The following is a 57,059-nucleotide window of genomic DNA, read 5'->3' on the forward strand; positions in this document are numbered from 1 at the left end:
CACGCGCCGCATCCGCGAGCGCGCGCGCGAGCGCCACGTCGATATGACGCGGCGAACCCGGAACGAAGTTGAGGCCGATCATGTCGGCGCCCGCGGAGACGGCGGCCTCTACGTCCTCGATCCGCGTAAAACCGCAGATCTTGACGTGGAGGGCCGGGGGCGGCCGATTCACTCGATGCCGAGGAGCTCTTTGACCTTGGCGATCACCTGCGGCGCCTGGATGGGCTTGGTGATGTACGCGTTCGCGCCGAGCTGCAGCGCGCGCTGCCGGTCTTCTTGCGAGCCCTCGGTCGTGATGATGATGATCGGCGTGTCCTTGTGCACCGGATCCGACCGGACACGCTTGACGAGCTTCAGCCCGTCCATGATCGGCATGTTGATGTCGGTGATGATGACGTCGTACTTCGTCGACGCGAGCTTGCGCAGGCCGTCGACGCCGTCGTCCGCCTCCGTGACGCGCAGGTTCTTGAGCCGCGCGAGCGCGAAGACCAAGAGCTGCCGCATCATGGGCGAATCTTCGACAATCAGGCAGGAGTACTCGGCCATCGATCAGTCCTCCAGGTCGAGGAACGCCTGTACACCAGGCACCTTGCGACCTGCATCGGTGAACAGCCGCGCGCTGACGAGCGCGAGGGCGGCCTGCGCGCCCAGGAGCCGGAACAGCTCACCGTCCTGGTCGTCGAAGGCCGTCTTTTGGGAAAGCGTCCCGAAGATGGCGATGACGCCGATGGGCTGGCCATCGATGAGCAGCGGTACCACCGCCGCGGGGCGCTCGACCGTGCCCTTCGAGACGTCGTTTTCGGCGTCGTAGTACAGCTTGCCGGTGGAGAAAGCCCGCCCGATCGGGCCGTCGTCCACCGGTAGGGTCGCGATGTCGGCGAAGCTCTGGCCTTCGGCCGCCACCGCCACGAGCTCTTTCTTGTCGTCCGAGGCGATGTAGACACCGAACCGAGCCGCGCCGAGGAGCTGCGCCAGGAGCTCCTTGATGTTGCGGAGCACGTGGCGAACGTTCGTCGAGGAGTGGAGCTGCGAGGTCGCGACGTAGAGGTTCGCGAGGCTCGCGAGCTCGCTCTCCACTTCCTGATGGCGCGAGGTGTAGCGATCGCTCACCGCCTCCATCGCCACCGAGCGCTGGAGCAGCGCGTTCTTCTCGCTCTCGAGCGCCTCGATCTTCCGCACCAGATCTCGGATCGCCGTGTCGCTGGCGAGGTGCGAGCGAAGCCTCCCGTTCTCGCTCTCGAGCTCCGAGAGGCGGTCGCGGAGACGCTCGTTCTCCTTCAGGACCTCTTCGGTCAACTGAGCGCCCTTGCGGAAGAACTGCTGGATGAATGCATCCCGCTCCCTTTTCAGGTCTTCCGGAGGCTGTTCGCTGGGCGCTTTGGATCGCCCTTCGTTGTCGCTCATCGTCTCCCTGGGATCTCCAGCGACCCGGACGGTAGCACGCCCGGCTCGCCGGCAGGAAGGCCCCTTAAGATGGCCGGGCCAAGCTCATTTCTTCCGGCCGCCCGCGGCGAGGGCCGCCCAACGCTCGAGATCCGGGGAAAGGAGGGTTGGCACGCGCCGAAGGGCCCGTACGTCCCGTGCGCCCACCAGAAGCATGACGGCGCGAAGCTCGGATTCCACCTGGTCGAGGAAGGCGAGCGCACCATCCCGGCCTCCCGAAAGAAGCGCTTGCAGGACCGGACGCGCGATCCCCGCCGCATGCGCGCCGAGGGCGAGCGCCTTCGCCACGTCGATGCCGCTCGCGACGCCGCCGGTCGCGATGATGCTCTTGAACCGCGGCCGCGCCTCGCGGGTGACCAGCACCGAAGCCGCCGTCGGCACGCCCCATTCACGCAGCATCAAGCCGAGCGATCGCTCTTGCCCCGCGGCGCGCGCCGTCTCCACCGCGACCCAACTCGTGCCGCCCGCGCCCGACACGTCGACGTGCCGCACGCCCACCTTCGCGAGCTTCTTCGCGGTGCGCGGCCCGATCCCGCAGCCCGTCTCCTTCGCGACGACCGGCACCGAGAGCTCCGCGACGAGCCGCTCGAGCGCCCCGAGCACGCCCGTGAAATCACGATCTCCGCCCGGCTGCACGGTCTCCTGCGCTGGGTTCAGGTGCACGCAGAGCGCATCGGCGCCCACGGCCTCGACGAGCTCCATGACCTTCGCAGTCTCGAGGCTCTTGGCCTGCACGCCGCCGATGTTGCCGAGCACGAGCGTCGTCGGCGCCACGTCCCGCACCATGTACGTCTCGCGCGGCTCGCCCTTCAGGATCGCGCGCTGGCTGCCGAGACCGAAGCCGTAGCCGCGCTCCTCCGCGATCCGCGCGAGCTCCCGGTTGATGCCCCGCGCGCGCTCGGTGCCTCCCGTCATCGACGCGATCACGAGCGGCACGCGGAGCTTCTTGCCGAGCAGCTCGATCGACGTGTCGATCTCGTCGAGCACGAGCTCGGGCAGCGCGTCGTGCACGAGCTCGACGCCCTCGAACAGCGTCGTCTTCGCGCGGAAACCCACGTCGCCCGTGGCGCACAGGTCGATGTGGTCGGCCTTGCGCACGGAGATCGGCGAGCCCTGGGGCGGGAGTGTATGGAGTTCGGTCATTCGATCCGTCCGCCCCCTCCATGAGGCTTCGCGGTCCACGAATCAAGGGAAAGAATCCCCCACGCTTTCGACGCGGCGCCGCGTACGCACTAGACTGATCGCATGGATCTACCCGCCGAACCGAGAGTCCGCTGGATCCTCCACCGCGCCGCGGCGCTGATCGAGCAAGGCGCCGAGCCCGTGCGCGGTCTCGTGCTTCCGACCGCCGACTATTTTCCCGATCCCTTCGATGGATCGCCGAACGCGGTGGCGAAGCTCCTCGAGCGCGTGCAAGCGCTCGCGGGCCTCTCGGATCTCACGGTCGAGCTCACGCTCGTCACGCCCGAAGGCGAGACGATGAGCACGGGCTGCGGCAGCGGCGCTTGTGGACCCGGCGGCAAGATCGAAGCGCGCCTCGATCGCGTCGGTCGTCGCCCCGATGGCTCGTACGTCGTCGCGGTGGGTACGGGCGAAGTGCGTGATCCCGTGGTCCTCACGACGGCCCTCGTCCGCTCCGTGGCCTGCATGTTCATGACCGAGGCCGACGCGTACGACGGACTCTCCGCGGCCGAACGTGAGCTCGTCACGGATCTCGCGGGCGTGCTGCTCGGCTTCGGCGTCCTGCTCGCGAACGGCTCGCACGTCGTCGTGAAGGGCTGCGGCGGCGCGAAGATCCACTCGGCGACGCGCCTCGTCACGAACGAGCTCACGCTCGCGCTCGCGATGTTCTGCAAGCTCTTCGGCACGGACGGCCGTGTCGCCACGCGCCACCTCGATCCCGTCCCTCGCGAGCGCTTCGCGGAGTCCGAGACCTGGGCGCGCGCGAACGCGGCCGTCGTGCGCAGGCTGCGCGAAGATCCGGACGGCATCCGCAGCGACGCGTTCGTCCTCGATCAAGCCGAGGGATGGATGTCGCGCCTCTTCGGCTTCGGCCGCGGCAAACGCGCGCCCACGGCCGAGGAGACACTCTCCGAGCTCGAACGATCGATGCGCGCTACGGCGCCGAAGAAAACCGTGGATCCCGAGCGCGCGAAAAAGCTCGCCGAGCTGCGCGCGCTCGTGGACGAGACCCTGGAAGGACAATGAGCGGACGACTCTGGGACAAAGGCGGCGCCACCGACGCCGCCATGCTCCGTTACACCTCCCGCGACGACTGGAAGCTCGATCAACGCCTGCTCGCCTACGACCTCGTGGCCACGCGCGCACACGTGCGCGGCCTCCATCGCATCGGCGTTCTGTCGGACGGCGAGCTCGACGCCATGGAGCGCGCTCTCGCCGAGCTCGTCCGGAAAAACGACGCCGGCGAGCTCGTCCTCACGGAGGCCGACGAGGACGGCCACACCGCAATCGAGGCCGCACTCGTCTCCATGCTCGGCGACACCGGCAAGAAGGTGCACACGGGCCGCAGCCGCAACGATCAAGTCCTCGTGGCGATGCGCCTCTACGAGCGCGACGCGATGGACGAGCTCGAAGCGCTCGTCGTCGCCGCCGCCTCCGCCCTCGTCGCGCTCGCGCGTCGCGAGGAGAAGACGCCGCTCCCCGGCTACACGCACCTCCAGCGCGCCGTGCCGAGCTCGGTGGGCCTCTGGGCGGGCGCCTTCGCCGAAGGCCTCCTCGACGCGGTCACCATCGTCCGCGCCGCGCGTGCGCTCACCGATCGCTCCCCGCTCGGCGCTGCCGCCGGCTACGGCGTGAACCTCCCGCTCGATCGCGAGGGCGTGGCGCGCGAGCTCGGTTTTTCCGATGTCGCGTGGAACCCGCTCGGATCGCAGACCTCGCGTGGCATCGTCGAGGCCACGCTCCTCGCCGCCGCGTGGCAGGTCATGGCGATCGTCCGCAGGCTCGCGTGGGACCTCTCCCTCTTCACGACGAGCGAGTTCGGCTTCGTGCGCCTCCCCGACGCGTTCACCACGGGCTCGTCGATCATGCCGCAGAAGCGTAACCCCGACGTCGTCGAGCTCATGCGCGCGGCCTGCTCGATCGTGCAAGGCGCGCTCGCCGAGGTGCAGACCCTCGTCGCGCTCCCGTCCGGGTATCACCGCGATCTGCAGCTCACGAAGTCGCCCGTGCTGCGTGGCCTCGACGAGACGCTCGCCACGGTCCGCCTCCTGCCGCGCCTCGTCGAGGGACTTCGTTTCGACCACGAACGAATGCTCGCCGCGATCACGCCCGAGTGCTTCGCCACCGACCGCGCCGTCGAGCTCGCCGCCTCCGGCGTCCCTTTCCGCGAGGCCTATCGCCGCGTCGCCGACGAGATCAAAGGGCTCGCCCAGGGCGACGCGCCGGCGAGCCTCGCCGCGCGCGTCTCACCTGGCGCGCCGGGCGATCTGCGCCTCGACCTGCTCGAAGCGCGACTCGGATCGCTCACCGCATCTCGATAACCGCGTCCGCGCCGCCCACCAGCACCACGTCCGCCAGGTCGACGAACAGGCCCGTATCGACGACGCCCGGGATGCGCCGCACCTCGGCGTGCGTCCGCTCCGGGTCGTCGAGCGGCTCGAAGCGCGTGTCGAGGATCCAGTTCATGTTGTCGGTCACGAAGGGAAACCCATCCGCCTTCTTGCGCACGATGGGCTCGCCGCCGAGGTCTTTGAGGTGCCGCGACGCCGTGGCCACCGCGAAGGGCACCACCTCGATCGGGATCGCCGTCCTCGATCCGAGCTTGTTCACGAGCTTCTCCGGCGTCACCAGGATCACGAGCCGCTCAGCCTCGAACGCGACCACGCGCTCGCGCAGGAGCGCTCCGCCGAGGCCCTTCGTGAGCGCGAGCTCCGGCGTCACCTCGTCCGCGCCGTCGAACGCCACGTCGATCCCGTGGATCTCGTCGAGCCCGACGCACTCGATCTGAAGCCTCTTCGCGAGCTCCTCCGAGCGCTTCGAGGTCGGCACGCCCCTCACGCGGAGCCCGCGGCGCACCCGCTCGCCCAGGCGCTCGATGAACGCTTCTGCCGCGCGGCCCGTGCCGAGGCCGAGCGTCATGCCATCCGCCACGTGCGTGAGTGCTGCCTGCGCCACCCGATCGAGCGCGGCCGGATCTGGACCCTGAGACATCGTCATGCCCCGCCCTTGCTCGATCGTGGCCCGCGCGGCAACCGCGAACGACCTTTTCCCGCGGCCTTCTTCGCCGGCGCCTTCGCGCTCGGCTTCGCTGCTGCGACCGCGCCGTCGAGCGGCGCCGGGCAAACGTCGCGCACCCTGCAGCCTTTGCACTCTCTCCCGGACCAGATCCGATCGAACGCCTCCTGCATCTCGTCGAGCAGCACGTCGTCGTCCGTCAGGATCCCCGCCTCGAAGTTGCGCCGCCCCTCGCCTTTCGCGCCGAGCCCAGCGCCCGTCAGGTTCGCCGATCCGAGGTACAGCGCCGCGCCGTCGACCGCGATCATCTTCAGGTGCACACGCGGACAGCGACGCATCGCGAGCCCACCCGCGGAGAGCTCCTCTTGCCGTGCGAGCTCCTCGCGAAACGCGCGTGACGGCACGCCCGCGTGAAGCAGCCTGAGCTCCACTCCGCTCCGCGCGAGGCCTCGCAACACCTCGAGGAGCGACACGTACCGGCCCCGCGCGCGCGCCCGTGATCCCACGGGCGCCTCCACGCGCAGCTCCTTCACGTTTGCGGTCGCGATCCACACGCTCACGCGCGCCGACGCGAGCACGCGCTGCACGAGCACGTCGTAATGCGCGCGATCCCGGAGCAGGCGCAGCTCGACGCGCCGGCCGCCCAGGCTCAAGGCGACGTGGCCTCGACCGAGAGGTGCGCGGCGAGGATCGACCGCACGTCGTCCGGCATCGGGCACGACGCCATCACGTCGAGGTTCGTCGTGACGATCGTGTGCTCCACCGTCGCCACGAGCACGGAGCCCTCTTCGCGGAGCATCCGGTACCTGAGCGTCGCGCTCCGGTTGCCGACGTGCGACGTGCTCGTCTCGATCCGCAGCACGTCGCCGTACCGCGCCGGCGCGCTGAACGACATGTTCACCTTCACCGCGGGAAAACCCACGCGTCGCTTCAGGATGAGGTGCGCGTATCCCCCATCGAGCCCCGCGAAGAAGTGCTCCATCGCCTCGTGCGCGAAGCCGAGGTAGTGCCCGAAGAAGACGATGCCCGCGGCGTCGACCTCCTCGAACTTGATCGGCCGCACGAAGGCGATCATGGCTTCAGGCGAGATCCTCGGCGAGCTTCGTGATCGACACGGGCCCGAGCTCGGTCCGCGCCACGTACCGCGGGTGATCCACGCGCACCGCGACCTTCGCCGTCTTCGCGCCGATCGCCGCGATCGCCTCGCCTGCGAGCTTCACCTTGAAGTAGTGCACGGCCGTCGTCCGGTCCGGCATCACGCCCTTCGGATCACTCTTCGCGGGCGCGCGCACGCCGTCCACCTCGACGCTCACGCAGCCCTCGAGGCCCTTGAGCTCGATCAACATGCGGTCGCGGACCACGGCGTCCGGAATCTCCACGAACAAGGTCAGGCTGAGCTCGCCCGAGGCCGGGATCAGCTCGTTGTACGTCGCTATCTCGTGCGCGATCCCGCTCTCGTTCGTGATGCGCTCGGTGCGCAGCATCTCCTGGATCTGCAGGAGCACCGAGTCTCGGTTCTCGAACACCGCCGACATCTGCTCGCCGAGCTTCACGCGGCGCGGCCGCTTCTCCTCGATGACGCGCGCCCGGAACCTCGCCCGGATCTGCTCGTAGTCGCCGAGGGGCAGGATCTCGCTCCGATCGATCGGTCGCATCGCTCTTCTTCCTCCGAAATCAGGCTCGTTCGGCCTTCGTCGTGGGTTCGGCGCCCTCGGCCGACAAGAGCCCGTAAGCGCGCGCGAGCGCCTCGATCGGGTGGAGAACGTGCTTGCCCGTCTCCTTCACCACGCGCAGCCCTGCGAGCGTGCAGTCGCTCACGACCAAGTCCGGCTCCATGTCCGACACGCCGCGCACGAGCTTCTGCGCGTAGCGGCGCCCCGTCTCGTAGTTCGCCGCCTTCATGCCCCACGTCCCGTCGACGGCCGAGCACTGCTCGATCACGCGCACGTCCGTGTCGGGCACGACGCCGAGCACGCGCGCGCCGGGGAACCCGACCTTCTGCGCGCGCAGGTGGCAGGCCGCGTGATAGGCGACCTTGCCGAGCTTCTCCGGGAACTCGCGCACGAGCTTCTTCTCGCGGCCGAGCTTCACCAAGAACTCCATGAGGTCGATCGTCGCCGCCGCGACCTCCTTCGCCTCGGGCGTCGGCAGGTACTCCGCCCACTCCTTCTTCATCGTGTAGCCGCACGTCGGTCCGGGCACGACGATCGATCGGCCCGCGCGCACGTGCGGCAGGAGCAGCTCCACGTTGTGCTTGATCTTCTCGGTCGCGGCCTTCACGTCGCCGCCGTCGAGGTTCGGCATCCCGCAGCACGTCAGGCTCGCGCCGCGATCTTCACCCACGCCGGGGTAACGCACGCGCACGCCGTTGTGCTCGAGCACGCGCACCGTCGCGCGCGACACGTTCGGCACGTTGTACTCGCCGTAGCAGGTCGCGAACAGCACGACCTCGCCGTTCTTCCCCGCGTTCTCGGCCGGCTCGTGCTCCGCGAACCACGCGCCGAACGGCTCCGCGGCCATCGGCGGGAGCGGGAACTCCGCCGAGATGCCCGTCACCTTCTCCTGCACCTTGCGCACGAGGCTCGACGCGAGGACGAAGTTCGAGATCGGCGCCATCACGCCACCGCCCACGGCGCCGATCACCTGCGGCTCGCCGAGGATCTGGTCGACGAACGTGATGCCCTCGCGCGTGGCGCGGTTTGCTCGCTCGCGGGCCATGAGCCGCGGGAAGTCGAGCATCTCCGACGAGCCCTCGTCGGGCGTGTACGGGCACTTGATATAACAGAGCTTGCACTGCCAGCAGGCGTCGCTGACGGCCTTGATGTCCGCGTCGTCGATGAGCTCCGCGCCCTCGGCGCGGCCCGACTCGATCGCCTTGTCGACCCGGTTGAACAGCTCCGGGAACGAGCCGCAGTAGTTCACGCACATGCGGCACTCGTGGCAGATCTGGAACGCGCGGCGGAGCTCCGCCTCGAGATCACGCGCGTCGTAGTAGCGCGGATCGTGCGGGCTCGTCGCCGGCGGGGCCTTGGGCTTGCGGGGGATGACGCTCACGGCTTGACCTCGTCTCCGGTTCGTCCTGGCAAAGGGAAGGACGTGCCTCGACCGCGGCAGGCGCGCGGGAGAGCAGCGCTTGCCGCTCGCCCGCGCGCCGCGCGTTACACTCGCTCAGAAGTCGAGGGAATCGAGGGCCTTCGCGAAGCGGCCCGCGTGCGACTTCTCGGCCTTCGCGAGCGTCTCGAACCACTCGGCGATGTCGTCGAAGCCCTCCTCGCGGGCCGTGCGCGCCATGCCCGGGTACATCGTCTCGTACTCGTGCGTCTCGCCGGCGACGGAGGCCTTGAGGTTCTTCTCCGTGTTGCCGATCGGCAGGCCCGTGGCGGGATCGCCGACCTGCTTCAGGTAGTCGAGGTGGCCGTGCGCGTGGCCCGTCTCGCCGTCGGCCGTGTCCTTGAAGAGGCCCGCGATCTCGGGGCGCCCCTCCACGTCCGCGACCTTGGCGAAGTAGAGATAACGGCGGTTCGCCTGCGACTCGCCGGCAAACGCGTCCTTCAGGTTCTGGTGGGTCTTGGTTCCTGCGAGGTTCGCCATGGGTGCTCTCGTCTCCTTCGTACTTCCAACGATGAGAAGGAACTGCGTGGTGAAACTAGCGTGGTTTGCCCGCGCGCGTACGGCCAAACGTGGGCTCGTCCGCGGCGCAGGCCTCGCACAGCCCGCGGTAGATGCGCTCCACGGCGCGCAGGGAAAACCCCGGCGTCGCCGCGTTGACGCAAGGCGCGAGCGCCGCGCGCGGCTCGGCGTGCGCGCACGAGGGCACGTCCCGCACGAGGCCGCAGCGATCACACACCGCGTGGTCGTGCGGCGTCATGTTCGCGTCGAAGCGCGCCGCGCCCGGCGACAGGCTCAAGGACACGCAGAGCCCTGCCGCGGCGAGCGCGTCGAGCGTGTTGTACACGGTCGCGAAGCTCATCGTCGGCATCGCGGGGCGGAGCCGTTCGAAGAGCTCCTGGGCCGTCGGGTGCGTCGGGTCGCCTGCGAGCTCGCGCGCGATCGCCAGGCGTTGCGGCGTCAGCTTGAGGCCGGAGGCCCGGACGCGCGAAAGCATCTCGGCAAAACGTGCTTCGGCCTCGGGGCACGCGTTCGGCACGTCCGCTGGATACTTAGAACCTTTCTCAGGTGCAAGTCCTCCTGAGTTGAGGAAAATCCCTACACTCGTCTCTGTCAGCGGCCCCCCTAGGGTCAGCAGAGGGGAGCGCGAAAAATCGTGGAGAACCTCACCGGTTTTGCCTGGCGCACGATCCACGGGCTTCGCGAACACGCGTGGACGGCCTTGCCAGACAAAAAACCCACTGACATACTGTCGCCCCCTCGCGAACCGGGTTCACGTACACGTGTACCTGCGCGCCGCGGGGAAACCGGAAAACGAAGGACGACAACGCCCCGCGCGGCCCGGGGGAGCAGGGCCCGCACGACGGAAACGAGAGGACGCGTTCAGAGATGCCTACCGACGCCATTCAGTGCAAACCGCTCGAGGTCGCCGTGGGCGACAAAGGAATCGAGCGCGCGATCAAGCACCTCAAGCGGAAGATGGCCGCGGAGGGCATCCTTCGTGAGCTCAAGAGGCGCCGGCACTACATGAAGCCCTCGGTCAAGCGCCGCAAGAAGGCGTCCGAGGCTGCCCGCCGCCGCCGCAAGCGGTCCAAGATGGATGTGATGCAATAGCCCGGCGGCGCGTCCGCGCGCCTCGGGTCCACCGACGAAGACGCCGGCCGCTCCGCGGAGTCCGGCGTTTCGTCGTTTTGTTCGACCTTGAAGCAACTCGTCATCACCACGTCCTATCCGGCCAGCGACGCCGATCCCTCGGGCCACTTCGTCCGCACCGAGGCACGCGCGCTCGCGCGGCAAGGGCACGAGGTGCACGTCGTCGCGCCCGGAGGATCACCCTTCGACGAGTCCACGCAGGATCCCGCAGTCGCCTCGCTTCACGTGCACCCCGCAGGAGGAGGCGCGCTCTTCGGATGGCCAGGCGCGATCGATCGCGCACGCCGCTCACCCGCCCGCCTGCTCCACGCACTCCCGTTCGCCGTCGCCGCGCGCGCGCGTGCCTCCGCGATCGGCCCTGTCGATCGCGCCATCGCGCACTGGATCGTCCCCTCGGCCGTTCCCCTTCTGCTCGGTTTTCCCGCGCCGCTCGAGGTCGTCGGCCATGGCGCGGACGTGCGCCTCCTCTGCGCGATGCCCGCCGCCGCGCGCCTCTTCATCGTGCGCTCCCTCCTCGATCGCGACGCCTCCTTCCGCTTCGCCGCAACGACCTCCCTCGACGCCCTCTCCCGCACCTTGCCCGCGCCGCTCGCTGCACGCCTCGAACGCGCCTCCCGCATCGAGCCCGTCCTCCTCGACCTCCCCGACGTCACCACGCGCGCCCATGCACTTCGCGCCGCGCTCGATCCTCACCCGTCCGCGGACAAACTCATCGTCACCGCAGGCCGCCTCGTCCCCGGAAAGCGTGTCGACCTCGCGATCGAGGCCGCGACCTCCGCGTCGATGTCGATCGTCATCGTCGGTGATGGCCCGCTGCGCGCCGAACTCGAGGCCCTCGCGCGTGCCCGTCGCACCACTGCACATTTCGTCGGCCTCGTGCCGCGAGACGAAGCCCTCGCATGGATCGCCGCAGCCGACGTGCTCCTGCACGCCTCCGCAGAAGAAGCTGCGCCCACCGTCGTGCGCGAGGCACGCGCACTCGGCGTGCCCGTCGTGGCCTGCGCAGCCGGTGACGTCGCCGTGTGGGCTCGCCACGACCCCGGCCTCGTCGTCGCCCCGCCCGACGTCCAAGCCCTTTCGGCCGCGCTCCAAGCCGCCGCGGCTGCGCGTACGTAGTGCGCCCCCCAAAATCCGCAACGGACGTACAAAAGCGACGAACGAGGCTCTTGCAATCCTCGACAGTTCGACTAGGGTGCCGCCTCGCCCTGCAGGGGAAACACCACGCAGAGCGGTTCGGGGCGTAGCGCAGCCTGGTTAGCGCACTTGACTGGGGGTCAAGGGGTCGGTGGTTCAAATCCACTCGCCCCGACAAGGTCCGGAGGATGAACGTCCTCCGGACCTTTCGGTTTTTTGTGCTTCGTAAAGAAGCCGTTTCGCTGGGGCTTTGCCCCAGGCCCCACCGGGGCTGTCCGCCCCTGGACCCGGACCAGCGCAAGCGCTGGACTCGGGGTCGATGAACTGCGCGATGCGCAGTTCATCGAACGAGCCGGGTCAAGACCGGCGACGCTCCCGTCAACCGAGACGGAAGCGCTGACGGTTCAGCGTGAAACGCACGTTCGTCGTCTTGCCGCCGGGCCTGCTGGAAAAACTGCGCACCGCGCAGTTTTTCCACCTGAGGTCCAGGGCTTGCCCTGGTTCGGGTCGAGGGGCGAACAGCCCCCGCGGGGTCCGGGGCAGCGCCCCGGCTCCACGGTCCAGGATGAGACCGATGCGCGGCCGCTAGGGCCGCGCGGGGTCATTTGAAGCCGATGCGGAAGTTGACCGGGCCGCAGTCAGGCGCGTCGTCCATCGACAGCGTTGCCTCGTGCCGGCCGGGGTCACCGGTCACGGTAAGACTGCCGCCCGTGCTGCGGTCGCCCTTGTCGCCGACGCCGATGGGCAGGTCGAGGGCTGCGCCTGCGCCGTTCCAGGTCAGACGCAGCGACGCCGTCGTCTGTTGATCGACGGGGCTCAGGTTCTCGCCCTTGAACTCGATGACCAGACGCTCGGCGTTGGGGATGTCCGAACGGAACGTTGCCTTGGCGCCGCAGTCCATGCGGAAGCGATGCGTATCGCCGCGCTTGATCGGCAGTGCTGCGGAGGTCGGAGGCTGGAACGCATCGCCCTTCTTCGGCGGCGGGATCTTCACGACGATGCAGCCCGCGGATGCTGCGGCGAGGAGACCGAGCGTTGCGATACGCGCGGCCCCGGAAAGAATCGCGGAAACCTTCTTCGACATGACAAGCGCCTCCATGGAGCCCGCCGGCCCCCTCCGCGCCCGTGCGGGTACGGATCGGCGGCTACCATTTCGCGTATAAACGACGTCGCGTGGAAGATCCACTCTTTCACGCGCTCCGTGGCGCAGCACGCGCTTCGTAGTATCGTCCGCGTCCCATGGCCGAATCCACCCTCGATCTCCGCGGCTTGCCCAAGGACCGCGCCTACGACGAATTGGACCGCACGCTCGAAGCCGTCCTCGCGGGCCTCTGTGATCCCATCGCGGCCATGGCCACGATGAGCGCGCTCCTGCATCATGGCTTCGGCCATCTCTGGACCGGCTTCTACCGCGTCGTCGGACCCGACCTCCTCCGCGTCGGTCCTTATCAAGGCACGCTCGGCTGCCTCGAAATCCCCTTCGGCAAGGGCGTCTGTGGCACTGCGGCTCGCGAGCGCCGAACCGTCGTCGTCCCCGATGTGCACGCCTTCCCCGGCCACATCACCTGCGACGCTCGCTCCCGCTCCGAAATCGTCGTCCCCGTCCTCGATGCCTCGGGCGCGCTCCTCGCTGTGCTCGACATCGACGCCGACCGCCCTGCTGCCTTCGACGACGAGGACCGGCGCCGCCTCGAGGCGCTCGTCGGCTGGTTCGCCCGCACGCCTTGAAGGGGCATCTTCCCTCTTCGCAGCCCATCCCTTACACTCGCCCGCATGCTCCGCCCCACCTTGCGAATGCCGTGCGGATATCCCGACGCGGCGCCGCATCTCCGCGACGAGGTCCGCCTCCTGCAGCGTGAGCTCAAGCGTTGGGCGTATTCCATGAGCCCCGACGGCCAGTTCGGCCCGCGGACCGACGCCGCCGTGCGCCATTTCCAGCGCAAGCGGGGCCTCAAGGACGACGGCATCGTCGGACCGCGCACCTGGGATGCCGTCCTCGATCCCGACGCGAAGGCCATTGGCGCGAGCTTCCAGTATCGGCCCGCCGGCGGCGCGGATCCCACCCCCTCTGCGCCCGCGCGCCCGGCGCCGGCCCCGGCCACACCCAAACCCTCCGAGCCCGAGCCGGCCCCGGTGAATCCCGGCGCGGGCAGCGCCTCGTGGATGGCCATCGCGCGCAAGGAAGAGGGCACCCGCGAGACCTCGGGCAAGGCGGCCAATCCGCGCATCATCGAGTATCACGCGACGACCACGCTCCGCGCGAAGTCGGACGAGATCGCGTGGTGCGCCTCGTTCGTGAACTGGGTCCTCAAGAAGGCCGGCATCAAGGGCACGAACTCGGCCGCCGCCGCGAGCTGGGTGAAATGGGGTTCGCCCACGACCGCGCGCCAGGGCGCGATCACCGTCATCTACAATTCCAGCGCCGCGAACTCGTCCCTGTCGACGTCCGGCAATCACGTCGGGTTCCTGGTCCGCGAGACGAACACCCATTACGTTCTCCTCGGCGGAAACCAATCGAACTCCGTGAAGGAATCGAGCTTCGCCAAGACGAAATGGCGGCTCAAGGCCTATCGCTGGCCGTCGTCCTGAGGGGGACGCGAGGCGATCTCGCTTCGCGATCTCGCTGCGCCGAACGATTCGGCGCTCTGACATTCACCGCTTCGTCGCCGGCCCGCCCGCGTCTCGTTGCACGAACGCCGAGGCAGACGGCAAAAGCCGGGTCGTGCCCTCCGCCGTGAATCGGTGCTCGTCCCCGCGCGCGTCCCAGATCACGACGCGCCGGATCGCTCCCAGATCCCCCCGCGCGACGAGCACCCGGTCGACCTCGATCCGGGCCCGCGCGCATCCAGCACGCGGCCTGCGCGGGACCGCCGAGATCACCGCCATCCACGCGCGCTCCTCGTCCCCCGAGACCACGACGTCGAACGCCGCGGCGAGGCCCTCCGAAACGACCGCTGCGAGCGCGATATATGGCGAATCCTCCAGCGTCGACTTCGCGATCACGTGCCCGCGACGCACGAGTGAGGTCTCGTACCCATTCGCGACCAGGACCTCCTCCGCCGGATCGTCCGCGAAGATGCGTACGAGCGGCTCGCCGTCCTCGCCGCGCCACGCGTCCACGAGCTCCGCCACCTCCTCCACGCCCTCCGCGTGTACGGTCGTCCGCCGCAATGCCACGCGATAGGCCGACGTGCCCGTATACAGCGCCGCGAGCGCGCCGAGCAGCTCACCGTCGGGCCCCGTCCTCGGCTCCGATGGCGTGATTCCGGGCAGCACGACCTCGGGCGCCTCGCCCCGCGCGCGCCCGGACGGCGCGATCGCGCCCTCGTCCTGCTGCTCGAGGAGGAGCAGCGGACACGAGAGCCACGGGACCGGAGGCTCCGCGGAGAGAGATGTATCGGGCCGACAAACGGCCGCCGCGTGGCTGCGAATCGCCCGCGTGTTCGCCCAGCCGAGCCCTCCGCCCGGCGCTGCCACCGGCAGCGTCTTGCCCCCGGCAGCGCCCTCCTTCCGCGCGGCGACGGGCGCGCCGGCGAGCGCGTGGATCCACGAAAGGCCCGAGGGATCCCGCGCGCCGAGCGCGTCACGCGTCTCGCCGGAGATCGACGTGATCCGCGCCCCGATCTCGCGGACGAACCAGCCATCGAGGGGCTTCATGGCCGCCCGCACGGCGCCCCACGCCCGCGCGAGCGCCGCTTCTCCGCCTCGCGTGAACGATTTCTCCAGAAAGCTCCGCGCCTCCTCCTCGTCCGCGCGGAAGAGCGCGAGGATCCCCGCGCAGCCGAGCAGGAAGGGATCCGACCCGCCGTGCTCCGCGGCCTCCCGCAGGTGCTTGCGGGCGACCTCGAACGAAGCCTCGCTCGCCGGCACGCCGAACCCCTGCAGCATCGACGCGACCCGCAAGAGCGCGAGCCCGGCGCGCCCGAGGATACGTGGCCTCCGCGGATCGTCCCAGCGCGCGCGGAGCGACGCCTCCGCGAGCGCCGCGCGCGCCTCGTCCACGCGCCCTTCCCGCTCGAGCACGCACGCGAGCGAATACGACACCCCCGCGACCAGCGCGAGCAGGCTCGGCCCCGCTTCGAGCCGGAGCCACGCACGCATCAGCCGATCCCGCAGGATCGAAAGCGCCTCGCTCGCCTCCCGCGCCTCTCCACGCGCGGCCCGCGCGATCGCGTGCGAGCACTCCGCCGCGCAAAGCGCCTCCAGCACGGGCAGGTGAAGCGTCCCCCCGAAACGCGCGCGCACCTCGGCGATCCGCGCCTCCGCCTCCTCGTGCCGGCCCGCGGCGTCGAGCGCCGTCACCTCGTTGCACGCGACGGCGGCCGCGATCTCGAACGAAGGCGTCTCCGTGGCCCCCGCGAGCCGCTCGCGCAGCCCCGCGAGCGTCGTGGCGGCCTTTCCGGGGTGGCCCGCGAGCGCCAGCGTCGCCGCCGCATTCGCGGCCCCGAGGGCAAACCACGCAGAGAGCGCCTGCGCGCCGGGCGCGTCGGCCCGGAGGGCGAGCTCCCTCGCCGCTTCGAGCGCCCGATCATGCGCGCCCATGCGCCCGAGCGAGAACACCGACCCCGAGAGCGACGCCGCCTCCACGGCGCGATAGCCACTGCCCGCGGCGCCCACACCTGCGGCGCAGGCCATCGAAAAATGGTTTGCAGCGGTATCGTCCCAGCCGAGCTCCTGGCAGCAGATGCCCGCCGCGTGGGCCGCGTCGGCGTGCACGGCCCCGAGCCACGGCGGCTCTCCCGTCAGGCGTATCTCCTCGGCGAGCTCGAGCGCCATCCCGAGGTGCTTGCACGCCTCGGCCCAGGCCTCGCGGCCCGCGTGGAATTTGCCCTGGCGATACGACGCGAGCAGCACGGCCGTGAGGAACTCCCGGTCCTCGAATCGCCGCGGGAAAAAGCGCCGGATCACCTCGCCGTAATCGGAGACGCTCGTGTCGCCCGACTCGATCGAAAGATCCCCGAGCGCGAGCAAGGCCCGCGCCGCGTCGCGTGAACCTCCCTCGTCGCGGATCTCGCCGCGCGCGATCTCGAGATACGCCTTCCTCGCGGCCCGAAAATTCCCCTCGGCCCGGAGCGCCGCCGCGCGCACGAACGGATCTCCCTCGATGAGCCGCACGCTCTGCGGCGTGCGCGCGGACCCGGGCGACGAGCCCCGATCCTCCACGACGAGCCGCGACGACGGCGGCGGCGACGAATCGGGCCCGGATCGCCCGCGCCGCGCCTCGATCGCGGCCCACAGATCCCGCGAGCTCGGCCGCGCCGCCTCGCCCACGTCGAGCGGGCTCTGGCGCCGCAGGCATTGCACGAATCGCAGATAGGCGTGCGCCAGGCTCTTCGGATCCGCGGCCGACTCGATCTCCGCCGCGATCGCCGCGCCCCGCGCCGCCCGCTCGTTCCACGGGATCGTCGCGAGCCCGAGGTAGGGCCCGAGATCTCGGCCCATCACGTTCGTCGTCTCGTAAATCAGCCCTTCGAGCTGCTCCTTCGCCTCCTGCACGAACGCGCGCCCGCTCGCGCCCTCCTCCACGCGCACGAGCAGCGGAAACAGCGGAAGCGGCCGGCTCGCGTCCACGAGCACGCGCCGCGCATGCGCGAACCGCCCGAGCTCGATCGCCTCCTCCAGCGACGCGTCGTCCACGAGCAGCACGAGCTTGTCCACGAGGTGCGCGGCGAGCAGCGCCGTTGCCTCGGTCCGGCCCGAGGGCACGTTCACGAGCACCTCGTCGTACCGGGCCCGGAGCGCCTGCGCGAGCGGCGCGAGCAGCCACGGGTTATCCTCGATCACCCGCGCCCGCGTCACGGCTGATCGCGCCCCCTCGGCGGGCCAGTAAAACATCTCGGCCGGCGCTCCGCCGAGCTTGAGCGGCACCACGCGGATCGCCGCGCCGCCGTCGAGGAACTGCGTGATCCCGGCGCGCACGACCGCCTCGGGCGGCGCATCCCGCCCCCGCCCGGACACGAGCGGCGAGACGGCCGCGCGCACGCCTTCGAAGAAATCGACGACCCCCGCGCCCCTCCGGCCCTCGCCTCGCCCCTGGAAATATCGCTCCAGGGCGGGCTCGTCGACGGCCAGATCCACGACGAGCACGCGCTTGCCTTTTTGCGCCAGGAGCGCGCCGACATTGGCGATGGCCATCGCGCGCCCGACGCCTCCGCGTGCCGAAGCGAGCCCGACGATGATCCCCTGCCGATCGCTCACGCCGCCCTCGTCCCCGCTTCCGTCCCGCGCCCGGGAATTCGGCGGGGTCCGGACTCTACCGGACGCGGGTGTCGCCTGGCAATAGATGCCCCGCTTCGGTGAGCGCTCTTGCAGGCAATGATGCGCGGCATCGGTTCGTATCTCGACGAACGCCTGCCTCGATGCTTTCCTCCGCGCGGCAACGCGACGAGGAGACGACCCGTGGATCCCCGAGAAACCCGCACACCCTCCGACGCCATCGTGGTGAACGATCACGTTCACGTCCCTTCGTCGGCCCTCGTCGTCACGACGGCGCGTTCGTCCGGTCCCGGCGGTCAGAACGTGAACAAGGTCGAGTCCAAGGTCGACGTCCGGGTCGATCTCGCTGCGATCGTGGGCCTCGACGACGGCGCGCGTGCGCGCCTGCTCGCGGCGGTACGCACGCGCCTCGACGCCGAGGGCAAGCTACGCGTCACGAGCCAGAGGACGCGGGATCAGTTGAAAAACCTGGCCGACGCCCACGACAAGATCCGCGCGCTCGTCGCGGCGGCGCTCGTCGCGCCCAAGCCTCGCAAGCCCACGCGCCCGAGCCGCGGCGCGGTCGAGCGGCGCCTCGACGAGAAAAAACGCGCCGGGGAACGCAAACGATCACGCGCCGGCCGCGCCGACGATTGAAACGGGTGCGAGAATCGGGCTACTCGCCCTGGTTCGACTCCTGCTGACCTTCCGCTTCCGGCGGCCCGTCGTGGATCGGCACCGAGACGTGCTCGTGGACGATGAGCCATTGCCCCTCGCGCCATTCCCACACCACGGTCCAGCGCGCGTCGAACGACTCGGTCATCCCGTCCTGGAACGTGACATCGAAGTGCACGACCCCTGCGGCCAATGCGTGATTGCCGTGGGCCTCGATCCAGGCGTCGTCGCGGACCTTGGCTTTCAGGCTGCTGAACTCCGCGAGAAGTTGCTTCACACCCTTCTCGTAGGCATGGAAGCCTCGGTGCTCGAGCGGCGCGAAATCGAAAAAGACGAGGCCCTCGTCCTTCGCGTAGAACGGGGCGACCTTCCGCGGATCGAGGGTGCTCCATGCGTCCCACGTGCGTTGCATGAGCTCCGTGGTGGGCTTCTCGGGCGCGCTTTGCTGCGGCTGCGAGGTCGCGGCTTTTTTGCATCCCATGGGCGCCGCGGAGAGCGCCGGAATCGCGAGCGCGGCGCAGAGGGAGAGTCCGGCGAGGAGAGAAGAGCGAACCTTTTTCATGAGCGTCGCCTCCAGCGAATCGCCGCGAGATGCACACAGCGGGCCGCCGGCCGGGGCGCTTGGACGAAAATGCGGAGTTTCAGCCCGGGAAGAAGCCAGACGAGCGCTCAGGAAAACCCGAGCAATCAAATCGGGAGAAGCCTGATCTTTTGAAGAAATCTATGCGTTGAAGAGGTAAGACCTATTGCATGGCCCGGTTGACATGTCGTCGATACGTCACGTAATGTCAGCGCACACAGTCGAGTCGCCGACGACGCCGTGGCGAGCACGGGAGGACAGGATGGACAGGGGGTTGGGATCGTCTTGCCGACCGCACGACGAGAGCGGGGCGCTCCTCGACCTCGCGCTCCAAGCGTCCGGTGCAGGGCACTGGTCCTGGGATCTGGGGGCGCAGCACGGCTACTGGTCCGACGAGGTGTTCCGCATGTTCGGAGAGCGCCCGGCTCCGGACGGGGGCCCGGTTTCGCGCGAGGTCTTCCGCGAGGCCATCCATCCGGAGGATCTCCCGCATACGCAGGCGCGCTTCGCCGCGGCTTTCGCGGAGAGAAAAGACTTCCTCGCCGAATACCGCATTCGCCGATCCGACGGCGCCATCCGGTGGATCCGTTCACGCGGCCGCGTCGTCGCGGACGGAGCCGGGCGGCCGCACATGGTCGGCGTGTCGCTCGACGTGACGCCGGAAAAACTCCAGGAAGCCCGGCTCCGCGCGAGCGAGGAGCGCTTCCGGGCGGCCGTCGAGTGCTCGCTCGACGCGGTGGGTATCTATTCGGCCGTTCGGGACGCGTCCGGCGCCATCGTCGATTTTCGCACCGATTACGTGAACGCCGCCGCCTGCGAGCTCCACCGGATGCCATTCGAAGCGCAGGTCGGCCGTACGCTGCGCGAGCTCTACCCTGCCAAGCGCGCCGCGCGCGGCATCGAGAAGTATGCGCGGGTCGTCGAGACGGGCGAGCCCCTCTTCAACGAAGCCCTCCATTACGAGGACGAGAACGACGACCCCGACGGGCGCCTGCAGAGGGCCTACGACGTGCGCGTGGTCCGGATGGGCGACGGATTCATGGCGACATGGCGCGACATCACCAATCGCGTGCAAAATGAGCAAGAGGTCCGCGAGACCAAGGAGATGCTCCAGTCGCTGATCGACAACTCCGCGGCCTCCATCTTCGTCAAGGACGAGGGCGGGCGTTTCCTCCTCGCGAACCCGCGCGTACAGGCGAACTTCGGCCTGCCGGAGAGCCAGATCCTCGGGAAAACCGACCACGAGCTCGTCCCCCCCGCCGTCGCCGACGCCTTCCGCCAGAACGACCTCGAGGTGCTCCGCTCCGAGCGCGTGCTCCAGCGCGAGGAGGAAATGGTCGTCGACGGCAAGGTCCACACCTTCCTTTCGCTCAAGTTTCCCTTGCGAGATCACCACGGCAAACCCTACGCCGTCTGCGGGGTATCGACGGACATCACGGATCGAAAGCGCGCCGAGGAGGCCCTCCGCGAGAGCGAGCTGCGCTTTCGCAACATGGCGGACACCGCACCCGTGATGATCTGGGTCACCGAGGCGGACACAGCCTGCACCTTCCTGAACCAGCGCTGGTACGATTTCACCGGTCAAACCCCGGAGCGCGCCCTCGGCCACGGCTGGCTCGACGCGCTCCACCCGGACGATCGCGAGGAGATACTGAGAAAATTCCTCGCGGCCTCCCGCCTCCGCGAATCCACGCGATTCGAATACCGCCTGCGACGCAAGGACGGCGAATACCGCTGGGCGCTCGACTCGGCGACCCCGCGCTTCGGCCCACGTGGCGATTTTCGCGGTTACGTCGGCTCGGTGGTGGACATCAGCGAGCGCAAGCAGCTCGAAGACGGCCTCCGGGAGAGCGAGGAGCGCGCGAGGGCGCGGGCCCAGGAGATCGAGGCGATGATGGATGCGACGCCGGCCGCCATCTGGATCGCCCACGATCCGCAATGCCACGTCATCACCGGCAGCCGCACCGCATACGAGATGATGCGGGTGCCGCTCACACAGGCGAACATCTCGAAGACGGGAGCAGAAGGCGACACCGTGCCGCACATGCGTATCTTCCGCGACGGCAAGGAGCTCCGCCCCGAAGACCTGCCCATCCAGCAAGCCGCGCGCGGAGAGCCGGCACGCGATTGGGAGGAGGAGATCGTCTTCGACGACGGCGACAGCATCACCATCTTCGGCAGCGCCGTCCCGCTGCGCGGCCCGAACGGCGAGCTGCGCGGCTCCATCGGGGCCTTCGTCGACATCACGGCATTCAAGCGAACCGAAGCGGCGCTGCACAGCGAAAGGCAGCGGACGGAGGAGGCGCTCCGGGCTGCCGACCGTCGCAAAGACGAATTCATGGCCATGCTCTCGCACGAGCTCCGAAACCCCCTGGCGACGATCCGCAATGCGGTGGGCGTGCTCCGCTGCACGCGCACCGGCAACGCACGAATCGAGCGGCTGCACGACATGATCGATCGCCAATCCGAGCAGCTCACGCGTATGGTCGACGACCTGCTCGACGTCGCTCGTATCACGCAAGGCAAGCTGATCCTGCGCAAGGAGCGCGTCGATCTCGCCGCGATCGTGAGCCGCGCCGTGGAGACGAGCCGCCCGCTCATCGACGCGGCCGGGCACGCGCTCTCGATCAGGATGCCCGCCGGCAGCGTGATGCTCGAAGGAGACGTCGGCCGGCTCTCGCAGGTCCTCTCGAACCTGCTCAACAACGCAGCGAAGTACACGGAGACCCGCGGCCAGATCCGGCTCTCCGCCGAGGTCGAAGGAGACGAGGTCCAGATCCGCGTCGAGGACAATGGAATCGGCATCCCGCCCGACGTCTTGCCCCACGTCTTCGACCTCTTCACGCAATCGAGCCGCGCCATCGACCGCGCGCAAGGCGGCCTCGGCATCGGCCTCACGCTCGTGCGCACACTCGTGGAGATGCACGGCGGCAAGGTCTCGGCGCGCAGCGGCGGCACGGGCCAAGGCGCCGAGTTCGCCGTGCGTTTGCCGATCCGTCGCAACACGCCGGCGGACGACCTCCCCGCGCCGACGAGCGAGGAGCGCGGGCTCATGCGCCGGGGCGAACACCGGCGCATCCTGGTCGTGGACGACAACATCGACGCCGCAGAAAGCATGGCCTTGATGCTCGGCTACCTCGGCCACGAGACACGTATGGCCCACGACGGGCCGAGCACGCTGCAGATCGCCGCGACATTCCAGCCCGAGCTCGTCCTGCTCGACATCGGCTTGCCAGGGCTCGACGGCTACGAGGTCGCGCGCCGCCTGCGCGCACAACGCGAGACGCAAGCGGCCGTCCTCGTCGCGATCACGGGCTACGGGCAGGAGGAGGACCGAAAACGCGCGCGGCGGGCCGGCTTCGACCATCACCTCACGAAGCCCGTCGACCACGATCGGCTGATCTCCCTGATCGACACGATGGTGACCCCCGTCGATGTTCCCGCCTGACGTAACGGGACACTCCACGCGAGCTTTCCCTCCGCGCCCGCCCTCGTGCAACATGACGAGCGGAGCAGGTGCATGCAGCGCGTGATCGAAGCCTTCTGGGAGCGGCTCGAGGACAACGTGACGGTATCGTGCGCGCGCGTGGAGGCGGCGAACATCCCCTTTTATCGCGACCTGCCCGCGGCAGCGCGGCACGGAGCCTTCAAGCGCGCGTTCGAGGCGATGGGCCATGATCTCGCGAAAAACGAATCGCAAGCGTTCCCAGCGCTCCTCCGGGCGCTCGGCGAGCAACGCTCGGGACTCGGCGTCACCATCACGGACATCCTGCGAGGCATGCTCATCGGCTTCGAGGTCGTCACCGAAGACTTTGCGTCCTTTTTCGGCGACGATCTCGAAGCATGCGTCCACTGGGAGCGGGTCCGCGCCCGCGTGAGTTACATGGGCGCAGCGGCACTCGCGGACGCCTACCTCGCCGCACGCGAGAAGCTCGTGCGCGCGCAGTCCGAGGAAATCCTCCAGCTTTCCGCGCGTGTGCTCCCGCTCTACCCGGGGATCCTCGTGCTCCCGCTCGTAGGGGCACTCGACGCCGCACGCGCCGCGCACCTCACGCCGCTCTTGCTCCAAGCAGTGGTGGACAACCAATCCCGCGTCGTATTGCTCGACGTGACGGGTTTGCCCTCGGTCGGCGCGGAGACGGCCGAGCATTTGATGGGCGCGGCGCGGGGCGTCGAAATGCTCGGCGCCACGGCGATCCTCGTGGGCGTCCGGCCGCACATGGCGCGCGCGATGGTCGAAGCCGGCGTCGATCTCGGAGGCCTGCGATCCCGCGCAGATCTCGCAAGCGGCCTCCGAGACGCTCTCGACAAACTCGGGCTCACGATTGCGCGAAAGCGCTGAAGCGTGCAGCGCCGGAGCGAAGACCCATGCTCCGACCTACGCGGACACGAGCACCTGATCCGGCAGATCCGCGGCGAAGCTCTGCCAGTCGGCATGCGCGCGCAGCTTGGCCACCACGATGGGCAGCGGATGCGCGTACACGGCCCTATCGGTCGCCTCACCGGGCGCCGTCGCGACGTAGGCCAGCCGTTCGCTGGGCGGCTCGAAGGTCGTATCGATGCCGGGCTTGTTGCCGCGCGCGTCGATTCTGTACCAGCCGAGGCCTGGCAGCAGGACGGCGTTGAAGCCGTGCAGGCAAAAGCCCGATTCATGGGCGAGCCGCTGATAACACAGCCCGGCGGGAAGGCCGCTCGCGCGCAGCAGGGCCGCGAGCAGATGGCTCTTGGCGTAGCAGAAGCCGCTGTGGTGGCGCAGCACCTCCGAGGCCGTGCACGTGAGCGGTCCGGCTTGGATGTCGAGGGTGTGGCGGATTGCGTCGCGCACCCAGTTGAAGCAGCGGCGGGCGATCTCGACCGGCCCGGCGGCGCCCTGTGCGAGCGCGGCAGCCTGCGCACGGACGTCGGGATGTTGCCAATCGATGATGTCGGTCGTGGCCAGGTAGTCGTTCACCTCGTCTCCTCGGAGCTTGATGGCGCTGCATCAACAGCTCGCCTCGGGCCCGCGTGCATCCTGCGCAGGGCTTCCGCGAGCCCGCGCGACAGGGTCGAATACGTCGACAGATCTGCCACGTCGAACCCGCTCGTGGCGAGCTCCATTGCCGCCGCCGCGCGGATGCCCGTCATGATCACGCCGGCGCCGACGAGCTTTGCGGCGGCGACCACGTCGAGCAGGGCGCGCACGGCCACGGAATCGAGCTTCGACACCCCTGTCACGTCGAGCAGGAGGAGCCGTGCGCCGCTCGTGGCGATTGCGGAGAGCACGCGCGTGGCGAAGCGCGTGGCTCGCGACGCGTCGAGAGGGCCGACGAGCGGGGAAAGGAGCAGCCCTTCCCGGAGCGCGAGAATGGGGGCGCCACGTTCCAGAAGCTCCTCGGCTTGCAGCTCGATGATGCTGCGGGCTGCTTCGAGGGCCTCGACCTGCACGCGCAGGGTGGTGTTTGCATGTTCGAGCTCGCGGGTCCGCTCCATCACGCGCTCCTCGAGCTCCTCGCGGGCGCGGACGAGCTCGGCTTCCGTGCGTTTTCGCTCGGAGATGTCGCGAATCACGCTGACGAGCGTCCTGCCCTCGTCGATACGCTTCGTGCTCACCTCGACGGGGAACGTGGTCCCGTCCTTGCGCCGGTGCGACGTCTCGAAGAGCAGGCCCTCGTGGAGTGCGCGCGCCATTTGCGCGCCGATGTCGGCCTCGGTGTCGGGGTCGCGCAGATCGCGGATGGAGAGCGCGCGGAGCTCGTCCTGCGAATAGCCATAAGCGCGGGAGGCGGCCGGGTTCGCTTCGACGATCCGACCGTCTTGTCCGATGAAGAGGATGATGTCTCGCGCCTCCCCGAGGAGCACTTCGTAACGTAGTTCCATGGTCCCGCCGAGGGCCCTCTCTTACAAGGGTCGCACGGGCCGATCCATCAGAATATCGTCATGGAGCGCGGACGCGGAGGTCTTCCCGGCGCGTGGGGTACGACGTTACGCACGGGAACGATGCCGCAGTCGCTCGCCATCCTCCGCCACGCCAACGGATCACCTGCGCGCCCAACCCGTCGAAATCACTAACGTACTTTTTGCTGCGCTCGCCGGCCCTCCTCTGATACCATCGCGGGCGAGCCATGACCCAGCTTGCGGCACGTGTTGGTGATGCGCACACCTGTCCGGCTCATGTCGGGGGGCCGATTCTTCCGCCGGGGTGTCCGACCGTCGTCATTGGGGGACAAGCGGCGGCGCGGATCGACGACCTCTGCCAATGTGAGGGCCCGACCGACGTGATCAAGACGGGCGCGCCCACCGTGCTCATCGGCGGCAAACCCGCCGCGCGCAAGGGCGACCTGACCCGGCACGACGGCGTCGTCGCCATGGGGTTTCCCACGGTCCTCATCGGGCCCCTCGCGCCCGGCGACGCCGTGGCTGCGCTCTTCACCGACGAATATCTGTCCACGCTCGTGGGCAAGGAATGGCAAGGGGCGAACTCCGAGCAATTGAAGAAGGCGATGGAGACGCTCTGGGAGCATCGCCACGACCCGAACCATCCCGATGTCCAGGAGGCGCTCCGGCAAATCGCGGACGCGCGCGGCAAGCCCCTCGAACAGATCCAGCAGGACTGGCAGAGGTATCAGGCCGCGCTCGCCGAGCAGGAGCGAATCGCCGCGGAGAAGGGAATCGATCCGCCCCCCGGGATCAACGGCTGGCTCCACGGCGATCACATGGGGAGCACCTCGCAGCTCCGCTATGGCCAGGTCGCCGGGGATGCGCTGGGAATGGATCCCGTGTTCGGCGCGCTCCTCAATCCGACCGGCGGGCTCGTCGGTCCGGGCAATGCGGCGGTCGACGGCAACGACTCTGCGATCGGCTATCACGGCGCCGTGCACGACGCCGGCGGGTATCTGTACAATTATCACAACCAGGGCCCGGGATACGATTATCTCGGGCAGGAGGGGCGCGACACGTCGAGCCCGCTCTCCGGTCAGCGGTCCGGGATCTCGTACTGGCGTGACCAACTGCCGGATCGCAGCGGGGGGCAGAAGTTCACCGACGGCGCGGGCGACGTGATCATGGATGGGGTCGTCGGGGGGATCGACGGGGTCTCGAACGCCTGGGAGGCCACCAAAGAGACGGTTTCCGACGCCTGGGACGGCGCCAAGGATTGGGCCTCCGACACCTGGAACAGCCTGTGGGATTAGGGCCAGCGATGAAAGCCTATACGCTCGAAATCGAGGAGCTCGCGGCCCTCGTCGGCTTCCTGAATGCGAAGAAACTCGTGGGCCTCGACGAGTCCCTGTTTCGCGTGTTCACCGAGGAGAACATCCCGCGGCTCGTGGCCAAGCTGAACGAGCACGGCTGGCTCACGCCGGCCGAACGACCGGGCACGTGGCACTTCAATGAAGACCTCATGCAAACCCTGGCCGTCGCCGTGGCGCCGGAGTTTGCCGTGCTCGCGCGATCGGAAGCGCAGGCGAAGTCGATCGTGTTTTACCTGGCGGGCGACGAGATCACCGAGATCGTGCTCACGGCGGATCGCGCCGTCGTCGCGCGGATCGACAATCAAGACGAAATGGTCGCCCAGGTGATGGCGTTCCTGCAGGGCGCGTGGCCCGGTGAGATTGCGGTCGCCCGCGTCAAGGGCGAGGCCTTCGACGCGGGACGGCGGGTGATGATCGATGCGCAGGGAACGTTGACGACGAAGACGCCGGGCCTCTTGCCCGGGGATACGTGGAGCGCCGAAAACGTCGCGGCGTTCCTGCGCGGCGCGATGGCCGAGCTACGAGCTCCGCGAGGGTAACCGCGCGGCCGACGCAATCTTCGAGACAGGCGTGCGGGTCGCGACCGAAGCGCATCACCTGCGGTGCGCGCGTCTGCATGAGGACGCATGGTAGCTCGGTGATCTCATTGCGCCCCGCCCGGGGGTTGCGAGGGGCGCCCCCGATCCTCAGCGATCCTCGGGGACATGGCCATCGCGACGATCAACCCCGCCACGGGCGAGCTCCTCGACACGTTCGAGGCCCTCTCGGAGAGCGCGCTCGGCGACAAGCTCGCGCTCGCCGCGCAGGCATTCCGCCGTCATCGCCGCATACCGATCGCAGAGCGCGCCCGCTGCATGCGGCGCGCGGCCGAGATTTTGGAGGCCGAGAAGGTCGAGCACGGGCGCACGATGACGCTCGAAATGGGCAAGCCCATCCGGGCGGGCATCGCCGAGGCCACGAAATGCGCGCTCGCTTGCCGGTATTACGCGGAGAACGCCGAGCGATTCCTCGCCGACGAGGTCGTCCCGACCGAGGCCGAGCGGAGCTTCATCGTGTACCAGCCGCTCGGCCCGGTCCTCGCGATCATGCCGTGGAATTTTCCCTATTGGCAGGTCTTCCGGTTCCTCGCGCCCGCGCTCATGGCCGGCAACGTCGGCCTCCTGAAACACGCGCACAACGTCCCCCGATGCGCGCTCGCCATCGAATCGATCGTGCGCCGCGCCGGCTTCGACGAGGGCGTGTTTCAGACGCTCCTCCTCGAAACCCCGCAGGTCGCCGCGGTGATCGAGGATCCACGCGTCGCCGCCGTCACGTTGACCGGCAGCGAGGGCGCGGGCTCGAAGGTCGCGAGCACCTCCGGCAAGGAGATCAAAAAGACCGTGATGGAGCTCGGCGGCAGCGATCCGTTCATCGTCATGCCGAGCGCAGACCTCGAAGCCGCGGCGAAGACGGCCGTCCGGGCGCGCACCATCAACACCGGGCAATCGTGCATCGCGGCCAAACGTTTCATCGTGCACGAGGCGATCGCGGACGCCTTCGAGCGGCGGTTCGTCGCGGAAATGTCCCGCCTCGTGATCGGCGATCCGATGGACGAGGCGACCGAGATCGGCCCGCTCGCCACGAAAGACGTGCTCGGGACCCTCGTCGATCAGGTCGAGCGCTCCGTCGCTGCCGGCGCGCGTGTGCTCCTCGGCGGAAAACGCCTCGATCGCCCCGGATATTATTACGAGCCCACCGTGCTCACGGACGTCCCGAGAGAAGCGCCCGCCCATCACGAGGAGCTCTTCGGGCCCGTGGCCACGCTCTTCCGCGTGCGCGACCTCGATGAGGCCATCGCCGTCGCCAACGATACCCGCTTCGGCCTCGGGTCGAGCGCGTGGACACGCGACCCCGCGGAGAGCGCCCGCTTCGTCGACGAGCTCGAAGCCGGCGCGGTCTTCCTGAACGCGATGGTCGCCTCCGATCCGCGGCTCCCGTTCGGCGGCGTCAAGCGATCCGGGTACGGTCGCGAGCTCGGCGTGTTCGGTTTGCGCGAGTTCGTCAACGTGAAGACGGTGTGGGCCGAGGACGTCGCCGCCCCGAGCGTGGCCGAGACCGAATAGACGAACGCTTCCCCTTCCCCCTCCGCTCGCGTTCGCGTTATCCTCGACGCCCGCATGGCGTCCGCTGCTCTCGCCGATCCCTTCGCCTGGGTGGGCCAAACCATCGACGGCAAATTCCGCGTCGAGGCGGTCGTCGGCGAGGGCGGGTTCGGCGTGGTGTACCGCGCCCAGCACCTCGGGCTCGGCGAGCCGGTCGCCGTCAAGTGCCTGAAGATTCCCTCCACCCTCGCCCCGGACGAACGCGAGCGTTTCCAGCAGAGCTTCCTCGAAGAAGGGCGCCTGCTCCGCAAGCTCTCGCGCGCCACCGCCGCGGTCGTCCAGGCCCTCGACGTCGGCGCGGCCGTCGCCCCGAACGGCGTCTGGGCGCCGTATCTCGTGCTCGAATGGCTGCACGGCGAGACGCTCGAGGCATTCCTCGCGCGCCGGAACGAAGAAAAAAAGGGCGGCATGCTGCTCGCCGACGCCTTCGCGCTCCTCGAACCCGCGGCGCTCGCGCTCGCCGCCGCGCACGACGAGGGCATCGCGCACCGGGACATCAAGCCGGCGAACCTCTTCCTGCGCGACGCGTCCATCGAGGGAGGCGGCGCCTCGCAGACCCCCGCGGGCACACCCACGATGAAGGTGCTCGATTTCGGCATCGCCAAGGTCATCGCCGACAATGCGTCGATCACCCGCGCGATGGAGCAGACCGGGCACGCGCCGTCGATGTTCACGCCTTTTTATGGCGCGCCCGAGCAGTTCAATCGGCGGTTCGGCGCGACCGGGCCGTGGACGGACGTGTATGCGCTCGCGCTCGTGCTCGTCGAGCTCTGCTCGGGCAAAACCGCGCTCGTCGGCGACGACGTCACGCAGCTCTACATCGCCACGACAGACGTCTCGCTCCGGCCCACGCCCCGCACGCACGGCGTACGCACGAGCCACGCCGTCGAGGCCGTCTTCCAGAAGGCGCTCGCGATCGAGCCGCGCGGCCGATATACCTCGGCGCGCCTCTTCTGGGACGCCCTCCGCGAGGCGCTCCCCTCGCCCATCGAGGCCGACGCGCCGGGCACGACCGTGGTCCGCGAAGGCAGCCACGATTCGCTCACGACCGCGCCCCAGATCACCGAGGCGCGCACGAGCAAACCGGCCTCCTCGCGCCGCTCCCTTTTCGCGGCGATCGGCGCCTTCACGTTCGTCGCGGCGGCCATTGCGGCGTCCGTGGTGATCAAGCATCGCGGCGAGATCGAGCCCACGCCGACGCTCGCGCGCATGGGCCCCGAGTTCGGCCACGTGGAGCTGCCGAGCTCGACGGCGGACATGGTCCTCGTGCCCGCGGGCAGCTTCACGATGGGCCACGCGAAGGAAGGGAAGACCGAAAAACCGGCGCACACCGTGACGATCTCGAAGCCGTTTTACCTCGACCGCACCGAGGTCACGGCGGAGGATTACGTGCGCTGCGTGGCCGCGGGGAAATGCACGCGGAGCGGCGTGCACGGGCCGGGCGTGGACGAGGCCGAGGCCACGAAGTTCGCGCCGTTCTGCACGGAGCCCGATCCGGCGAAGGCGCGCCACCCCATCAATTGCATCGACCACGGGCAAGCGGCGAAGCTCTGCGCGTTCCTCGGCAAACGATTGCCCACGGAGGCCGAATGGGAGTACGCCGCGCGTGGCAAGGACGACCGCCTCTATCCCTGGGGCGAGGAGCCCGTCGCTTGCACGCTCGGCAATTTCGCGCGCGCGGCGGGCCAATGCCCCGGGCGGGCGAAAGGCACGATGCCGGTGGGCTCGTTCCCCGATCACGCAAGCCCCTTCGGCGCGCTCGACATGGCCGGCAACGTCTGGGAATGGGTCGCGGACGCCTTCGATCCGGGCGCCTACACGAAAGGCGAGCGCAAGGATCCGCTCGTCGCCACGGGCGCGAAGGGCGTGATCCGCGGCGGCTCCTGGGATTTCGCGTCGAGCGCCGCCAAGACCACGACACGGTACGCATTCGACCGCGCCACGGGCCACGTCAGCACGGGCGTGCGTTGCGCGAAGACCGCGGACTGAAGCGGTCGATCTTTCGTCACGCCTGCCAACGGGTTGGAGAGCTGCCCACGCATTGGAGGCTTCCTTGCGCCGATTCCCTTTCGCACCTACGAAAAGAAGCGAAAGAGGAGGCGAACATGGCCATCATTCCGGCGAAGTACACGGCGAAGGATTATTCGGCGCTCAAGGGCCTGCAGGGCATCACCGACGATCAGGTCGCCGTCCACCTCACGCTTTACAATGGGTACGTCACGCGCTCGAACAAGCTGAACGAGACGCTCGCGTCGATGGTCGCCGAAAACAAGGCGAGCACGTTCGAGTACAACGAGCTGAAGCGCCGCGCGGGCTGGGAGATCAACGGCGTCCTGCTCCACGAGTATTACTTCGACAACCTCACGGCGAAGGCCACGGACGGCAAGGACTCGCGGTTCGCCGAGGCCATCACGCGCCAGTACGGCAGCTTCGACGACTGGAAGAAGGACTTCCTCGGCGTCGCCAAGATGCCGGGCGTCGGCTGGGCCATCACGTATTTCGATCCCACGCGCGGCCAGTTCGACAATTACTGGATCGACCGCCACGACGTCGGCCACCCCGCGGGCCACCGCCCGATCGTGGTGCTCGACCTCTGGGAGCACGCGTGGAGCGCGTACCTCAAGCCCACCGAGCGCGCGAAATACCTCGAGGACTTCTTCGCGAACGTGAACTGGAGCGTCGTCGACGGGCGGCTCTGATGGCGTAGCGCCGGGGTTTCACCCCGGGCCCGACCAGGGGCTGTCCGCCCCTGGACCCAGGACCAGCGCAAGCGCTGGACCGTGGGTGCATCGCCCGCGATGCGGCCGATGCAAAAACCCCTCTCAGGGCTCGGCCGGGGGCAAACCCACGCGGAGCATTGCCTTGTTCGGCACCGTCTCCACGAGGCCGACCCAGACCCCCGTCGCCTGCTGATAACACACCTTCCCGCCCGGCAATTCGCGCCCGAGGCTCACGTCTTTCGTCTCGCTCCCTTTACGAACCGTGATCCGGGCCATGGCGAGGTTCCGATCCGCGGCGACCGGCGTGTATTTCACCTCCCGCACCGTGACCTCGACGCCTTGCTCGAAGGCGAACGCCTTGTTCACCTCGACGGGCACGCCCGCGAGCGGCGCCTTGCCCGGGGCCGCCGCGGGGCCGAGCCAGCGCACGTTCTGCACGACGGGCGGCTGCGGGCCCTCGCATTGCATCGACGCCTGTGTGGGCGCCTCCGGGCCGTCCAGCGTGGCCTCCGACGAGGTCCCGCATCCGAGGAGACCGATCCCGAGCGTTGCCGCGAAAAACCCCCGCATGATGTTCCTCCGTGCTCCCATGATGATCAGCCCGGGCGAACCCCGGCGATGTTGCATCCGAGATCGGCCAGCGCGAAGACCGCGGCGCCGAATGCGCCCGCGCTCTCCGAGCTCGCGTTGCCTTGCAGGCTGCGCTTGTAGACGCCCTGCGCGATCGCCGCCAGCCGGAAAATGCCGAACGCCATGAAATAAGGCCAGTCCTCGATCTCGCCCCGGCCCGCGAGCTTGCAATACATCTCGACGAGCCCCTTCTCGTCCGGAATGCCGAGCGCCCCGAAATCCGCGCCGACGAGGCTGCCGCGCCCCGGGAGCGCGAGGTGATACCCCATGCAGAGATACGCGAGGTCACTCACGGGATGCCCCAGCGTCGAGAGCTCCCAGTCGATGATCGCGAGCGCGCGGGGCTCGTTCGCCGCGAAGATCATGTTGTCGATGCGGTAATCGCCGTGGACGAGCGTGGTCTCGTCGTGCTTGGGCGCGCTCTTGCCGAGGTACGCCATGAGCGCCTCCATCGCGGGGACGTCGCCCGTGCGCGAGGCCTCGTACTGGCGCGACCAGCGCTGGACCTGGCGCGGGACGAACCCGCCGACCTTGCCATAATCGCCGAGGCCCACGGCCGCGTAATCCACGCGGTGGAGCGCGGCGAGGGCGCGGACGAGGTCCTCGTAGATGGCGCGTCGTTCGTCCGGGCCGCTCGTCCCCGGGAGCTGCGGATCCCAGAAGATCCTGCCCGGGACGTGGCGCATGACGAAAAACGGCGTGCCGATCACGGCCGGATCTTCGCAAAGCGAAAGGGCCTCGGGCACGGGGACGTCCGAGCCGGCGAGCGCGCGCATCACGCGGTATTCACGCTCGACCGCGTGCGCCGAGGGCAAAAGCTCCCCCGGCGGCTTCTTGCGCAGGACGAGCTCGATCTCGCCGTCGGGGCCCGAAAAGCCGATCCAGTACGTCGGGTTCGACTGGCCGCCCTGGAACTGGAGCGCGTTGACGGTGCCTCCGCCGCGACAAGCGTCGACGTTCGCCGCGAGCCAGCGCGCGAGCGAGGCTTCGTCGATGCGGTGGGCTTCACGCGGAGGGCGGGCGCTCTTCGGCGGCACGAGGGGCATGGCGAGGGGCTTATAACATGAACGCCCCCGCCGTCGTCGATTGGAAAGGCGAGCTTCGCGAAGGGCCTAGCCGCGACCGTTCGCCATGACCTGGGCGAACGCCTCGCGGCTGTCGGCGAGCACCTGCGCGAAGTGCGGCCGCTTGTTGATGCGCTCGACATACGCCGCGACCTGGGGAACGTCGGCGAAGACGTCCGCGCCGAACACGCGCGAGGTGGCCAGCGAGATGAGCGGGAAGTGCATGGCCGCTGCACAGTCTGCCACCGTGAGCTCCGCGCCGGCGAGGTACGGATCGAACCTCGCGAGCTGCAAGAAGGCGCGGATGCCCTTGGTGAGATCGGCCTTGATCGCGGCCTTGGCCTCGTCGGTGAGGGTCCCGCCCATGAACGCGGCGGGATAGGTTCGCCGCGCGACGAGCTCGACGTTGAGCTCGAAGACCTGGATGAGCTCGCGGACCTTGGCGCGGGCGAACGGATCACGCGGATAGAGGGGGTTGTCCGGGTACGCGTCCTCGAGGTACTCGCAGATCACCTGCGACTCGCAGATCACGCCGTGCGGCGTCTCCAGGAAGGGCGCCCGGCCCATGGGGGATCGAGCGAGAAATGCGGGAGCCTGGGAGGGCCAACAGCTCGGATCCTCTTCGTGCGCAATGCCCTTTTCGAGGAGGACGAGGCGGACCTTGTTGTGGTAGTTGCTGATGCGAAAGCCGCAGAGCTTCATGCGCTGGAATTCCTTTTTGGTTCGGCAGGAGATGAATGCCGCGGGCAGATGATGGATCGGATGGGGGTTCCGTGGGAAGGCCTCACCGCTCTCCTCGGCCGACCACCTCCGCGCGGTCGCGGTATGCAAGGACGAGGGAATCTCCCTCTCGAAAGAGGGCCGCCGCATCGAGAAAACCTGGCCACCAAGGCCGCTCGAGCGGCTCCGCCCACAGCCGTGCGATCGTGGCGACGAGCACGATGTCATGGGTGACCGCGATGTGGAGCCCGGCCGCTTCGTCGAGGAATCGTTCGAGGTGGCCGAGGAGCCTTCGCGCCGCAGCGTCGGGATCGTGCATGCCCGCAAGGCCCTTCCGGCCGTGGACCAGCGCCTCGATCACCCCCTCGGGCCCGAGCTCGAGCCAATTCTGGAAGGCGAGCGACGGATCGTGCACGTACGGGCCGGGATCGCCGAGCCACCGATCGGGTACGATGTCCACGAGAATGCTCGCGCCACGCCGGATTGCCGCAGCGGTCTCGACGCAGCGGGGGACCGGGCTCGTGTTCACTCGACGAATTCGTTCGCCGAGCGCCTCGCCCAGCGCCTCCGCGGCCCGCGCGCCCCGTTCGGTGAGCGATAACGACTGGCCCGTCTCTCCCGGGGGAATGGCAGGTCGCTCCGCGTGACGCAAGAGCAGCACCACCGCGCGATCCTGCGGGAGGGAAGGCACGCCCGGACACACCCTCTGCCCAGGTGTCACGCAGACACCGCCACGAGCGCACGAGGGAAGGAGCGCGTCCTTTGCACCTCGGTGAGCCGGAGCCCTGCGGCATCGAAGAGCCGCTCGAAATCGCGGCGCGTTCGCTCGCGCCCTCCGGTCACGGCGAGGAGGTGAAGATCACAGAGCCCACCGCCATGCCCGTCCTCGTCGAGCACCATCTCCACGACGACGATACGCCCCCCCGGCTTCAAGGAATCACGAGCACGGACGAGGAGACGGGTCGCGTCGCAATCGTCCCAGTCGTGGAGCACCCGGGCGAGGAGCACGACGTCCGCCGAGATGGGCCAGGGATCGAATAGATTTGTTTCGACAAACTGCACGGGAGCCTGCAGCACGCAGGCTGCCTCCGCAACGCCCGGAAGATCGAGCACGAGAACGGAGCTGGAGGGCCACGCCGCCGCGATGAGCGAGGCGAGCGCGCCCGTGCCTCCGCCCGCGTCGACGACGACGTCCCCAGGTTGAATGGGCAATGCGTCCACGAGGGGCTCGTAATCGTGGCGGGCATAGCTCTCGAGCATGCGGTGGTGCGTGCGGCACCGCTCCGGCGTGCTCGCGACCTCTCGGAAGACGTCGTCGGGCCGGAACACATCGGCGCGTAATGCCATTTCGAGGGAGGCCCACCGCTGCCGGAGCGGCCCCGCGTATTCACGCGCGGCGCCGGCGAGCGTGAGCGGATGATCGGCGCGGAGAAACGCGCCTTTCGGCGTGGGGGCCCAGGCCCCGTCGCTTTGCCGCGTGATCACGCCGAGCTCGGCGAGGGCCCGGAGCAACCGTCGCATCTTGTCGAGGGGCACCGCGCAGCGCTCGGCGAGGAAGGTCTCCGGACCGGGCAAGGCGTCGAAAACCCCGAGCGACACCGCCGCAGCGAGCGTATCCGTTCTCCAGTGCCCCACGAGATCCGCAGACAGCGCCGCGAAATCGTTCGTCCGAGCGGACCGGAGCTCCACGATCGTATCTCCCCGCTCGTCGATGACCTCGAGCCCGCCGTCGAGCCGCTCGACGCGCGCCTGGCCATTGTAGAACGGTTCGACCGCCACGAACCGCCGCGTGTAAATGGGCTGTCCTTCGCGGTCCACGTGCGTCCACCCGGACGCGTCCCGCGCGCGGGCAAACCCCTTGTGGAACACGTCGAGGTCCACGAACCAGAGGCCATGCAAGAGCGCTCCGTCCGGCCGGACGTGGGTCGAGCGCCCGTCATCGGCCTGCACCACGGCCGAGCCCTCGCGAAAATCGCCGGCATAACGCCATCGCGTCGACGCAACGGGGCGCCCCTCGGGATCGAGGTGACCGTAAAGACCACGCTCGTCCCGGAACGTGCATCGATCGTGCTGGTAATTGCCACACCAGGCGTGACGCTCCGGATAAAGGTCGCTCCCATCGGGCAGGATGTGGTGCCATCCATCACGCCCGCGCACAGCGGCTCGCCCCTCGTAGAAGCCGAAGGTGCGCTCGAAGCGCCGCGTGTATGCGGCGCGTCCGCGCATGTCGACGTGCCACGCCTCGCCGGCGCGACGCACGGGCGCGAGGCCCGGCGCATGGAACGCGAGGACCTCGTCGTATCGCTCGTCGTAGAGCGGCTCCCCAAAGACGACGTGGTGCGTCCCGTCCTCGGCCACACGAGCCCGTTGCCATTCCATCGTCATGGCGCTCCCACGGGCTTGCGCATGTTGCAGCCGAGGCAAAGGCCTCGCGTCCGGTAGGTCGTGACGAGGCGTCGATACGGCTCTCCGTTCCAGATCTGCAGGAGCCCGTGGTCGTGCAGCGATCCGAATTCGCCGAGCGCGCGACGCTGCTCGTCTGGGGCGCAGCACGGATCGAACCGGCCCTCCGCGCTCACCCACGCCTCTTGACCCAAAAAAGGACATGGCCCGCCCGGCGCGAGGTCCTCGGACGCGGACTCGGAGAGGAGGAAGACATTCTCCAGCAGGAGGTATTTGCCATTCGGCAAGGTCTTCGCCGACGCCGCCGCCCGCGCATCCAGCACGGCGGCGTTCCATAGCCGGATCGCCTCGGGGCTCCGCCGCATCGACAGCCCTTTGATCTCCGAGAAATGCGCCCAGAGGTGGTGCCCCTTGACGCGATCGACGCCGAGCTCGATCGCGAGCCGCACGATATCGGCGAGCTCGTGGACGTTCGTCTCCAGGAACGTGAGCTGGAACGTGACGCGGCACCGGTCGGGGTTCGTCCGGGCGTGCGTGTCGCGAACCGCGATGAACGTGCGCACGTCGTCCAGCATCTTCTCCCAGCGCGCGCCGATCATGACGCGCTCCTGCGTGGCCTTCGTGGCGCCGTTCCAGGAAATTTTGACGTCCGACGTGACGGGCACGATCCGCTCGGCCCAGGCGCGCGCGCCGAGGCGCGGGAACGTCCCGTTCGTCGTGAGGTTCATCTTCACGCCGTGCCTTCGGCAGAGCTCGATGATCTCCTCGAAATGCTCGTAGAGGAGCGGCTCTCCCATGGTGGAGGGGATGATCTCCCGCAGGCCCTTGCCCGCAGCCTCTTCGACGACCTTGCGGACGAGCTCGATCGGCATGACCCGGCGAGGTTTGCCGAGGAGCCGCCGTTTGTCCTGCTTGTCGCTGTGCGGCGAGTGTTCCTCGCACATCACGCATTGCAGGTTGCAGGTGTCCGGATTCGTGTCGAACGTGATGCGCCACGGACCCGGGCGCGGATCGAGCCGAGCCGTGTCCCTGCGCGCGAGCGCTTGTTCGTAAAGAGCCTCGACAGCGCGCACGTGCGCATCGATGTCGGGCACGCGGCCCTGCGGATCCTGCGCGTATCCTCGGCGCCCGAGGCGCCGCGCGAGGGCCGGCTCGTCCACGAAGCGCTGCATTTGTGTCGCCAGCGCCGCGGGGTCTCGATGCGCGAACAGGAGGCCGTTGACCTCGTGATGGACATACTCTGCCATTCCACCGACGTCCGCCGTGATCACGGGGACGCCGGCCGCAAGGGCCTCGTGGATGACGAGCGGCGAGTTCTCGACCCACACGCTCGGCACGACGATGGCGTCGACTCGATCGAAGACGTCCCGCACCATGTCCTGGTTGCGATATTCAGGAAGCCATTCAATGCGGTCTTTCGCATCCCCGGGCAGGCGCCTCCCGAGCTCGTGCAGCGCGTCCGTATCCTGACCACGCGGTCGCCCCCAGATCCGGAGGCGCGTCTCTCCCTGAACTGCGCCGAATGCCTCGATCAAATGGTGAATCCCCTTGGCCGGAATGTGTGTCCCGATGTACCCGAACGTGAACGGCTCTCCCTCCTCGCGGCGCCGTCCTCGGAGCCGATCGAGGTCGAATCCATAATCGAGGTACGTGAGCTTGCGCGACGGGATCCCGAAGTGATCACGATACCGATCATGGAGGTACCGCGAGGGCGCGACGAAGACGTCCACGAGCTCGACCATCTCGCGCACGTGCTTCATGCGGCGCGACACCCAACCCGTCCAGTAGGTGACGTCCTCGGCGCGCTCGTCCGGCGCGCCGGAGAAGTACCGCGCGTAGCAGCGCTCGGCGCATTTTCGATCCTCCTGCCCGTTGCATGCTGCCCAGAGGTCGTTCGGATCCTCCGGGTGCATCTGCATGAACTGGCCGCGAGGACACATGAGCCAGTAATCGTGCAGCGTGTAAATGATGGGGATCTGCCGCGCAGCCGGGACGACGAGGAGCGAGGTGGAGAGGTGATTGAGGTGGCCCACGTGGACCACGTCGGGGCGGAGTTCGTCGCAGAGCTCGGCGAAGCGCTGATCCACCTCGACGTGCCTGTACCGATCACGGCTCCGAGGCACGTTGACGACGTGCAGCGTGACGCGCGGATCGGCTGCGTCGTGCTCGCGGCGGAGCGCGAACTCGGGCGCGAACGAGTCCTCCTCGCGCGTGAAGACGTGCACCTCGTGGCGCGGCGCGAGCGCGTGGCAGAGGGTCTGCGTGTACACCTCCGAGCCGGCGTTGTACCGCATCGGATACCCGTGAATGACCTGTAGGATCTTCATGTGCCGCTCCCCTGCCGAACCTCGTTCATCCTACGCGTGATCCCCTCGCGGATCCCTATCCGTGGAGCCCAGCCGAGGATTTCCGCCGCCCGCCCGGGAGCCCCGACGAACCGACGTACGTCGGTGGTGATGACTTGCTCGGTCATGGTTTCTCCGGACAAAAGAGGGCCGTGCCCCCGCCGCGCGACGCGCAACGGCGACGCGCAGCGGAGGAACGGCCGCGTTATGGGTCAGCCGGACGAGCTATTCGCCGTTCGGTTTGCCCGGAGTGGCGTTCGACGTCTCCTCATCCTTCCCGGGACCTAGAGACCCAACGCCATCGCCCGAACGGGCCTCGCGCGCTGCTTGTTCGGCTTGGGGCCAGGAAAGCCCCCGGGTCCGATGGTACAGCGGGTGCTGTTCGTTGAGCTGATTGGCGTGGTTATCCCGCTGTGACTTCGCGGACGACTTGCTCATGATGACCTCCTGATCACCGCACCAGCCCGTACGCGCCTATCAGAGCCGCCAAATGGCGAACTCTGCCTGGAGAACGGATGCCTAGGAACGTACGGACCTGACTCATCGAACCGGCGTCTCGGCTCAGGCACGACCCATTGGTCGACCAAGACGATCCACGGCCAGGCGCGCTTTTCCGCGCCCGACTACCTGACGCTGGTACTCCGCTGAGGAGTTGTGGAGGTCTCAGCAAGTTGACTCTTAACCGATGCTTGCTGCATGGTCAAGCAGCTATCGTTGAACGACCGTGGCTCGCACAAGCCCGCCCGTAGTAAACTCCGCCCGCATGGTTTTCCTCGTCGTCGGCGATGCCAACGCAGACCTCTCGAGCACGCTCGCGCGTTTCCCGGACGAGGGCGATGACGTGCCGATGACCGAGCTCGGCTACGGGAGCGGCGGATCCGGCGCGAACGTGGCGACGGCGCTCGCCAAGCTCGGCGCGCGCGCCCGGCTCGTCACGGCGGTCGGCAGCGATCCCGGGGCGGCGATCGCGCTCCGGGCCGCCAGGGAGGCCGGCGTCGATCTTTCGTTCGTCGAGACACACCCCACGGTGGCCACGGGGACCTGCGTCGTGGCCATTTCGCCGAGCGGCGAGCGGACGTTCCTGAGCTTTCGCGGCGCAAACGCCGTGGTCTCGTGCCCCGATTTCGAGGCGGTGTTCCAGGACGTCGTTCACCTGCACGTGGCCGGGCACGCGCTCCTCGAAGGCGAGCAATGGCTGACGACGCTCGCGTTGATGAAGGAAGCGACCCGCCGCGACGTTCCCCTTTCGATCGATATCTGCCTGCCGCTCGTCCGCGCGCGGGCCGAGGAGCTCTTCGCGCTCGCTCCGCGGTTCGCAGTGCTCTTCGGCAATCAAAGCGAGCTCGGCGAGCTCGGCGGATTCGCCCCCAATGACCACGGCGCCACCCCTTGCGAGGCCGCCATCGCGGCGCTCCTCGGCGCGGGCGTGCCGCTCGTCGTGGGCAAGCTCGGCGCCGAGGGCGCCGTCGTGGCCGAAGGGTCCACACGAACGCTCGTGCCGCCGTTTCCCGCCGACGTGCGCGACACGACGGGCGCCGGGGACGGGTTCGTCGGAGCATTCCTTTACGCATGGCGCCGCGGCGCCACCGCCGAAGGCGCGGGCAGGCTGGGCAATGCCGCGGGCGCGCTCGTCGTGAGCCGGCCCGGCGCAGCGGCGTCCTTGCCGGGGCGGGAGGAGCTTTCCTGCCTGCTCTCCCGGCATGGATCCGAGCTTCACTCTTCTTTGTTAGCGAACGACAACCCAACGATTGGAAGGGCGACATGACGCCTCCGTGGAAAGCGCGCCTCGACGCGCTCAAGCTCCGGGATCTCGGGGACCTCTTCGGCACGAAAAAGCCCGTCCTCGGCATGGTGCATTGCTGGCCGCTGCCCGGCGCGCCGGGATATTCGGGCTACGGGATGGACGTGATCCTGGAGAACGCAATCCGCGACGCGCGCGCGCTCGCGGAGGGCGGCGTGGACGGGATCATCGTGGAGAATATGTGGGACATTCCCTTCCGCGCCGGATCCCACATCGCGCCCGAGAGCATCGCGGCGCACGCGGTCGTGGCGCGGGCCGTGGGGCAGGCCGTGCCTTTGCCGCTCGGCATCAACCTCGTGCACAACGGCGGCGTCGCGCTGCTCGGAATCGCGATCGCCGCGGGTGCGAAGTTCGTCCGGGTATGCATGCTCGCGGGCGCGGGCGTGTGGGAGGCGGGATCGTGGGACGAGGGGTGCGCGGCGGAGCTCCTGCGGAGGCGTAAAGAGCTCGGCGCCGAGCACATCAAGCTGTTCGCCGACGTCGACAAGAAACATTCGGTGCGGTTCCCGGGCATCGATCTCGCGACGCACATCGAATGGACGCGTTTTTCCGGGGCCGACGCGCTCATTGTCTCCGGAAAGATGACGGGAGACGCGCCGGATCTCGCGAAGGTGCGGGAGGCGAAGGCGCTCGCCGGGGATTCGCCGGTGCTCATCGGCAGCGGCGCGACCGAGGAGAATGTGACGGCCTTCCTCGGCGCGGCCGACGGCGTGATCGTGGGGTCGAGCATCAAGGAAAACGGGCGCATCGAGGAGCCCGTCGACGTGGAGCGCGTGCGCAGGTTCGTTCGGGCCGCGCGCGCCGCCGGTTGATATCACCAAATTTCAAGCTACTCTCGCGCGCCGTGCCCTCCCCTCGACGCGTCCTTCCGCCGACGTTATCACTCGCCGCTGCTGCCGCGCTGATTCCGCTCTCCGGTTGTAGCGGTTCGACCGCAAAGGCACCGCCCCCCGAAGCTTCTCCCACCGTGACCGCGGCGCCCCCGCCTTCGGGCCATCCTTTGGCGGCCGAGGCGCGCCCGAAGGCGGACGCACCTGCGCCGTCGCAGCTCGATTTTCACGACCTCTTTGCCGGCGCGCCGCTGCGTGTACGCGACGAGGAGACCGACGAGCTCGTCGCCGTGCCCACGCGCCGCCTGGGCATTGGAATGCTCGTCGTGCCGACGGGAAAACTCATGGCGGGTGATCCGCTCGCGAACCTCTCGGCGAACCACGTGCTTTCACGCGCCGTCCCGCCGGGGCGTTACCCCGTCGAGCTTCTCCTCCAGGACGACGATCGAGGCCGCGCCGATTCGCTCGTGCTCGCGCGTGTCGTCTTCACCGCCGGCCGCCCGACGCGATGGGAAACGGCGGCGGTCGCGGGCCAGAAGCCCGCGCCGTCCCGCCCCGGAGCGCGCCTGGGATATCCGTCCGACGCCGCGACGGGTTGCTTCATGGATGCGAGCGTATTCGCCGAATACGCGCCGCCGGACCAGGTGCGGCAATCCATCCGCGGCGGCGTCGTGCACAAAGAATACGTTCGCGATGGCCGCGCCGAGCAAAACAGCGGCGACCTCATGAAGGCGCTCCAGGCAACCCGCCGCGCGCCGGGCGGGAGCCTTGGTCATGCCGAGTGGAAAGGGACGCTCGGAAACGTCGTTGCGTTTGCGCTCGGCGGAGATCAGGTGGTCCCGACGTACTGGGGGCTCGACGCGAACGGCGCGCCGGTGGAACTCGTTTCGGTCATCGACCTGGGTGAAGAGAGGTTTCCGGACGTGCGCTGGCCGGACGGTTGAGAAAAACCGTCAAGGCTCGGCGAATGCGCGGTAAATGGCCGGGTCCGTGATCGAGCGCAGTTTGCCCGAGCCGGCCACGAAGACGTAACGCGTGAGCACGTGGCCGACCTTGCCGCCGAAGCGCGTGATCTTGCGGCAATCGGCCGTATAGGTCTCGTTGTCCGCGGCGGCCGAGAAATCGCAGAGCTCGTGCACCGCCGCGTAATCTTCATATTTGCCAAACTCGTGCTCGAAGACCGAGACCGCCTCGGCGCGCGATTTTTCCTTGAGGAAGACGCGCACGCGCTCGTCGAAGAAGCCCGCGAGCGCGGAGGCGCGGCGCGCATTCAAGGTTCGTTCGAGGTCGAGGACGTTTTTCGCCATGGCCCGGAGCATGGCCGGCTGGATGTCGCGGCCCGCCGCGGCGAGCGCGGGCGTGCAGCAGGCGCCGGCGCGGAACGGGCTCGCCTGCGCGCCGGGGGCGACGGTTTTTCGGCCGCAACCCGACGCGCCGCCGCGCACGACGAACCCTGCGTCGCGCTCGGGCGTGAGGGTCCACGTCTCGACGGCGGAGACGGCCGGATCGGCCTCGCACGCGGCCTGCCATTGCGTGGCCGTGCAGAGGTGTTTTCCCGCGGCGACGCAGGCGTCCTCGGCGGCGAGCCAGGTCATGCCCTCGTCGCCCGCCGCGCGCTCGAAGGAAAACTCGCCGAGGAGGCTCTCGTCTGCGAGCGGCTTGCTCGCCACTTTGCGGGACGGGAGCGTGGGCGCGGCGGGCGCGAGCGCGGCGCTGGAAGCGCTCGAGGACGCGAGGGACGCGCTCGCGGGCGTCGATGCGGAGGGCGCGGCTTCGGGGTCTTTCGTCGGGGACGGGCTTTCGTCCCGACAACCGGTCCCGAGGACGAGCGAGAAGGCGACCAACCCGACGCGGACGAACATTCGGCAAGCAGCATACAGGCAAGCTCGGGCAAAGGGAACGCCTCGGCGGCATGGGCTCTGCAGGCGGTGTTTTTCGGGCGAAAGCGCCCGGACGAGGGGGACTTTGGATGAGCAAGCCGGCGGGCTGCAAACGGTGGTCGGTCGCGGAGGGGCACCTGGCGAAGCGGGCGGACGGCGACGGCGCGAACGACGTGCTCTGGCTGCTCAATGCCTCCACGCACGAGGCGCACGTGGAGATCATGGTGTACTTCGAGCACCGCGTGCCGGCCGGGCCCTACCGGCTCACGCTGCTGCCCGAACGGAGCCGGCGTATCCGCTGGCACGAGCTCGAAGGCCCGGAGCCGCTGCCGATCGGAACCGATTTCGCGACCGTGATCGAGTCGGACGTGCCGATCGTCGTGCAATATACGCGCGTGGGCACTGGAGGCGGGGGCGCGATGACGACGATCGCGCACTGGGAACGCTGCGGCATGTGACGCTCAGCGGACGGCCGGCGTGCAATTCGGATAGAGCCGCTGCATCGCGGTCGCGCTGCAAAGCCCGATGATGTCGGGCTGCGTGAGCGTGGTCCCCTGCACGGCGCGCTCATAACACTCGATCGGCGCGAGCGACTCGGCGCAGCGGCAAAGCTCTATCGCCTGCACGGAGAGCAGGAGCCCGGCTGATGCGCGCTCGTAGCAGGCGATCGGCGCGTCCGACATCGCGCCCGCGCAGAGGAGATAGGCGTCGTGTTGCGTGAGCATCGTGCGATCACGCGCGCGCTGGTAACAGCCGAGCGCAGGGAACGGATCCTCCGCCTGCACCGGAAGGAGCGCCGCGTTTTGCGGACGCGTGCCTTCGTGTTGACGGGAAATGGTGGGCGCGTCGCGCTCGCACGAGGCGAGCGAGGCGACGAGCGCAGCCCAGAACAAGGCTCCCCTCGTGCTCATGTCCGTCCGCGCATGCAATGGTCGGGCGCGAACGCGACGTTGCCGAAAAGCAACACCGGAGAGGCAGACCGATGCGAACACGACTTCGCGCCCCGCCGCCTCAGCAAGAAAAAGCACGCGAATGTGGGCGGGCGCCCCTTGACACGATTGCCCTGCATGCGCCATGTACGGCCTCTCTGCAAAGTCGGACGATCGGGCGGAACCGTGAGGACGGCAATGCAGTACACAAGCACTGGACACTGATTCTTCGATTACTTCGTTGACAGCCGAGACCACGAGGCGCCGGCGGTAAGGGAGCGGCACGGAATGGCGAGGCATGACGTTTCTGGGCTCCGCGACGTGGGGCTGCGGATTGGTTTGTCCGAGGACGCGGGCGGGGCGATGGCCGCCGCTCTGGAGGCGCTCGCCGCGCAGAGGGTCGCCGATCGCGATTTCTGCGTACGGATGCTGCCGCGCGTCTCGCGGACGTTCGCGCTCTCGATCCTGTCGTTGCCCGAGGGGCTCTCCGATTCCCTCTGCGCCGCGTATCTCCTGTGCAGGGTCGTCGACAGCATCGAGGACGCGAATCCGATCGCGCCCGAGACCCGCGTCTCGCTCTTCGACGCGTTCGACGCGCTCATGCGGGGCGAGGCTGGCTCCCTGACCGATTTCGAGGCCCGATTCGCGGACGAGGCCATCGGGATGGCCGAGGCCGATCGCGCGCTCTGCAAGGGCTCGGGCGCGGTGTTTCGCGTGTTCCGTGGGCTGCCCGCCGCCGATCAGGAGGCGATCCGGCCGTGGGTGCTCGAGATGAGCCGGGGGATGCGCGAGTACGCGGGACGCGCGGACGCCGAGGGCAAGACGCGGCTCCGCGACGTGGCCGATCTCGAGCGATATTGTTATTTCGTGGCCGGCACGGTGGGCGAGCTACTCACGTCGCTCTTCGAGCGCACGGTTCCCACGGCGAGCGAGGAGGTCCGCAAAGCGGCGCGGAGCCGCGCGACGCGGTTCGGGCTCGGCTTGCAGATGGTGAACGTGCTGAAAGACGTCGCCGAAGATTTCGATCGCGGCGCGTGTTTCCTGCCGGAAGACGTGCTCGCCCGGCACGGGGTTCGTCGGGACGCACTGCTCTCGCCCGAGGCGCGCGCCGGCGGCCTCGCGGCCGTGTCCGAGGTGTGCACGATCGCGCGCGGGCACCTCGACGCCGCCGTGGAGTACACGCTTTGCTGGCCCGGCCGCGAAGGCGCGGAGGTGCGCGCGTTCTGCGCGGTGCCGCTCGCGCTGGCGATCGCCACGCTACGCGAGGTGGAGCGCGGCGAGGACACGCTCGTCCGCGGGCGCGAGCCGAAGATCGACAAACGCCTCGTGGCCGAGGTGCTCGCCGGCGCGCGGCGCGCAGCCGAGAGCGACGCGGCGCTCACCGCCTTGTTTGCCCGCGCAGCCGAGGCCAGGCCGAGCGCGCCCGCGGGCGGTACGGGTCGCGCGACGATGCCGCTGCTCCGCGCGCGCAGGCCGCCGGTGCCGCCGGAACGGCGCGCGTCGATGACGGTGATCCGCGGCGGCGCGGATGCGAAAAAATCCTCGGGCGAGGCCTCTCGGAATGACGCGCGGACCCGCGAGGGGCGCGTGCTCGTGACGGGCGGCGCGGGGCACCTCGGGCAAAACCTCGTGCGACGCCTGGTCTCCGAGGGCAAAGAGGTCCGCGTGCTCGTGCGAGGCGCGCGCGGCGCGGCGGCGCTCGCGGGTTTGCCCGTCGAGGTCGTGACGTGCGACGTGCGGGACGCGGACGCGCTCGGCGCGGCGACGCGCGGCACCACGGAGGTCTATCACGCGGCGGCCATGGTGGCCGAGGGCAACGAGCAATCGTTTTTCGAGACGAACGTGCTCGGGACGCGCGCGCTTCTCGCCGCGTGTCGCGAGGCCGGCGTGCGCCGGGTCGTCGTGACGAGCTCGCTCGATGCGGTGCGGTACGACGCCGCGCACGGCGCGCCGATCGACGAGGCGACGCCGCTCGACCCGTTCTCCGCGCATTCGCCGCACGCGCGGACGAAGGCGCTCGCGGAGCACGAGTGCTTGAAGGCCGTGGCCGACGGGCTCGACGTGGTCGTGGTCGCGCCGACGACGCTGGTCGGGCCCTTCGACGAGCGGCCGAGCGCGATCGGGCGCGCGCTCGTGGATCACGCGAACGGCCGGCTCCGCGCCTTCGCGCGCGGCGCGCTCCTGCTCACGTCGACGCGCGACGCGGTGGAGGCCCACGTCGCGGCGATGCGCAGCGGGCGAAAAGGACAGAAGTACGTGGTCGCGACCGAGCTCGTGTCGATCGACGATCTGCTCTCGTTCTTCGAGGAAGCGAGCGCGCGGCGCCGCCCGCCGTTCGCCGTGCCGGCGCTCCTCGCGCGGACGCCCCTCGCGCAGAAGCTCGCGGCGGCGCGGATGCTCGGAGGCGAGCGCCCGCCCGGCGCGCCGGCGCCCGCGTCCTCGCCGCGGCGCGCGGACACCTCGAAGGCGGAGCGCGAGCTCGGCTTCGTGCCCACGTGCGTACGAAGCGCGATTTACGACGCCTACGCCGATTTCTTCCGTCGGGCGCTCGTGCCCGAGGGCCCCGCGTCGCGCGGGGCGCACGTCACGCGGCCGTGAGCGCGTGAGACCAGGGGCACGCTACGACGCACGGTTTGTCCGGGCGTCCGGTTTGCCCTCGCTTCGAGAGGGGGGACCGGTTCCGAGGAGCCGCCGGCGAATGCCGCGGCCGTGAATGACGAACGAGGTCCGTGCATGAATGGGAAGGCTGAGAGGATCGACTACGACATCGCCGTGATCGGCGCAGGTCCGGTCGGCTGCGTGTCGGCGCTCGCGTTTGCGGAGCGAGGCGCCCGGGTGCTCTTGCTCGAGTCGAATCCGCGCGCGGTCGAACGGCTCGCCGGCGAATGGCTGCACCCGCCCGCCGTGGAAATCCTCCGCGGGCTCGGCGTGGATCTGAAGGCCGGCACGACATATGAGTCGGGCCGCGGGTTCGTCCTGTACCCCGACGACGGCACGACCCCGATCGCGCTCCCCTACCGCGCCGGAAACGTCGGCCACGCGATCGAGCACGTCCGGCTCGTCGAGCGGCTGCGGGAGCGCGTGATGGGCGAGGCGAGCATCGACTATCAGCCCGGTTCGCGCGCGACGAACATCGTCGATCAAACCCTCTCGTACCAGCAGAAGGGCGGCGGGACGCGGATGATCCGCGCCGGGCTCGTCGTGGGCGCGAGCGGTCGCAGCGGCGTGGCGCACGCGGCGCTCTCGATCGACCGGAGCGCGGCGACGTACTCGCGCATGGCGGGGCTCCTCCTCGAAGGCGTGCGCATGCCGCTCGAAGGGCACGGGCACGTGTTCCTCGGCGGCCCTGGGCCGGCGCTCGCGTATCGGATCAACGATCGGCACGTCCGGCTCTGCCTCGACGTGCCGCTCTCGATGCGCGTGCAGCGCAGCAAGGCGGCGACGCTCTGGGAGGCGTTCTCGAACGTCCTGCCCGAGGCGCTACGCGGCGCGTTCCGCAAGGCGCTCGAGAGCGGCGAGATCGCGTGGGCGACGAACCAGATCCGCCCGCGCGTCGATTACGGCCGCGAAGGACTCGCGCTCGTCGGCGACGCGGTGGGCCACCACCATCCGCTCACGGCGCTCGGCATGACGCTCGGCTTCCAGGACGCGATCGGGCTCGCCGCAGCAAAGAGCTTCCGCGCCTACAGCCGCGAGCGCGCGATCCAGAGCCGCGCGCCGGAGATGCTCGCCGTCGCGCTGTACGAGGTCTTCGCCGACACGTCGGACGAGACGGCGGCGATCCGCAGCGGGATCTACGATCTCTGGCGCGAGCAACCCGCGGAGCGGATGCGCACGATGGGCTTTCTCTCGTGCGAGGACACGAACCCGCTGCATTTCGGCGGCTCGTTCCTGAAGGCGCTGCTCCGTGCATCGAGCGCGATCGTGCGCGACGGCGTGGTGCGTCGTGATCCGCGGCACGCGGCCGAGGTCGCGACCGAGCTCGGCATGCGCATCCGCTGGCTCATGCGGGCGACGCTGCACCTCACGCCAGCCGAGCCAACGCGGGATTTTCCGCGGTCGGCCGAGGATCGATACGGCGCGGCGCTGAAGGCGGCCGCCGGGCGCGCCGAGGTGCTCGAGCACCCGGCGGCGGAACGCGCGACGCGCCTCGGCAAGGCGCGGCTCGAACCGCGGACGGCGCTCGCGCGAGGCGTGCGCGCGCTCGTGGCCGAGCAGGCCGAGGACGGGTCGTGGGAGGGCGAGGTCATCTGGAACCCGATGCTCGCGGCCCAGTACGTCATGGCGTGCCACGTGATGGGCTTGCCGATCGATCCGGTGCGTCGGGAGCGGCTCTTGCTCCAGTTCGCGCGGACGCGGCTGCCCGATGGAACGTGGGGCATGCACGAGCTCTCGCAGCCCTACCTGTTCGTCACGACGCTCGTGTACGTGGCGGCGCGCCTGCTCGGCGTGCCGGCGGAGGATCCGCTCGTCGCGAAGGGGCTCGCGTTCATCCGGAGCGAGGGCGGCGCGGCGGCGATCCCGAGCTGGGGCAAGTTGTGGCTGTCGCTCTGTGGTCTTTATGGCTGGGAGGGCGTGCCTAAGGTGTTGCCCGAGGCGTGGCTCTTGCCGCGCTCGTGGGCGCTCCACCCGTCGAAATATTACTGCCACACGCGGTACATCTATCTCGCGATGTCGCTCCTCGTGGCCGCGCGGCCGACCGCGCCCGAGACGGCGATCACGCGGGCGCTTCGCAACGAGCTTTATCCGGGCGGGTTTGCCGCGGTCGATTTCGCGGCGGCGCGGCGGCAGCGGCGCGCGGCGGAGCTCCAGACGCCGCCGGGCCTGGCGCTCGAATTCGCTTATCAGGCGTTCGAGGTCGTCGATCGGCTGCGGACGCCGAAATCACGGGCAGGCCTGCTCTCGTCGCTCCGCGAGGAGGTGCGTTACGACCTGCGCGCGAGTGGGCACACCGGTTTGTCGCCGGTGAGCGGGCTGCTCGGGATCCTGGCGCTCTGGCTGAACGATCCGAAAGACCCGGACGCGATGCTCGCGCTGGAGCGGTTCGAGGGCTGGATCTGGGAAGACGACACGGACGGTCTGCGCGTCGCCGGAGCGCGCAGCGCCTCCTGGGATACGGCCTTCGCAGCGCAGGCGCTCGTGGCCGCCGCGAAGCACGTGGACGTCTCCGAGGCGCTCGTGCGGGCGGATCGATTCTTGGAGGAGCAACAGATCCGCGAGGCGGTCGGGGACGCAGCGGCGCACGACCGGCTCGATCCGCGCGGCGGCTATTGCTTCGCCGGGGTCTGGCACGGCTGGCCGGTGAGTGATTGCACGGCCGAGGCGATGCTCGCGCGGCTCGAATCCCCCCACGCGCGTGCCTCGGCCGAGGACATGGCAGCAGCAGCACGTTTCGTGCTCCGGTGCCAGAATCCAGATGGCTCGTTCGGGAGCTACGAGGCGCGCCGGACGATGGTGCCGCTCGAATGGCTGAACCCCGCAGAGATGTTCGGGGATTCGATGAGCGAAGCGGCATACGTCGAATGCACGGCCTCGTGCATCGCAGCACTCGCGGCATTCCAGCAGCATCACCCGGAGATCCTGCGGAGCGAAGTCGACACCGCGATCCGGAAGGCCGCCGCGAGCCTGCGCGCACTCCAGCGCGCAGACGGCTCGTTCCCGGCAGCCTGGGGCGTGTGCTTCATCTACGGCACGATGTTCGGCGTGCGAGGCCTGCTCGCAGCAGGCGCGCCGCCGCACGACCACGCCATTCGCAAAGCATGCACGTGGATCAAAGCACGCCAGCGGCCAGACGGCGGCTGGGGCGAGCACCACGAGAGCGCAATCCGCGGGCAATACCGCGAGAACGATCGAAGCCAGGTGATCCAGACAGCCTGGGCAATCACAGCGCTGCTCGAAGCAAAGGATCCAGACTGGGACGCGATCGATCGAGGCGCGCGGTTCCTCGCCGCCACGCAACGCGACGACGGCACCTGGCCCGCAGAAGAACCGGCCGGCATCTTCTTCCGCACAGCGCTTCTGCATTACACGCTGTACCGGAGTTATTTCCCCGTCGCGTCACTCGGCCTCTACGAGACGCGCAGGGCCGAACGCGAAGCCTGGGGACGCGAGCGCACAGCCACGTTCGAGCCGGCGTTCGGTTGAAGCTGAAGCCGTCGCGCCGGGGCGCTGCCCCGGGCCCCGCGGGGGCTGTTCGCCCCTCGACCCGAACCAGGCACGGCCTGGACCGGGGGCGGAGAAACTGCGCGATGCGCAGTTTCTCCGACGGGCCCGTGGCAAGACTACGAGGGTTCGTCTCACACGGCGACGGGGTGTCGCGCGTCGAACCGTCAGCGCTGCTGTCTTGGTTGGCAGGGTCGTCGCCGGTCTTGCCACCGGCTGTTCGATGAACTGCGCATCGCGCAGTTCATCGACCCCGAGTCCAGCGCTTGCGCTGGTCCGGGTCCAGGGGCGGACAGCCCCTGGTGGGGCCTGGGGCAACGCCCCAGCGAGTCAGCCGTGGGCTTGGCCCATGATCTTGTGCAGCTCGTCGATCGAGAAGCCGAAGGCGCGGGCGAGTGCTTGCAGCGCGAGACCTTCCTTCTGGCCGACGCCGCCGTCGAGCCATGCGACGGCTGAGGCGACGAGCAGGGTTGCGCGGCGGAGCTCCGGATCGGGTAGGATCTCGGCGATGGCGCGGGCGCGGGCGTCGATGCCTTCGGAGGCGCGGCCTTGGGCGTCGTTTGCCATGGCGGCGAGGTGGTCTGCGGCGAACTTGTTGTCCGTGAGGGCGCCGACGCGCTCGACGAGACGCTCGGATTCGCTGCTCGTGTAACGCCCGTCTGCGGATGCGACCAGATAGGCGGCCTCGACGAGCGCGCTGATCTGCGTGCCGACTTGTGCTTCCTCGGCGGCGTGCCTTGCCTCGGCTTCGGCCCTCGCGGCGGCTTCGCGCTCGAGCATTTCCTTGTACGCGTCGGCCTGCGAGAGGGCCTCCTGCACTGCTGCGACGTTCCCCAGGCTGCCCAGCCGCTCCACTTTCGCCATGATGACCTCCCTTTCTTTCGGGCAGGGACCTTCGCATGTGAGCGGCGGCATTGTCCACGCTCTTCCGGCGCGGGGGGGATACGATACCGATCGACCCATGCCCAAGGCGCTCCGACCGCAGGCCCCCGCTTGGCTCGCTCTGCTCCTGCCCTTCGCCGCCTGTGATCTGGGTGCGGCGACGCCGGAGCCTGTTGCTCGCTCCTCTGCGGCGCTCGTTGCGACCGAGGTGATCGAGATCGTGGCGCCGGACGGTGATCCGAGCGACTTCTTCGGCTTCTCCGTGGCGCTTTCGGGGGACACGGCGATCGTCGGTGTGCCCGACGAGGATACGAACGGCACGGATGCGGGCGCGGCGTATGTGTTCGTTCGGACGAACGGCGTGTGGACGTTCGAGCAGAAGCTCTTGGCGAGTGATGGCGGGCCGGGGGAATGGTTCGGACATGCGGTTGGCGTCGATGGGGACGTGGCCGTCGTGGGATCGCCGAGGGGCGACGGTGCGACGCCGGCGTCTGGGGTCGTGTACGTGTTCGCCCGGACAAACGGCGTGTGGACGCAGCGGCAAAAGGTGTTCGGGAGCGACGGGAAAGTGGGGGATACGATGGGGCAGGCGGTCGCGGTCGCGGGCGGGACGCTCGTCGTGGGGGCGCCGGCCGAGGACACGAAAGGCGCGGACGCGGGGGCGGTGTACGTATTCGGCGAGAATGGGGGCGTGTTCACGCAGCAAAAGAAGATCCTCGGGGCGGATGGACAGGCGGGGGATCGGCTCGGGGCTTCGGTTGGGTTGTCGGGGCAGACGGTGATCGCCGGCGCGCCGGGGGAGGACGACGCGGGGGTGGACGCGGGCGCGGCGTATGTGTTCGTCGGCGCGGGGCAGGTGTGGAGTCAGCAAAAGAAGCTCGTCGCGGCGGATGGGCAGGCGGGGGACGCGTTTGGCTCGGCGGTGGCGATCGAGGGGGATGTGGTCGTCGTGGGCGCGCCGCTCGCGAATGCGGCCGGGGGCGACGCGGGGGCGGGTTATGCATTCGCGCGCGCTGGGCTCGTGTGGGCGGACGCGGGAAAGCTCGTGCCGGCGGGGCTCGGGCCGGACGATCGGCTGGGGACGAGCGTGGCGATCACGAAGGGCCGGGTGATCCTGAGCGCGCTGCTCGACGATACGAAAGGCTCGAATGCGGGCGCGGCCTACGTGTTCACGGAGAGCGGGGCCGGATGGGTCGAGAATCTCTTGCTCGTGGCGAGCGATGGGACGGCGGGGGACGCGTTCGGGTTTTCGGTGGCGATGGAGGGGGAGACGGCGATCGTGGGCGCATACCTGGAGGACGACGCCGGGACGAACGCGGGTTCGGCGTACGTGTTCGTCCTGAAAAGCGAGAATGGGGAGGCGTGCACGACGGGCGCATCGTGCGCGAGTGGGTTCTGCGTGGACGGCGTATGTTGCGACAACGCGTGTGATCTCGGCGTGTGTGACGCATGCTCGATGGCCGCGGGTGCGAGCGCGGACGGGGCGTGCACGCTGCTCACGGGGACGGCCTGCGAAGACGGGGACGCGTGTACGATCGGTGATACCTGCGCGGAAGGCGTATGCACGAGCGGCGCGCCCAAGGATTGCGGCGGCGCCGCGTGCATGGACGGTCAATGCATGACGGAAGCGGACGCGGGACCGGATGCGGAGGCCGACGCGGACGCAGGCGCAGACGCGGATGCGGGTGCGGATGCAGCGGCGGACGCGGACGCAGACGCGGAGCCCCCCGCGGACGAAGCCGTTCGCCTCTCCGGCGGGGCTTGTCAATTTCGCCGCAGCGCCGGCGACCACGCCGGCTGGTTTTTCCTGACGCTCCTCGCGGCCGGGCTGCGGCGGTTCGCTAGGTCCGGTCGAGGCTCGCCGCGAGGGATTCGAGCCGTTCCTTGATCTCGTCCCGCGCGCGGCGGAATGGCGCGAGCATCCGCTCGCGACCGAACCTCATTTCCCCCTCACCCGGCTGTCATCGGCCTCGCGCCGCGTGACGCCCTCCCGATCGAACAATTCGAGCAGCGGGATCGCCTGCCTCCGACCGAGGCCCGACAGATCCTTGAAATCGGCGATCGACATGCGGCCCTGTTTGTCGAGGTGCTCCTTCACCTTGGTCCGCAGCCCGTCGATGTCCGCCCGAAAAAACCAGAGCTCGCCGGCGTGGATCGCGTGCCCCTCGCGCACGAGCTTCGCCAGGATCGCCTTCACTTCCTTGGGCGAAGCGCCCGAGGCCTCCTTGACGCCGAACTCGGTCAACCCCTTGAGCTGCGCCTTCTCCAGCGCCGTGAGCGCCGCCCCGACCACGCCGAGCGCGCCCGAAGCCGACGCCGCCGCAACCTGAGGCGCGCGCACGACGTCGCCCTCGACGACGATGGGCTCGCCCGCGACGCTGCCACTCTTCGAAGCCGCAAGCTTGATGATCTCTTCGGCCGCCTCGGCGCCAGCCCGCGCAGCAAGGCGCGCGCGCAAGGTCTCGAGGACCATGCCGCGATCGAGGGGGTTTTTCTTTTGATGTGCAACGACGAGCCCACGCGCCTCCACCGCGAGCTCGACGAGCGCAGCCCGCGGAACCCAGCCGAGGCGCTTGATCCGCGCGAGCTCGCCCTTGTCGCCGAGCTTGTCCGCCGCACGTTCGAGCTCGGCCGCAGGCAAGGAGAAGCGCGAGAGCAAGGCGTCACGAAGGAGCGGGCGCGGCGAGGATTCGAGGGCGAGCGCGCGCATGACGGCCTGCGGTTCACGCGTGGCAAGGAAGAGGGCTTCGAGGACGGCAAGGCGCGCAGCGCGGCCACGCTTGCGCAAGCTCTGGGGCGGGCGCGCATCGAGGACCTCACCGCCGCCGAGGACGGCACCCGCAGGGCCGTCGACATCCGAGCCACGCAGGACGAACCTGTCACCGCCGACGACGGCGAGCGCATCAGCAAGGCGCAAACGAGCGAGGCGGCGGCCATCGTCGAGCGGTTCGCCGAGGAGGTCGAGCTTGCCCGAGGAGCGCGCAGTGCCGATGTACACGGAGACGCTCATGCCACTGCGCACAGGGGCCGTGGCCCGAAGCGAGACGTCGATCCGGCGCGTGGGGACGACGCTGGGATCGTCGGTGACGAGGTCGCCGCGGTGCACGGATTCGAGCGGCAAACCCGCGAGGTTCAAGGCAAGGCGCGTCGGGGCCTCGGCGACGTCGACAGCGCGATCATGAATGTGGAGGCCACGCGCACTCGTCCTGTGAACCTCCCCCTCGGCGCTGCGCTCGCCCGCGCGGCCGGTGCCGACGACGAAGAGAGGCCCACCGAGCGGAATCTTGCCCTCGACGAGCGTACCCGTGACGACAGTGCCAGCGCCACGCACGGAGAAGACGCGGTCGACACCAAGGCGCGCACGCGGCGCAGCCGCAGGCGGCGGGAGCGCAGTCAAAGCACGCCGAACAGCGTCACGCACCGCATCGAGGCCCTCACCCGTGCGCGCGGAACAAAGCACGACCTCAGCCTGCATACGGCCCGCGAGGAGCTCGACAGCCTCATCGCCAGCAAGGCGCGCGAGCTCTTCACCCACACGATCCATCTTCGTGACGACCACGACGGCACGGCGAACGCCAAGCAGCTCGCAAGCCGCAACATGCTCGCGCGTCTGCGGCATGACGCCCTCATCCGCAGCGACGACGAGCATGACGACCTCCATGCCAATCGCGCCGGCAATCATCGTGTGCACGAGGCGGCGGTGGCCCGGCACGTCGATGATGCTGACCTCCATGCCGTCGTCGAGCTTCCACGGCGCAAAGCCGAGCTCGATCGTGATGCCGCGGCGCTTCTCCTCCGGCAGGCGATCCGTATCGATGCCCGTCAGAGCACGAACGAGGGTCGTTTTCCCGTGGTCGACATGACCCGCAGTGCCGAGGACGAAGCGGCGCACGGCGCGAGGGTAGCCCCGCGCAAAGAAACCCGCTAGAAGAGCAGGTGGAAGCGCGCGGTCGGCTGGTGCCACCCCCGGTCTTCAAAATCGGTGCGGGGCAGTTCCGCTGTCCTGGGCAGGTTCGATTCCTGTGCGCTTCCGTCGTTTTTGGCGGCGTAGCGCCGGGGTTTCACCCCGGACCCCGACCAGGGGCTATCCACCCCTGGACCCGGACCAGCGCAAGCGCTGGACTCGGGGTCGATGAACTGCGCGATGCGCAGTTCATCGAACAGCCAGTGGCAAGACCAGCGACGACCCTGCCAGCCAAGACAGCAGCGCTGGCGGCTCGACGGGCGCCCCCCGTCGCCGTGTGAGACGAACCCTCGTGGTCTTGCCACGGGCCCGTCGGAGAAACTGCGCGATGCGCAGTTTCTCCGCCCTCGGTCCAGGCCGTGCCTGGTCCGGGGTGCAGGGGGCGGACAGCCCCCTGCTGGGGTGCGGGGCAAAGCCCCGCTCCGCGCATCCCCTCTCAGCCCTCGCCAGGGTCTGTCTTGCCGTGGATGCCGTGGCGCTTGAGGTACGTGCGGACGTGGGCGCGCTCCATGCCGGCGCGGCGTGCGATCTCCGAGATGTTGCCTTTGGCCTCGTCGAAGAGTGCTGCGAAGTATTCGCGCTCGAACCGTGCGAGCACGTCGTGCTTCGCCTCCTGGAATGCTTTGCCCTTGAACGACGCGCCTGCGCCGGTGGATACCGGCCCGCCTGCGCTGCTCGACGGCGGCGGGCCTGCGACGTGGGGCTCGTGGATCTCCGTCAGCGCGCCGAGATGCGCTGCCACGTCGAGCTCCTCGCCCTCGCCACCGAGTGCGTAGGCCACTGCGACGGCGTTCTTCAGCTCGCGCACGTTGCCTGGCCAGTCGTGACGCATGAGCCGTTCGAGTGTGGAGTTACTGACTCGATCGAATGCGCCCTCGTCGCCGCCGAGATCTCGCAGCATGCGACGCACGAGCACTGGGATGTCTTCGAGCCGCTGGCGTAGCGCGGGCAGCTCCACGCGCACTTGCGCCACGCGGAAGTAGAGGTCGCTCCGGAAGGCGCCCGTGTTCACGGCGCGCACGAGATCCCGCCGCGTCGCTGCGAGCACGCGGACGTCGACCTCGCGGTACGACGAGCCGCCCACGCTCTTGATGCGACGTTCTGCCAGCGCGCGGAGTAGCTTCGGTTGCACCTCGATCGGCAGCTCGCCTAGCTCGTCGAGGAAGATCGTCCCGCCCTCGGCCTCCACGAATGGCGAGAGACGCTTGTCGACGGCTCCCGTGAATGCGCCGCGCTCGTGGCCGAAGAGCGTCGCCTCCGCGAGGCTCGACGGGATCGAGCCGCAGTCGACCACGACGAACGGTTTTTTCGCGCGCGCGCTCGCCTGGTGGATCGCTTGCGCCACCACCTCCTTGCCCGTGCCCGTCTCGCCCGTGATGAGCACGGTCAGGTCTGTCGGCGCGACCTTGGAGAGTTTTTCGAAGATGCCGCGCATCCCGGCGCTCTGCGCGACGAGCGGGCCGAAGGCTGGGATCGAGGGCACCGTGATCCGCTCGGGCCGCGCGGGCTCGAACGAGAGCTCGGTCTCGCCCAGCCGGAGCTTGCATGCGGCGAGCAAAAAGACCTCGCCGACGCGCACGCCGCCCGCGAACGTGCCGTTGCGACTGCCGAGATCTCGCACGCGTACGCCCTGCTCGGTGGCCACGAGCTCGGCGTGCACGGCGCTGATCTTCGCGTCGTCGAGCACGATGCTGCACTGGGCGTTGCGGCCGACGATCACCGGCTCGGTGCCCACTTCCACCCAGCCCGCTTTGCCGGCCTTGATGCGGCCTCCGCGGACTTCGACCTTGTTTCGTGAAAGGACGGTCGCGTCGTTCACGGCGTCACCCGATTCGTCACCTGCCGGTCCTGCGTCCTCGCCCCGGCTCCAAGGAAACGTCGAGCGCTTGCCCGAGCAGCGGCGTATCCACCGTCTCCGTGGGTGGATGATCGACCCACGTGGGCTGATCGTCCTGGCTCCCCGCCACGTCCGATTCGTCCGCGACCGTCGGCGGATCGGGGGGCGCGAGGACGAGCGACGAGGGCTCCGGCGCCCGTGGCGGCGGCGGCGGCTGGATCACGCGTCCCCCCGGCGCGAGCGTGCGCCACGCGTCGAGCGCCTCGCGCGCCGAGCTGAATCGGTTCTCTCGTTTGCGTTCGAGCGCGCGTTCGAGGAACCGCTCGATCCCTGCGGGCCAGCGGTCTCCTGTCGCCTCGGCCAGGCTCGGCGCTTGTCGTTCGAGCTTCATCGCCACGAGCAGCGCCGCCGTCGTCCCTTCGAAGGGCAACCGCCCCGAGAGCGCGCGGAATGCGACGGCGCCGACGGCGTAGATGTCTGCCCGTTCGTCGGCTCGCGCGGCGCCGCGCACCTGCTCGGGGGCCATGTATGCGAACG

At 69.1% G+C, this 57,059-nt stretch carries 49 protein-coding genes and 2 tRNA genes (2 of these 51 only partly in view); 23 read left to right on the top strand and 28 right to left on the bottom strand.

Going from position 1 to position 57,059, the window contains the following annotated elements:
• The 4 genes from QHF84_RS31945 to fni form a co-directional block, all read right to left on the bottom strand.
• A protein-coding gene (locus QHF84_RS31945; protein WP_281317266.1) for a phosphoribosylanthranilate isomerase crosses the window boundary here: on the bottom strand, positions 1–172 show its 5' end (the start). It extends 500 nt beyond the left edge of the window; only the first 172 of its 672 coding nucleotides appear in the window; it begins with the start codon at positions 170–172; its stop codon lies beyond the left edge, outside the window.
• Positions 169–546: a response regulator gene (locus QHF84_RS31950; protein WP_136928355.1), complete on the bottom strand. Its 378-nt coding sequence runs from the start codon at positions 544–546 to the stop codon at positions 169–171. Before QHF84_RS31950 ends, QHF84_RS31945 begins: the two co-directional genes overlap by 4 nt.
• A gap of 3 nt (positions 547–549) precedes the next feature.
• Positions 550–1,404: a GAF domain-containing protein gene (locus QHF84_RS31955; protein WP_281317267.1), complete on the bottom strand. Its 855-nt coding sequence runs from the start codon at positions 1,402–1,404 to the stop codon at positions 550–552.
• Positions 1,405–1,488: 84 nt separating this feature from the next.
• Entirely contained in the window at positions 1,489–2,586 is a 1,098-nt protein-coding gene (fni, locus tag QHF84_RS31960; protein ID WP_281317268.1) for a type 2 isopentenyl-diphosphate Delta-isomerase, read from the bottom strand.
• Between the two features lie 102 nt (positions 2,587–2,688).
• Between fni and QHF84_RS31965 the strand changes: the two genes are divergently transcribed.
• Positions 2,689–3,651: a hypothetical protein gene (locus QHF84_RS31965; protein WP_281317269.1), complete on the top strand. Its 963-nt coding sequence runs from the start codon at positions 2,689–2,691 to the stop codon at positions 3,649–3,651.
• A complete protein-coding gene (argH, locus tag QHF84_RS31970; protein ID WP_281317270.1) occupies positions 3,648–4,946 on the top strand; it encodes an argininosuccinate lyase in 1,299 nt (432 codons plus the stop codon). Before QHF84_RS31965 ends, argH begins: the two co-directional genes overlap by 4 nt.
• Here argH and rpiA read toward each other — a convergent pair.
• The 7 genes from rpiA to QHF84_RS32005 all read right to left on the bottom strand — a co-directional run bounded on the left by rpiA (position 4,930) and on the right by QHF84_RS32005 (position 9,787).
• On the bottom strand, positions 4,930–5,622 hold the full coding sequence (gene rpiA / locus QHF84_RS31975) for a ribose-5-phosphate isomerase RpiA (protein WP_281317271.1): 693 nt from the start codon (positions 5,620–5,622) through the stop codon (positions 4,930–4,932). The two genes, argH and rpiA, sit on opposite strands and share 17 nt — an antisense overlap.
• The gene (locus QHF84_RS31980) at positions 5,619–6,293 is read right to left on the bottom strand and encodes a phospholipase D family protein (protein WP_281317272.1); all 675 of its coding nucleotides are present in this window, start codon (positions 6,291–6,293) and stop codon (positions 5,619–5,621) included. The genes rpiA and QHF84_RS31980 overlap by 4 nt, the downstream gene beginning before the upstream one ends.
• Positions 6,290–6,715, bottom strand: coding sequence for a thioesterase family protein (locus QHF84_RS31985; RefSeq protein ID WP_281317273.1), 426 nt, complete (start codon positions 6,713–6,715; stop codon positions 6,290–6,292). The genes QHF84_RS31980 and QHF84_RS31985 overlap by 4 nt, the downstream gene beginning before the upstream one ends.
• 4 nt (positions 6,716–6,719) lie before the next feature.
• Positions 6,720–7,295, bottom strand: a complete 576-nt coding sequence (locus tag QHF84_RS31990; protein WP_281317274.1) for a DUF3501 family protein — start codon at positions 7,293–7,295, stop codon at positions 6,720–6,722.
• A 19-nt stretch (positions 7,296–7,314) separates the two neighbouring features.
• A complete protein-coding gene (locus QHF84_RS31995) occupies positions 7,315–8,694 on the bottom strand; it encodes a heterodisulfide reductase-related iron-sulfur binding cluster (RefSeq protein WP_281317275.1) in 1,380 nt (459 codons plus the stop codon).
• Positions 8,695–8,808: 114 nt separating this feature from the next.
• Positions 8,809–9,231: a rubrerythrin family protein gene (locus QHF84_RS32000; RefSeq protein WP_281317276.1), complete on the bottom strand. Its 423-nt coding sequence runs from the start codon at positions 9,229–9,231 to the stop codon at positions 8,809–8,811.
• Positions 9,232–9,286: 55 nt separating this feature from the next.
• Entirely contained in the window at positions 9,287–9,787 is a 501-nt protein-coding gene (locus tag QHF84_RS32005) for a Fur family transcriptional regulator (RefSeq protein ID WP_281317277.1), read from the bottom strand.
• Positions 9,788–10,137: 350 nt separating this feature from the next.
• On the opposite strand from QHF84_RS32005, the gene rpsU reads away from it, so the two are divergent.
• The 3 genes from rpsU to QHF84_RS32020 all read left to right on the top strand — a co-directional run bounded on the left by rpsU (position 10,138) and on the right by QHF84_RS32020 (position 11,710).
• Positions 10,138–10,362 (top strand): 30S ribosomal protein S21, encoded by a 225-nt coding sequence (gene rpsU, locus QHF84_RS32010; protein WP_136928365.1) that lies wholly within the window; start codon positions 10,138–10,140, stop codon positions 10,360–10,362.
• Between the two features lie 87 nt (positions 10,363–10,449).
• The gene (locus QHF84_RS32015) at positions 10,450–11,517 is read left to right on the top strand and encodes a glycosyltransferase family 4 protein (RefSeq protein ID WP_281317278.1); all 1,068 of its coding nucleotides are present in this window, start codon (positions 10,450–10,452) and stop codon (positions 11,515–11,517) included.
• 118 nt (positions 11,518–11,635) lie between these two features.
• Positions 11,636–11,710 (top strand) — tRNA-Pro (locus QHF84_RS32020).
• A 426-nt stretch (positions 11,711–12,136) separates the two neighbouring features.
• Here QHF84_RS32020 and QHF84_RS32025 read toward each other — a convergent pair.
• Positions 12,137–12,619: a hypothetical protein gene (locus tag QHF84_RS32025; RefSeq protein WP_281317279.1), complete on the bottom strand. Its 483-nt coding sequence runs from the start codon at positions 12,617–12,619 to the stop codon at positions 12,137–12,139.
• 155 nt (positions 12,620–12,774) lie between these two features.
• On the opposite strand from QHF84_RS32025, the gene QHF84_RS32030 reads away from it, so the two are divergent.
• Complete coding sequence (locus tag QHF84_RS32030; protein ID WP_281317280.1) at positions 12,775–13,263, top strand: GAF domain-containing protein; 489 nt, start codon at positions 12,775–12,777, stop codon at positions 13,261–13,263.
• Between the two features lie 45 nt (positions 13,264–13,308).
• The gene (locus QHF84_RS32035; protein ID WP_281317281.1) at positions 13,309–14,124 is read left to right on the top strand and encodes a TIGR02594 family protein; all 816 of its coding nucleotides are present in this window, start codon (positions 13,309–13,311) and stop codon (positions 14,122–14,124) included.
• A 63-nt stretch (positions 14,125–14,187) separates the two neighbouring features.
• Here QHF84_RS32035 and QHF84_RS32040 read toward each other — a convergent pair whose 3' ends face one another.
• Entirely contained in the window at positions 14,188–17,733 is a 3,546-nt protein-coding gene (locus tag QHF84_RS32040; protein WP_281317282.1) for a hypothetical protein, read from the bottom strand.
• 201 nt (positions 17,734–17,934) lie between these two features.
• Between QHF84_RS32040 and arfB the strand changes: the two genes are divergently transcribed.
• Positions 17,935–18,387 carry an alternative ribosome rescue aminoacyl-tRNA hydrolase ArfB gene (gene arfB / locus QHF84_RS32045; RefSeq protein WP_281317283.1) on the top strand — a complete coding sequence of 151 codons (453 nt, stop codon included), beginning with the start codon at positions 17,935–17,937 and terminating at the stop codon, positions 18,385–18,387.
• 19 nt (positions 18,388–18,406) lie between these two features.
• On the opposite strand, the gene QHF84_RS32050 is transcribed toward arfB, so the two are convergent.
• Complete coding sequence (locus tag QHF84_RS32050) at positions 18,407–18,967, bottom strand: nuclear transport factor 2 family protein (RefSeq protein WP_281317284.1); 561 nt, start codon at positions 18,965–18,967, stop codon at positions 18,407–18,409.
• Positions 18,968–19,247: 280 nt separating this feature from the next.
• Between QHF84_RS32050 and QHF84_RS32055 the strand changes: the two genes are divergently transcribed.
• Positions 19,248–22,433 (top strand): PAS domain S-box protein, encoded by a 3,186-nt coding sequence (locus tag QHF84_RS32055; protein WP_281317285.1) that lies wholly within the window; start codon positions 19,248–19,250, stop codon positions 22,431–22,433.
• A gap of 72 nt (positions 22,434–22,505) precedes the next feature.
• Positions 22,506–23,327, top strand: coding sequence for an STAS domain-containing protein (locus QHF84_RS32060; protein WP_281317286.1), 822 nt, complete (start codon positions 22,506–22,508; stop codon positions 23,325–23,327).
• Positions 23,328–23,363: 36 nt separating this feature from the next.
• On the opposite strand, the gene QHF84_RS32065 is transcribed toward QHF84_RS32060, so the two are convergent.
• Both QHF84_RS32065 and QHF84_RS32070 read right to left on the bottom strand, forming a co-directional pair.
• On the bottom strand, positions 23,364–23,936 hold the full coding sequence (locus QHF84_RS32065) for a transglutaminase family protein (protein ID WP_281317287.1): 573 nt from the start codon (positions 23,934–23,936) through the stop codon (positions 23,364–23,366).
• On the bottom strand, positions 23,933–24,841 hold the full coding sequence (locus QHF84_RS32070) for a PAS domain S-box protein (RefSeq protein WP_281317288.1): 909 nt from the start codon (positions 24,839–24,841) through the stop codon (positions 23,933–23,935). Before QHF84_RS32070 ends, QHF84_RS32065 begins: the two co-directional genes overlap by 4 nt.
• A 245-nt stretch (positions 24,842–25,086) precedes the next feature.
• On the opposite strand from QHF84_RS32070, the gene QHF84_RS32075 reads away from it, so the two are divergent.
• The 5 genes from QHF84_RS32075 to QHF84_RS32095 all read left to right on the top strand — a co-directional run bounded on the left by QHF84_RS32075 (position 25,087) and on the right by QHF84_RS32095 (position 31,054).
• Entirely contained in the window at positions 25,087–26,154 is a 1,068-nt protein-coding gene (locus tag QHF84_RS32075; protein ID WP_281317289.1) for a PAAR domain-containing protein, read from the top strand.
• Between the two features lie 8 nt (positions 26,155–26,162).
• The gene (locus QHF84_RS32080; RefSeq protein ID WP_281317290.1) at positions 26,163–26,753 is read left to right on the top strand and encodes a hypothetical protein; all 591 of its coding nucleotides are present in this window, start codon (positions 26,163–26,165) and stop codon (positions 26,751–26,753) included.
• Positions 26,754–26,918: 165 nt separating this feature from the next.
• Entirely contained in the window at positions 26,919–28,316 is a 1,398-nt protein-coding gene (locus tag QHF84_RS32085; protein ID WP_281317291.1) for an NAD-dependent succinate-semialdehyde dehydrogenase, read from the top strand.
• 54 nt (positions 28,317–28,370) lie between these two features.
• A complete protein-coding gene (locus tag QHF84_RS32090) occupies positions 28,371–30,344 on the top strand; it encodes a bifunctional serine/threonine-protein kinase/formylglycine-generating enzyme family protein (protein WP_281317292.1) in 1,974 nt (657 codons plus the stop codon).
• Positions 30,345–30,460: 116 nt separating this feature from the next.
• Entirely contained in the window at positions 30,461–31,054 is a 594-nt protein-coding gene (locus QHF84_RS32095) for a Fe-Mn family superoxide dismutase (RefSeq protein WP_281317293.1), read from the top strand.
• Positions 31,055–31,177: 123 nt separating this feature from the next.
• On the opposite strand, the gene QHF84_RS32100 is transcribed toward QHF84_RS32095, so the two are convergent.
• The 6 genes from QHF84_RS32100 to QHF84_RS32125 all read right to left on the bottom strand — a co-directional run bounded on the left by QHF84_RS32100 (position 31,178) and on the right by QHF84_RS32125 (position 38,219).
• On the bottom strand, positions 31,178–31,666 hold the full coding sequence (locus QHF84_RS32100) for a hypothetical protein (protein WP_281317294.1): 489 nt from the start codon (positions 31,664–31,666) through the stop codon (positions 31,178–31,180).
• A 5-nt stretch (positions 31,667–31,671) separates the two neighbouring features.
• Complete coding sequence (locus tag QHF84_RS32105) at positions 31,672–32,751, bottom strand: phosphotransferase family protein (protein ID WP_281317295.1); 1,080 nt, start codon at positions 32,749–32,751, stop codon at positions 31,672–31,674.
• Positions 32,752–32,817: 66 nt separating this feature from the next.
• Positions 32,818–33,471: a glutathione S-transferase gene (locus QHF84_RS32110; protein WP_281317296.1), complete on the bottom strand. Its 654-nt coding sequence runs from the start codon at positions 33,469–33,471 to the stop codon at positions 32,818–32,820.
• 82 nt (positions 33,472–33,553) lie between these two features.
• Positions 33,554–34,180 (bottom strand): histidine phosphatase family protein, encoded by a 627-nt coding sequence (locus QHF84_RS32115; RefSeq protein WP_281317297.1) that lies wholly within the window; start codon positions 34,178–34,180, stop codon positions 33,554–33,556.
• 26 nt (positions 34,181–34,206) lie between these two features.
• Positions 34,207–35,868, bottom strand: a complete 1,662-nt coding sequence (locus QHF84_RS32120; RefSeq protein ID WP_281317298.1) for a methyltransferase — start codon at positions 35,866–35,868, stop codon at positions 34,207–34,209.
• A 2-nt stretch (positions 35,869–35,870) separates the two neighbouring features.
• Positions 35,871–38,219: a glycosyltransferase gene (locus QHF84_RS32125; RefSeq protein ID WP_281317299.1), complete on the bottom strand. Its 2,349-nt coding sequence runs from the start codon at positions 38,217–38,219 to the stop codon at positions 35,871–35,873.
• 781 nt (positions 38,220–39,000) lie between these two features.
• On the opposite strand from QHF84_RS32125, the gene QHF84_RS32130 reads away from it, so the two are divergent.
• From QHF84_RS32130 to QHF84_RS32140, 3 genes are all read left to right on the top strand, one after another.
• The gene (locus QHF84_RS32130) at positions 39,001–40,002 is read left to right on the top strand and encodes a carbohydrate kinase family protein (RefSeq protein ID WP_281317300.1); all 1,002 of its coding nucleotides are present in this window, start codon (positions 39,001–39,003) and stop codon (positions 40,000–40,002) included.
• Positions 39,999–40,850 (top strand): BtpA/SgcQ family protein, encoded by an 852-nt coding sequence (locus tag QHF84_RS32135; RefSeq protein ID WP_281317301.1) that lies wholly within the window; start codon positions 39,999–40,001, stop codon positions 40,848–40,850. The genes QHF84_RS32130 and QHF84_RS32135 overlap by 4 nt, the downstream gene beginning before the upstream one ends.
• A 155-nt stretch (positions 40,851–41,005) precedes the next feature.
• Positions 41,006–41,812, top strand: a complete 807-nt coding sequence (locus QHF84_RS32140; protein ID WP_281317302.1) for a DUF4241 domain-containing protein — start codon at positions 41,006–41,008, stop codon at positions 41,810–41,812.
• 9 nt (positions 41,813–41,821) lie between these two features.
• Here QHF84_RS32140 and QHF84_RS32145 read toward each other — a convergent pair whose 3' ends face one another.
• The gene (locus QHF84_RS32145) at positions 41,822–42,730 is read right to left on the bottom strand and encodes a hypothetical protein (protein WP_281317303.1); all 909 of its coding nucleotides are present in this window, start codon (positions 42,728–42,730) and stop codon (positions 41,822–41,824) included.
• A gap of 107 nt (positions 42,731–42,837) precedes the next feature.
• Between QHF84_RS32145 and QHF84_RS32150 the strand changes: the two genes are divergently transcribed.
• Positions 42,838–43,206: a sensory rhodopsin transducer gene (locus QHF84_RS32150; RefSeq protein WP_281317304.1), complete on the top strand. Its 369-nt coding sequence runs from the start codon at positions 42,838–42,840 to the stop codon at positions 43,204–43,206.
• 3 nt (positions 43,207–43,209) lie between these two features.
• Here the strand turns inward: QHF84_RS32150 and QHF84_RS32155 are convergent, their stop codons facing one another.
• Entirely contained in the window at positions 43,210–43,659 is a 450-nt protein-coding gene (locus tag QHF84_RS32155; RefSeq protein ID WP_281317305.1) for a hypothetical protein, read from the bottom strand.
• 306 nt (positions 43,660–43,965) lie between these two features.
• Here QHF84_RS32155 and QHF84_RS32160 point away from each other — a divergent pair, with 306 nt between their 5' ends.
• Positions 43,966–46,275: a squalene/phytoene synthase family protein gene (locus QHF84_RS32160; protein ID WP_281317306.1), complete on the top strand. Its 2,310-nt coding sequence runs from the start codon at positions 43,966–43,968 to the stop codon at positions 46,273–46,275.
• A gap of 135 nt (positions 46,276–46,410) precedes the next feature.
• A complete protein-coding gene (locus tag QHF84_RS32165) occupies positions 46,411–49,821 on the top strand; it encodes a prenyltransferase/squalene oxidase repeat-containing protein (RefSeq protein ID WP_281317307.1) in 3,411 nt (1,136 codons plus the stop codon).
• A 348-nt stretch (positions 49,822–50,169) separates the two neighbouring features.
• Here QHF84_RS32165 and QHF84_RS32170 read toward each other — a convergent pair whose 3' ends face one another.
• Complete coding sequence (locus tag QHF84_RS32170) at positions 50,170–50,703, bottom strand: tellurite resistance TerB family protein (RefSeq protein ID WP_281317308.1); 534 nt, start codon at positions 50,701–50,703, stop codon at positions 50,170–50,172.
• Positions 50,704–50,800: 97 nt separating this feature from the next.
• Between QHF84_RS32170 and QHF84_RS32175 the strand changes: the two genes are divergently transcribed.
• Complete coding sequence (locus tag QHF84_RS32175) at positions 50,801–52,609, top strand: FG-GAP repeat protein (RefSeq protein WP_281317309.1); 1,809 nt, start codon at positions 50,801–50,803, stop codon at positions 52,607–52,609.
• 51 nt (positions 52,610–52,660) lie between these two features.
• On the opposite strand, the gene selB is transcribed toward QHF84_RS32175, so the two are convergent.
• The gene (gene selB / locus QHF84_RS32180) at positions 52,661–54,685 is read right to left on the bottom strand and encodes a selenocysteine-specific translation elongation factor (RefSeq protein ID WP_348652900.1); all 2,025 of its coding nucleotides are present in this window, start codon (positions 54,683–54,685) and stop codon (positions 52,661–52,663) included.
• Here selB and QHF84_RS32185 point away from each other — a divergent pair.
• A tRNA-Sec gene (locus QHF84_RS32185) sits at positions 54,660–54,754 on the top strand. The genes selB and QHF84_RS32185 overlap by 26 nt on opposite strands.
• Before the next feature lie 367 nt (positions 54,755–55,121).
• Here QHF84_RS32185 and QHF84_RS32190 read toward each other — a convergent pair.
• Together QHF84_RS32190 and QHF84_RS32195 are read right to left on the bottom strand one after the other, a co-directional pair.
• Positions 55,122–56,504, bottom strand: coding sequence for a sigma 54-interacting transcriptional regulator (locus QHF84_RS32190; protein ID WP_281317311.1), 1,383 nt, complete (start codon positions 56,502–56,504; stop codon positions 55,122–55,124).
• A gap of 16 nt (positions 56,505–56,520) precedes the next feature.
• Positions 56,521–57,059, bottom strand: the 3' end of a protein-coding gene (locus tag QHF84_RS32195) for a serine/threonine-protein kinase (protein WP_281317312.1). It continues 559 nt past the right edge of the window; only the last 539 of its 1,098 coding nucleotides appear in the window; its start codon lies beyond the right edge, outside the window — the gene reads right to left on this strand; its stop codon occupies positions 56,521–56,523.

The organism is Polyangium sp. y55x31 (assembly GCF_029946505.1).
GTDB lineage: Bacteria > Myxococcota_A > Polyangia > Polyangiales > Polyangiaceae > Polyangium.

Bases quoted from the DNA above. Each gene is read 5' to 3' on its own strand.
- QHF84_RS31985 (WP_281317273.1), bottom strand. From the start codon at position 6,715: ATGATCGCCTTCGTGCGGCCGATCAAGTTCGAGGAGGTCGACGCCGCG.
- rpiA (WP_281317271.1), bottom strand. From the start codon at position 5,622: ATGACGATGTCTCAGGGTCCAGATCCGGCCGCGCTCGATCGGGTGGCG.
- QHF84_RS32000 (WP_281317276.1), bottom strand. From the start codon at position 9,231: ATGGCGAACCTCGCAGGAACCAAGACCCACCAGAACCTGAAGGACGCG.
- argH (WP_281317270.1), top strand. From the start codon at position 3,648: ATGAGCGGACGACTCTGGGACAAAGGCGGCGCCACCGACGCCGCCATG.
- QHF84_RS32050 (WP_281317284.1), bottom strand. From the start codon at position 18,967: ATGAAAAAGGTTCGCTCTTCTCTCCTCGCCGGACTCTCCCTCTGCGCC.
- QHF84_RS32060 (WP_281317286.1), top strand. From the start codon at position 22,506: ATGCAGCGCGTGATCGAAGCCTTCTGGGAGCGGCTCGAGGACAACGTG.
- QHF84_RS31950 (WP_136928355.1), bottom strand. From the start codon at position 546: ATGGCCGAGTACTCCTGCCTGATTGTCGAAGATTCGCCCATGATGCGG.
- QHF84_RS32030 (WP_281317280.1), top strand. From the start codon at position 12,775: ATGGCCGAATCCACCCTCGATCTCCGCGGCTTGCCCAAGGACCGCGCC.
- QHF84_RS31990 (WP_281317274.1), bottom strand. From the start codon at position 7,295: ATGCGACCGATCGATCGGAGCGAGATCCTGCCCCTCGGCGACTACGAG.
- QHF84_RS32110 (WP_281317296.1), bottom strand. From the start codon at position 33,471: ATGAAGCTCTGCGGCTTTCGCATCAGCAACTACCACAACAAGGTCCGC.
- QHF84_RS32135 (WP_281317301.1), top strand. From the start codon at position 39,999: ATGACGCCTCCGTGGAAAGCGCGCCTCGACGCGCTCAAGCTCCGGGAT.
- QHF84_RS32175 (WP_281317309.1), top strand. From the start codon at position 50,801: ATGCCCAAGGCGCTCCGACCGCAGGCCCCCGCTTGGCTCGCTCTGCTC.
- QHF84_RS32120 (WP_281317298.1), bottom strand. From the start codon at position 35,868: ATGGAATGGCAACGGGCTCGTGTGGCCGAGGACGGGACGCACCACGTC.
- QHF84_RS32160 (WP_281317306.1), top strand. From the start codon at position 43,966: ATGGCGAGGCATGACGTTTCTGGGCTCCGCGACGTGGGGCTGCGGATT.
- QHF84_RS32095 (WP_281317293.1), top strand. From the start codon at position 30,461: ATGGCCATCATTCCGGCGAAGTACACGGCGAAGGATTATTCGGCGCTC.
- QHF84_RS32075 (WP_281317289.1), top strand. From the start codon at position 25,087: ATGACCCAGCTTGCGGCACGTGTTGGTGATGCGCACACCTGTCCGGCT.
- QHF84_RS32125 (WP_281317299.1), bottom strand. From the start codon at position 38,219: ATGAAGATCCTACAGGTCATTCACGGGTATCCGATGCGGTACAACGCC.
- QHF84_RS32170 (WP_281317308.1), bottom strand. From the start codon at position 50,703: ATGGCGAAAGTGGAGCGGCTGGGCAGCCTGGGGAACGTCGCAGCAGTG.
- QHF84_RS32150 (WP_281317304.1), top strand. From the start codon at position 42,838: ATGAGCAAGCCGGCGGGCTGCAAACGGTGGTCGGTCGCGGAGGGGCAC.
- QHF84_RS32105 (WP_281317295.1), bottom strand. From the start codon at position 32,751: ATGCCCCTCGTGCCGCCGAAGAGCGCCCGCCCTCCGCGTGAAGCCCAC.
- QHF84_RS32085 (WP_281317291.1), top strand. From the start codon at position 26,919: ATGGCCATCGCGACGATCAACCCCGCCACGGGCGAGCTCCTCGACACG.
- rpsU (WP_136928365.1), top strand. From the start codon at position 10,138: ATGCCTACCGACGCCATTCAGTGCAAACCGCTCGAGGTCGCCGTGGGC.
- QHF84_RS32145 (WP_281317303.1), bottom strand. From the start codon at position 42,730: ATGTTCGTCCGCGTCGGGTTGGTCGCCTTCTCGCTCGTCCTCGGGACC.
- QHF84_RS32165 (WP_281317307.1), top strand. From the start codon at position 46,411: ATGAATGGGAAGGCTGAGAGGATCGACTACGACATCGCCGTGATCGGC.
- QHF84_RS32055 (WP_281317285.1), top strand. From the start codon at position 19,248: ATGGACAGGGGGTTGGGATCGTCTTGCCGACCGCACGACGAGAGCGGG.
- QHF84_RS32070 (WP_281317288.1), bottom strand. From the start codon at position 24,841: ATGGAACTACGTTACGAAGTGCTCCTCGGGGAGGCGCGAGACATCATC.
- QHF84_RS32090 (WP_281317292.1), top strand. From the start codon at position 28,371: ATGGCGTCCGCTGCTCTCGCCGATCCCTTCGCCTGGGTGGGCCAAACC.
- QHF84_RS32035 (WP_281317281.1), top strand. From the start codon at position 13,309: ATGCTCCGCCCCACCTTGCGAATGCCGTGCGGATATCCCGACGCGGCG.
- QHF84_RS32155 (WP_281317305.1), bottom strand. From the start codon at position 43,659: ATGAGCACGAGGGGAGCCTTGTTCTGGGCTGCGCTCGTCGCCTCGCTC.
- QHF84_RS31965 (WP_281317269.1), top strand. From the start codon at position 2,689: ATGGATCTACCCGCCGAACCGAGAGTCCGCTGGATCCTCCACCGCGCC.
- QHF84_RS32130 (WP_281317300.1), top strand. From the start codon at position 39,001: ATGGTTTTCCTCGTCGTCGGCGATGCCAACGCAGACCTCTCGAGCACG.
- fni (WP_281317268.1), bottom strand. From the start codon at position 2,586: ATGACCGAACTCCATACACTCCCGCCCCAGGGCTCGCCGATCTCCGTG.
- QHF84_RS32100 (WP_281317294.1), bottom strand. From the start codon at position 31,666: ATGGGAGCACGGAGGAACATCATGCGGGGGTTTTTCGCGGCAACGCTC.
- QHF84_RS32080 (WP_281317290.1), top strand. From the start codon at position 26,163: ATGAAAGCCTATACGCTCGAAATCGAGGAGCTCGCGGCCCTCGTCGGC.
- QHF84_RS32025 (WP_281317279.1), bottom strand. From the start codon at position 12,619: ATGTCGAAGAAGGTTTCCGCGATTCTTTCCGGGGCCGCGCGTATCGCA.
- QHF84_RS31955 (WP_281317267.1), bottom strand. From the start codon at position 1,404: ATGAGCGACAACGAAGGGCGATCCAAAGCGCCCAGCGAACAGCCTCCG.